A 57,671-nucleotide genomic window follows, 5' to 3' on the forward strand; every position below is an offset into this window, starting at 1 on the left:
GAAGGTGCGGGTGAACGGCTTGTGCCAGCTCAGCAGTTCGCGGGCCAGGTCGGCCCAGAAGCCTTCGTAATCGTTGTTCGCGCGTTCGCAGACGGCGTTGCAGGCTGCCATGCCGGACAGGGTGGCTGCCTGGCGAAAGGCGTCGCCCGGAGCGAAACAGCGTCGCTCCAGCGCAAGGGGGGTCAGAGTGGACATGGTCGGGGCTTCCGCTTTGTAGAGGGATCGTTGTCTGCCCCCGCTCCAGCCGGACAGGCCGGCAGGCGGGAGGCATTTTCGAGCCATGCTATGTCGGCGCGGACAACAGAAACATAGCCGTGGAAACCGTTTGTTGGCCTTTTGCGCCAAATCCCCTGTTTTGCACTGGAGCGTGACGCTTTTACGCATTTTCAAGCGATTGAAAGTTGTAAATTCGCATATGAAAAACCGTTATTCACGTAAAAATCGCTATATCGAACTGATATCGACAAGCTGAGTCGATACAATTTCCCGGCCCGACCGGCTGTACCGGTCCAGTCGGGCGACAACTGTCCCTGTGCAAGTCGCGCCCAGCCGTTAGCATGTCGGCATGACCCCGCTGCTTCCCCTCTATCAGCGCCTGGCCGACGACATCGCCGGCCAGATCGCCGCCGGTACGCTGCGTCATGGCGACCGCCTGCCGTCCCTGCGCGAGCTGCGTGCCCGTCGTCAGGTCAGCCTGTCGACCGTCCAGCAGGCGTTCCGCCTGCTGGAGGACCGCGGTCTGATCGAGGCCCGGCCCCAGTCCGGCTTTTATGTGCGCCCGCGCCGCCCGACACCCCCGTCACCGCCGGCCCTTCCGGTACCGGTACCGGTGACGGTCGATCCGCTGCTCTGGCAATACGTGCAGGTTCATACCCAGGAAGCCGACTGCGGCATGGGCGGTTTTCGCAGCGCAACGCCATCGGCGGCACACCTGCCGCTGGCGGCGATCTCCCGGCTGATGAGCGATACCGTGCGCCGTCAGCCCGAGCTGCTGGCCGACTATGGCCACCCGGCCGGCGCGATCGAACTGCGCCGCCAGATCGCCCGCCAGGCAATGGAATGGGGCGGACGCTTCGCCGTCGACGACATTGTCGTCACCCATGGTGCGCTGGAAGCCCTGAACCTGTGCCTGCGTGCCCTGACCCGCCCCGGCGATGTGGTCGCCATCGAGTCGCCGGCCTACTACACGCTGCTGCGCTGTCTGGAGACGCTGGGACTGCAGGCGCTGGAGATTCCGACCGACCCGCAGACCGGCATTTCACTCGACGCGCTGGAGCAGGCCACCCGCAACGGCGCCGTGCAGGCGGTCGTGCTGGTACCCAACTTTTCCAACCCGCTGGGCAGCCTGATGCCGGACGAGGCCAAGGCGAGGCTGGCGTCGCTGCTGGCGGCGCGCGACATTCCGCTGATCGAGGACGACATCTATGGCGAATTCCATTTCGGTCCGCGCCGCCCGCGCCCGGTCAAGGCGTTCGATACCGCCGGCAATGTGCTGTACTGCGCGTCACTGACCAAGAATGTCGCCCCCGGCCTGCGCGTCGGCTGGGTCGAAGCCGGCCGCTTCCGCGCCAGCGTCGAGTTGCAGAAATACATCGGTACGCACTCGACCTCGCGCCTGTCGCAGGTGGTGCTGGCGCGCTTCCTGGAAAATGGCGGCTATGCGCGCCACATGCGCGCCTTCCGCCGGGCGCTGGTCAGCCAGATGCGGATGCTGACTGCCGCCGTCCGCGAGCACTTCCCGGCCGGCACCCGGATCTCCGAACCACAGGGCGGATTCGTGCTGTGGCTGGCGCTGCCGGAGCCGTTCGACAGCGTGGAACTGTTCCATGCCGCCATTGCCGAAGGCATCGACTTCGCCCCCGGTCCGCTGTTCTCGCCATGCGGCGGTTTCCGCAACTGCCTGCGCCTGTCCGGCGCCGCACCATGGAATGCCGGACAGGCGGCACGGCTGGCACGACTCGGCGAACTGGCACGGCGGCAACGGCAGGCCTGAGCCCCGCCCGGCACGAACGCGCGGGCGGAACCGGCCGGATTTTGCGATAATCCTGCCCCGCGCCGGCCGGCCCCCTCCATGCGGGCTGGCCTATACCGTATCTATCGGGCGTCTTTCGCGACGCCCCTGTCCCTTGTCGTCCCCCGCGGCGCCTAACCCTCACGCGGCGCTCGTCGCGTGCCTTCCCGGAGCCCCATCCCATGACCTGGGAGTCATTCAAACAACAATACCTGATCAAGTTCTGGAATCCGGTACCGGCCGTCATCGCCGCTGGCGTGCTGGCCACCTACTACTTCGGCCTGACCGGCACCTTCTGGGCCGTGACCGGCGAATTCACCCGCTGGGGTGGCCATCTGCTGCAGTTCGCCGGCTTCCATCCGGAGACCTGGGGCTATTTCAAGGTGATCCACCTCGACGGCACGCCGCTGACGCGCGTCGACGGGATGATGATCATCGGCATGTTCGCCGGCTGCCTGTCCGCCGCGCTGTGGGCGAACAACGTCAAGCTGCGCGTGCCGCAGCACCGCATCCGCATCGCCCAGGCCGTGATCGGCGGCATCATCGCCGGCTTCGGTGCCCGGCTGGCGATGGGCTGCAACCTGGCGGCCTTCTTTACCGGCATCCCGCAGTTCTCGCTGCATGCGTGGTTCTTCGCGCTGGCCACCGCTGCCGGTTCGTACTTCGGCGCCCGCTTCACGCTGCTGCCGATGTTCCGCATCCCGGTCAAGCTGCAGAAAGTCTCCGCCGCCACCGCGCTGACCGCCGATCCGGCCGTGGCCGCCCGCCGCTTCCGCATCGGCATGCTGGTGTTCGTCGCCTTTGTGCTGTGGGCCGTCGCCCGGGCCTTCGATGCGCCGAAACTCGGTTTTGCCGCCCTGTTCGGGCTGGCTTTCGGCCTGATCATCGAGCGCGCGCAAGTCTGCTTCACCTCGGCGTTCCGCGACCTATGGATCACCGGCCGCACGCAGATGGCCAAAGCCATCATCCTCGGCATGGCGGTCAGCGCCATCGGCATCTTCAGCTATGTGCAGATGGGCGCCGAGCCGAAGATCCTGTGGGCAGGCCCGAATGCCGTCATCGGCGGTCTGCTGTTCGGCTTCGGCATCGTGCTGGCCGGCGGCTGCGAAACCGGCTGGATGTACCGCGCGGTCGAAGGCCAGGTTCACTACTGGTGGGTCGGCCTCGGCAATATCATCGGCGCGACCGCCCTCGCCTACGTCTGGGACGATGTGGCCCCGGCTCTCGCTACCAACTACGAAAAAATCAATCTGTTGCAGCAGTTCGGCCCGATTGGCGGCCTGTTTGTCACCTATCTGCTGCTGGCGGTCGCCTTCGGCCTGATCCTGTGGTGGGAAAAACGCTTCTTCGCCCGCCAGTCGACCGCTGCCCCCCGTCTTGCCAAGGAGTCCGCATGAGCACGCTGCCCGCCCCCGATTTCCGTCTCGACATGGTTGGTGAACCGTGCCCGTATCCTGCCGTCGCCACGCTGGAAGCGTTGCCGCAGCTGGCGCCGGGCCAGGTGCTGGAAGTAATCAGCGACTGCCCGCAGTCGATCAACAACATCCCGCTCGACGCCCGCAACCACGGCTACGAGATGCTCGACATCCAGCAGGATGGCCCGACCATCCGTTACCTGATCCGCGTACCGAAAGCCTGAAGCGCAAGACCGGCTGCAGGTAAAAAACGCCCCTTCCTGACAGGCCCGCATCTCGCGGGCCTGTCCGCTGCCGCTTCACGTAAAATGCGCATCGACTCTACCGCCCCCCGGGTTCAACGTGCGCCTCACCCATATCAAACTCGCCGGCTTCAAATCCTTCGTCGACCCGACCTCGATCCCGGTGCCGGGTCAGCTGGTCGCCGTCTGCGGCCCGAACGGCTGCGGCAAATCGAACGTGATCGACGCCGTGCGCTGGGTGCTGGGCGAATCCTCAGCCAAGCAGCTGCGTGGCGAGTCGATGCAGGACGTTATCTTCAACGGCTCAGGCACGCGCAAGCCCGGCAGCCGGGCCTCGGTCGAACTGGTATTCGACAATGGCGAGGGCCGCGCATCCGGCACCTGGGGCCAGTACACCGAAATCGCCATCAAGCGTGTACTGACCCGGCAGGGGGAGTCGAGCTACTGGATCAATGGCCAGCAGGTGCGCCGGCGCGATATCGCCGACCTGTTTCTTGGCACCGGCGTCGGCACCAAGGGCTATGCGGTCATTGAACAGGGCATGATCTCGCGCATTATCGAGGCCCGCCCGGAAGAACTGCGTGCCTATCTGGAAGAAGCCGCCGGCGTATCCAAGTACAAGGAGCGCCGCAAGGAAACCGAGTCGCGGCTGGCCGATACCCGTGACAACCTCGCCCGCCTGCACGATATCCGCGAGGAACTGACCCGTCAGGTCGAAAAACTGGCCGAACAGGCCGAGGTCGCGCAGCGCTACCAGGGCATGCGCGACGAACTGGCCGAGCTGCAGAACCTGCTGGCGCTGACGCGCAAGCGCGATGCACAGGAAGCCGAGGCGAAGGCCAGTGCCGAACTGGCGCGACTGGAAACCGAGCTAGCGATGCTGTCGTCACGCGGCACCGAGCTGGACGCGGCGATCGAAGCGGCACGCGAAGCGCATTTCGCGGCCGGCGACGAAGTCAGCACCCGCCAGCAGCACCTGGCCGATCTGTCGGCGCAGGTCGCGCGGCTGGAAGAACAGGCACGACATCATCAGGACACCCGGGCGCGGGTCGAGCGCGAATTCGCCAGCGCCCGCACCGAACAATCGGCACTCGCCAGCCAGGCGCACCAGATCGAGACCGAACTGGCCGAATGGACCGAACGCCGTGACGAAGCCCGGTACGCGGCCGAGGAAGCGCAGATGGCGCTGGATGGCGGCGATGGCAGCCTGCCGGATGCCGAGCAGCAGTTCCGCAGCCGCGACAGCCAGCTGGCCGCGCTGACCAACAAGGTCGCCGAACTGACCCGGGGCCGCGACCTGGCCGAGCAGCGCGCCGCCGCCGGCCAGCGCACGCTGGCCCAGTTGCAGGAACGCCGTGGCCGGCTGCGCGACGAACATGCCGAACTGGCACTGCCGGCCGCCGGCGAACTGGCCGATGCCGCCGATGCCGCCCGCCGGACCGCCAGTGCGCTGGAGGCCGCCCGTCAGGCCGTCGACCACGAGGAGAACCGCCTGGCCGAGCTCGACCGCGAACGGCAGGCGGTCGATCGCGAGCGTGCAAGCCAGCGCGATGCGCTGTCGGCGCTCGACGCCGAGGCTGGCGCCCTGACCAAGCTGCTCGATGCGGCACAGGCCCGCGCCGGCATGGGCGACTGGCTCGCCCGCCAGCAACTGGCCGATGCGCCGCAACTGCTCGATGCGCTGCGCATCGACGCCGGCTGGGAAACCGCGCTGGAAGCCGCCCTCGCCCATACCGCCACGGCGCGCCTGAGCGCAACGCTGCCGAGCGACACCCCGCCGGCGCCGCTGGTGCTGGCACGCGAGGCAGCCGCACCGGCGCTGCCGCCGTCAGCGCTGACGCCGTTGCTGCGCCACATCACGCTGGACGATGCACGCTTTGCGCCACTGCTGGGCGATACGCTGGCTCTGTGTTTCGCCGCCGACTCGCTGGACGCCGCCCTTGCCCTGCGCGACAGCCTGCCGCCGGGCGGTCGCTGCTATACCGTGGACGGGCATGCCGTCAGCCGCCATGGCATCCACTATCACGCCCAGCGCGGGGAAACCTCGATCGTGGCCCGCCGCGCCGAACGTGACGCGCTGCTGGCGCAACGCGACCGGCAACAGCCGCAGCTGCTGGCGCTGGAAGCGCGGCTGACCACGCTGGACAGCGAGCGCGCCGCGACCCGCGACGCCATTGCCGCCGCCCGCGATGCCCAGGCCGCGGCCCAGCAGGCGGACACCGACGCACGCATGACCCTGTCGGCCATCGAGCAGAAGAAGCATCAGGGCGAGGCGCGTGCCCAGGCCATCGCCGACGAACTGCAGCGGCTGGACGACGATGATGCCAGCGAACGTCTGCAGATCGAGGAAGCACAGTTGAGTGCGGAGGAAGCCCAGTTGTCGCTGGACGAAGTCGCCGCCGCGCTGGAACAGGCACGCGTGGCGCGACTGGACGCCGAGACCGGTCTGGCGCTGGCGCGCGACAAGGCGCGCGAACTGGAGCGGCAAGGACAGGAAACCCGCTTTGCGCTGGCCAGCAGCCAGCAGCGGGTCAGCGAGCTGGAACGCCGCCGGGGCGAACTGAACGAACGGCTGGATATCCTGGCCGAGAAACTCGAAGCGCTGGCGATCGAACGCGAAACCTTCGACGACGACGATCTGGCCGACCGGCTGCATGAAGCGCTGTATGCCCGCGAACAGGCCCAGGACGCCGTCACCGCCGCGCGCGAGACATCGCAGGCGGCCGAGCAGCGACTGCGCGAGCTGACCCGCGCCCGGCACGATGCCGACAGCGGGCTGGCGCCGGTACGCGACGCGATCAGCCAGATGCTGCTGAAAGCGCAGGAAGCCAAGCTGGCGTTCGAGCGCTATGACGAGGAACTGCGCGAGGCCAAGGCTGACGAAGATGCGCTGGTAGCGCGGCTGAGCGAGGGCCGGAAGGCCGCGACGCTGACCGCGGATATCGGCAAACTGGCCCAGGCACTGAATGCGCTTGGCGCGGTCAACCTGGCCGCGCTGGACGAACTGAGCGGGGCACGCGAGCGCGAAACCTATCTGCTGGCGCAGCACGAGGATCTGGTTGCGGCCATGGCGACGCTGGAGCAGGCGATCACCCGCATCGACGGCGAAACCCGAGAACAGTTGCGCAGCACCTTCGAGGCGGTCAATGCCTCGATGATGGAACTGTTCCCGCTGCTGTTCGGTGGCGGCCAGGCGCGACTGGTCCTGACCGGCGAGGATCTGCTCGATGCCGGCATCCAGATCATCGCCCAGCCGCCGGGCAAGAAGAACAGCACCATCCACCTGCTGTCCGGCGGCGAAAAGGCGCTGACGGCGATGAGTCTGGTGTTTTCGCTGTTCCAGCTCAATCCGGCGCCGTTCTGCCTGCTGGACGAAGTCGATGCCCCCCTGGACGACGCCAATACCGGTCGCTTCTGCGAACTGGTGAAGAAAATGGCCGATAAAACCCAGTTCCTCTATATCAGCCACAACCGGCTGACCATGGAAATGGCCGAACAGCTGGTCGGCGTGACCATGCAGGAACAGGGGGTCTCGCGCATCGTCGCGGTCGATATCGTCGAGGCGCTGCGCATGCGGGAAGCGATGTAGCAAGGACGGTCTGCAGCTAAATTGTCCGTAGCGGGTCGTCAAGTGGCGTGCCGCCGCTATAATCGTCGGAATATCGCTTTTGCAACGGAAACCGCACTCATGACCGATCTGCACTATGCCCTCATTGCACTCGCTGTCGCCGTGATCGCAGTGGTGTACGGCTACAACGTCTGGCAGGAACAGCGCTTCCGCAGAAAAACCGCTGAGTCGTTCCGCCAGAATCAGTCCGACCCGCTACTGGACACGCCGAACCACCAGGTTCGCGACGGCAGCGCCGAGCAGCTGGAACCGAGCCTGCTGGCCGATGACGACGCGCCGCGCGAGTCGCTGACCGCCTTCAGTGCCACCGATGCCGAGCCGGTCGCAGCCCCGCGCGACAGCCTGCCCGATGACGATGCACCGCTGCCGGAGCTGGACGAGGCGTCCGAGCCGCGTCTGGCACAGCAGCCGGCCGTCCCGCAGACTGAAGAGGTGGAATCGCCGTTGCCGGACCTGGCCGACGAGCCGGCCCCCCTGGTCGCGGAAGACCCGCAGGAACCGTCGTTCGATGCCGAGCCGGTCGTCAGCGCCATCAACGGTGCCGACCGCCAGGCCCTGATCGTGTCGATGCTGGAACCGACACTCGACTTTATCGCCGAGGTGGCCTTCTCCCCGGCGGCGACGCTGCAGGCCTGGCCGCGCATCGACGCCCAGCGCCGCATTCAGGTCATTGCCCGCAGTGCCCAGGGGGAATGGCTGGTCGCCAATGGTGCCCCACCGGCCACGCCGGTCAGCCACGTTCATATCGGCCTGCAACTGGTCGATCGCGGCGGCGCGGTCAGCGAAGCCGAGATCGGCCAGTTCGTTGATCAGGTCGAAGACTTTGCCGCCCACCATGGCGGTCTGGTCACCCTGCCGCAGAGCCAGCCGACGCTGGCGGCCGCGCGCGAACTCGACCGCTTCTGCGCCGATGTCGACGTGCTGATCAACCTGAACCTGATCGCGCACAAGCCGTTCTACGGCACCAAACTGCGCAGCCTGGCCGAAGCCCACGGCATGCATCTGGAGGCCGACGGCCGCTTCCACTACCTGTCCGAGTCCGGCAACAGCCTGTACTGCCTGTCCAGCGGCGACGACCGCCCGTTCTCGCTGCAGGACCTGCTGGAAAAGCGCTACAGCCGCATTTCACTGGTTTTCGACGTGCCGCGCGTGGCCGGCAGTGCCGACGTGTTCGAGCGTGCAGTCGCCTTCTCGCGCCAACTGGCGCAGCTGCTCGATGCCGAGCTGGTCGACGACACCCGTCGCCCGCTTTCCGATGCCAGCCTGGCGGTCATCCGCCAGCAGCTGGCCCAGATCCACTCCCGCATGGATGACCGCGGCATCGCCCCCGGCTCCATTGCCGCCCTACGCCTGTTCGCATGACCCTCTCCGCATCACCTGCCGCGCGCGCAGCCCAGCTGCGCGCGCTTTTGCATCGTTACAATCACGAGTATTACGTGCTCGACACGCCCAGCGTGCCCGACGCCGAATACGATCTGCGCTTCCGCGAACTGTGCGAGCTGGAACGCGCGCACCCCGAACTGCGCAGTGCCGACTCGCCCAGTCAGCGTGTCGGCGGCCTGCCGCTGGCCGCGTTCGGCGAAGTCCGCCATGCGGTACCGATGCTGTCGCTGAACAACGTCTTTTCCGATATGCAGGCCGACGACCCGGCGCAGCGCCATGCCGAGCTGCTGGCCTTCGACGCCCGCGTGCGCGAAGGCCTCGGCCGCGAGCGGGTCGAATACGCAGTCGAACCGAAATTCGACGGTCTGGCCGTCAGCCTGGTGTACGAGGACGGTGTGTTCGTGCAGGGCGCGACCCGTGGTGACGGCAGCACCGGCGAGAACGTGACCGAGAACCTGCGCACCGTGCAGTCGATCCCGCTGCGGCTGACACCACCGCCGGCGACCGACCTGTTTGCCACACCGTTGCCGGCACGACTGGAAGTGCGCGGCGAAGTGCTGATGCTGAAGCGCGACTTCGAGCGGCTGAACGCCGACCAGGCCGCCGCCGGCCTCAAGGTCTTCGTCAATCCGCGCAATGCCGCCGCCGGCAGCCTGCGCCAGCTCGATTCCCGCATCACGGCCAGCCGCCGGCTGGCTTTCTTCGCCTACTCGCTGGTCGAACCGGACGGCGCCGACGCGCCGCCATCCCATTCCGCCACCATGGACTGGCTGCAGCAGCTGGGCTTCCCGGTCTGCCGCGAGCGTACGGTGGTGTGCGGGGTCGAGGCACTGATCCACGAGTACGAGTCCATTCTCGAACGGCGCGCCACGCTGCCGTTCGATATCGATGGCGTGGTGTACAAGGTCAATGCCGTCGCCGACCAGCATCAGCTCGGCTTTGTGTCGCGCGCACCGCGCTTCGCGATTGCGCACAAGTTTCCGGCCGAGGAAGCACTGACCGTGGTCGAGGCGATCACGGTCCAGGTCGGCCGCACCGGCGCCGTGACCCCGGTCGCCCGCCTGCAGCCGGTGTTCGTCGGCGGCGTGACCGTGACCAATGCCACGCTGCACAATGAAGACGAGGTCCGGCGCAAGGACATCCGCATCGGCGACACCGTGATCGTCCGCCGCGCCGGCGACGTGATCCCGGAAGTCGTGGCCGCCGTCGCCGACCGCCGGCCGGCCGATGCCGCAGAATTCGTCATGCCGACGCAATGCCCGGTCTGCGGCTCGCATATCGTCCGCGCCGAGGACGAAGCCATCGCGCGCTGCTCCGGCGGGCTGTACTGCTCGGCCCAGCGCAAGCAGGCGCTGCAGCACTTCGCCAGCCGGCGGGCACTGGATATCGAGGGCCTGGGCGAAAAACTGGTCGACCAGCTGGTGGAAAAGCAGTGGGTGACCACGCCGGCCGATCTGTTCCGGCTGCAGGCCGATCAGCTGGCCGGCCTCGACCGCATGGGCGACAAGAGCGCGCAGAACCTGGTACAGGCGATCGACGTCGCCCGCCATACCCGTTTCGAGCGCTTTATCTACGCGCTCGGCATCCGCAATGTCGGCGAGTCGACCGCGCGCGACCTGGCGCGCCACTTCGGCACCCTGGATGCGCTGATGGCCGCCGACGAGACCGCACTGGTCGCGGTGCCGGATGTCGGCCCGATCGTCGCGCGCTCGATCGTCGACTTCTTCGCCGAGTCGCATAACCGCGACGTCGTCGCTGACCTGTGTGCGCTTGGCGTCGACTGGCCGCAGGTCGCAGCCACTACGGACAGCTACGTCGACGGCGTGGCCGGCAAGACCTTCGTGCTGACCGGCACCCTGCCCACCCTGACCCGCGATGACGCCAAGGCACGCATCGAGGCCGCCGGCGGCAAGGTGGCCGGCAGCGTGTCGAAAAAGACCGACTATGTGGTCGCCGGCGACGCGGCGGGCAGCAAGCTGGACAAGGCACAGGCGCTCGGCGTGGCCATTCTCGACCAGGACGGGCTGCTGGCACTGCTTGGGTCATAGGACGCTTTTCCGTCTCCGGCCCCCTCAAAAACACCTGCAAGACATATCTTGCAGGCGTTTTTATTTGCCTCGCCTATCTGGCCAGCATGACGGTTGCGGCAATGCGACCCCTGATTACCATTCGTGGCCAGACCGGGGTTTCCTTGATGTGACCCAGCAAATGCGACGACCCGCTCCGTAATATCAATGGCAATGCAGTGTCACTGCCTGCGTACCCGCTTTTATCAAACCTTCATGGGAGTCATCATGGATCGTCGCACTTTGCTCAAGTCGTCCGGTTTGCTGGTCGGCCTCGCCGCCCTGGGGTCGCGAGCCGTGGCGCAGACCCCGGCAACGGCGGCCCCGGCCGCCAATGACAGCCCGGCGGTATTCATTCCGTCGGCCGACACGCCGCTGCGACTGAATTTCAACGAGAACTCGCTGGGCATGTCGCCGCGCGCCAAACAGGCGCTGGCGGCCGTGCTGCCCGGCCAGTCATGCCGCTATCCGGACGACGCGCGCGAAGCGCTGGTCGCCACCATTGCCCGCCTCAACGGGCTGAGCGACAAGCAGGTGATCCTCGGCAACGGCTCGTCCGAACTGATCCACACCGCCGTCCTGAACGCAGCGCTGACGCCGAATGCCCAGTTGGTGGTCGCCGATCCGACCTTCAACAACGCCGAGGTCCACGCCAAAGCCATGGGTCTGAAAACGGTCAAGATCGGCCTGACCCGCGATCATGTGCTCGACATTGCCGGCATGCGTGCCGCCGCCGATGCCCACCCGGGCCCGAGCACCATCTATCTGTGCAATCCGAACAACCCGACCGCCACCATCACCCCGGCGGCCGTGATCGACAAGTGGATCGCCAGCGCGCCGGATCGCGTGACCTTCATCGTCGACGAGGCCTACCACGAGTACGTGACCGACCCGCGTTACCAGAGCGCGATCAAGTGGGTCAAACAGGGCAGGAAAAACGTGATCGTGCTGCGCACCTGCTCCAAGGTCTTCGGTCTGGCCGGGGTCCGCGTCGGCTATGCCTTCGCCCATCCGGACACCATCGCCCAGTACGATGCGCACATCTCGATCGACAATATCAACCTGGCCGGCGCCGCCACCGCCCGCGCCTCGCTGGAAGATGCGGCATGGATCCGGCACAGCCTGGCCTCGACCGCGCAGGGTCGGGCCATCGCCGTCGACGCCTTCAAGCGCCTGCACCTCGACTACATGCCGTCGCAGGCCAACTTCATCATGCACCGGATCAAGGGCAGCACCACCGCCTATCAGGCCGAGATGAAAAAGCGCCACGTCCTGGTCGGACGGCTGTTCGACCATACCGATGGCTGGAACCGCCTGACCATCGGCACCCCGGAGGAAATGCGCGCCTTCGTCAAGGTTCTGGACGGCATGCGGCGCGACGGGCTGGTCTGAGCGTCTGACTGCAGCAGAAAAAATCGGAGCCTGGTGCAAGCACCGGCTCCGATTTGCTTTATGGCACTGGTACTATGACGACCGATCCCGTCTTGCGCCGGGAAACGCTGCTCTGCATCCCATTACACGAAGACTTTTCATGAAACCGATCCGTAAAGCCGTATTCCCCGTCGCCGGCATGGGCACCCGTTTTCTGCCCGCCACCAAGGCCAGCCCGAAAGAAATGCTGCCGGTGGTGGACAAGCCCCTGATCCAGTATGCCGTCGAGGAAGCGGTCGCCGCAGGCATTACCGAGCTGGTGTTCATTACCGGGCGCAACAAGCGCGCCATCGAGGACCATTTCGACAAGGCCTACGAGCTGGAAAACGAACTGGAGCTGCGCAACAAGCATGTGCTGCTCGACACGGTGCAGGACATCCTGCCGAAGAATGTATCCTGCGTGTATATCCGCCAGGCCGAAGCGCTGGGGCTCGGTCACGCCGTGCTGTGCGCACGACCGGCGGTCGGCGACGAGCCGTTCGCGGTCATCCTGGCCGACGACCTGATCGACATGCCGAATGGCGCCATGGCAGAAATGATTTCCTGCTACCAGACCACCGGCAGCTCGGTGCTGGGCGTCGAGCGCGTACCGCGCAGCGAAACCGGCTCCTACGGCATCGTCGAAGTACGCGACGAGAACGGCCTGCAGCGCGTGACCAGCATCGTCGAGAAGCCGAAGCCGCAGGATGCGCCGTCCGATCTGGCCGTGGTCGGCCGCTATATCCTGACCCCGGCCATTTTCGACAAGCTGCGGGCGATCAAGCCCGGCGCCGGCGGCGAGATCCAGCTGACCGACGGCATCGACCTGCTGATGCGCGACGAGCCGGTGCACGCACTGGCGCTGAGCGGCGTCCGCTATGACTGCGGCTCCAAGCTCGGCTATCTGAAAGCGACGGTGGATTTCGCACTCAAGCACCCGGAAGTCGGCGCCGCGTTCGACAACTGGCTGGCCGGGCGCAAATAACGCTAGAATCGCGTCCGACCGGCGGGGAACCGTCATCGACCAGGCCGCTTCCTTCGCGAAGCGGCTTCGCCGTTTCCGTTCCCTTGCCCTACCCCATATTGTTCAAGGAACCGATCATGCCCAATGTTGCCGCTGCCCGTGGCTTGCTCAATAGCGCCGACGTGCTGTTCACGGCGGAAGAAGTCAGCGTCGCCGTCGACCGCATGGCGACCGAAATCACCGCGCTGCTGGGCGACGAATACCCGCTGGTGCTGTCCGTGATGGGTGGCGCCGTGGTGTTTACCGGCCAGCTGCTGCCGCGTCTGCAATTCCCGCTCGACTTCGACTATGTGCACGTCAGCCGTTACGGCGACAAGACCCAGGGCGGCGCCATCACCTGGCGCACCGCGCCGAAGGAAGACGTGCGCGACCGGGTGGTGCTGGTGCTGGACGACATCCTCGACGAAGGCGAAACCATGGCCGCCATCCGCGAAAAAGTGATGGAAATGGGTGCCAAGGCGTTCTACAGCGGCGTGTTCGCCAACAAGCTGATCGACAAGCCGAAGCCGATCAAGGCCGATTTTGTCGGTATCGACGTGCCGAACCGCTATGTGTTCGGTTACGGCATGGACGTCCGCGGCGCCTGGCGCAACCTGCCGGCCATTTATGCGCTGAAATAACCGGGGGCACCGACGGCCTGAGTGGCGTCGGTACAGGCCCGACTGATTGCAGCGTTGGCGGTCACGTCAGCGCCCTGGTCGAGCCCGGCCCCTTCCGTCCCCGCCGCCGCGGGGAAACCTCGCTTCGCTCGTCCGTTCTGCGTGGCAGCGCAAGTGATGGTGGGCACCGACGGCCTGAGTGGCGTCGGTACAGGCCCGACTGATTGCAGCTCCCGGAGGGCGACAGCCCTCCGCGGCGGCTGTCATGCCGGGTCGAGCAGGTGTCCCATCCGGGTGCGCTTGGTCTGCAGATAGGCCCGGTTGTCGGCGTGCTGCGGCACGGCGTGCAGCAGCAGTTCGGTCACCGGGATGCCGGCCGCTTCGAGGGCGACCTTCTTGTCCGGGTTGTTGCTCATCAGCCGTACCGATCGCACGCCCAGCAGGCGCAGTATGTCGGCGGCAAAATCGTAGCGTCGCGCGTCGACCGGCAGGCCGAGCGCCACATTGGCCGCCACGGTATCCAGCCCGCTGTCCTGCAGCGCATAGGCCTGGATCTTGTGCCCGATGCCGATCCCGCGCCCTTCCTGGCCGCGCAGGTACAGCAATACACCGCACCCCTGTTCGGCAATGCGCTGCAGCGCCAGATCCAGTTGCTCGCCGCAATCGCAGCGGCGCGAACCGAGCACGTCCCCGGTCAGGCACTCCGAGTGCATCCGCGCCAGCACGCCGTCGCCGGAGGGCGACCCCATGGTCAGCGCAAGGTGTTCGATGCCGCTGCTGCGGTCCCGGAACGCGTGCGCAACGAACTCCCCGTGTGCAGTCGGCAGCCTGGCGCTGCCAACCGCCTCGACCCGCAACGCGCGGGTCCCGGGCGCAACGGCGGAGTCGGGTGGCATCAATGACATGTTGTTTCTTCCTTACTGTAACGCGGCATGCGAGCCGCGCATCATCCATCAGCAACGGGCGTGACGGCAATCCTCCACCGCCCGCGGGGTGGATCGGGTTCCCAGTGTACACGTCGTTTTAGTCGTGATTAGAACGAAAATATCGATCGATATCATCAGACTGGCTGTGCTTTCACGAATTGTATTGCTCAAAATTATATTTTGCACAATACAATTTAACGACCTATGATAAAGGCCATCACATCCCGTGTTTCCCTTCCCGACCTGAACAGGAGTCTCACCATGGCCACCGTTACGCTTCGCGGCACCCCGATCGACGTCACCGGCACGCTGCCGGCCCCGGGCAGCACGGCCCCGGCTTTCACGCTGGTCGGCGCCGATCTGGCCGATGTGCCGTTGAGCCAGTTCGCCGGCAAGCGCAAGATCCTGAACATTTTCCCGAGTGTCGACACCCCGACCTGCGCCATGTCGGTCCGCAAGTTCAATGAAAAAGCGGCCGCACTGAACAACACGGTGGTGCTGTGCATCTCGGCCGACCTGCCGTTCGCGCAGAAACGCTTCTGCGGCGCCGAAGGCATCGACAATGTGGTCACACTGTCGACACTGCGTGGCGGCGAGTTCCTCGCTCACTACGGCGTGCTGCAGTCGTCCGGGCCGCTGGCCAGCCTGGCAGCGCGTGCGGTCGTGGTCCTCGACGAGCATGACAAGGTACTGCATGCCGAACTGGTGGCCGAAATCGGCCAGGAACCGGATTACAGCGCCGCCCTCGCCGTGTTGTAATCCCGTGCCATTCCGGCCGCAGCCCCCGCTGTGGCCGGAACGCCCCAATGAAGAGACCGATGACCGACCCGCTCAGACTGGACCAGCAACTGTGCTTCCCGCTCTACGCCGCCAGCAATCTGCTGACGCGGCGCTACCGTCCGTTGCTGGAAGCGCTCGGGCTGACTTATCCACAGTATCTGGTCATGCTGGTGCTGTGGGAAGACGCGCCCAGAACCGTCGGTGAACTGGGCCGTCTGCTGTATCTGGACAGTGGCACGCTGACGCCGCTGCTGAAACGGCTGGCGGCGCAGGGGCTGATTGCCCGCCAGCGCGCCGAGGAAGACGAGCGGCGGGTGATGATCTCCCTGACAAAGGCCGGCTGGGCGCTGAAGCAGCGCGCCGTGTCGGTTCCGGAGGCCATGCTGTGCCAGCTGTCGATGACGCCGGCGGAGTTCACGACGCTTCGTGCGCAATTGCAGGCGCTACTGGCTACGCTGGCCGCCCCGCCGGGGTGAGCGTGGCCGGCGCTTCTGCTACCCTTCGCGCCTTCTCCGTCATTTGATACTGCCCATGCCCCGTCCCAAAGCCCTGTTTCTTGTCGGCCCGACCGCCAGCGGCAAGACCGGCCTCGCCATCTCGCTGCAGGCACGGTTTCCGCTGGAACTGATCAGCGTCGACTCGGCGCTGATCTACCGGGACATGGATATCGGCACCGCCAAGCCGACCGCCGACGAACTGCGCCAGGCCCCGCATCATCTGATCGACATCCTGTCACCGCTGGACAGCTATTCGGCAGCCCGGTTTGCCAGCGATGCGCGCGCGCTGATGGACGATATCGTCGCGCGCGGCCGCATTCCGCTGCTGGTCGGCGGCACCATGCTGTATTACCGCGCGCTGAGTGCCGGCCTGTCCGACCTGCCGCAGGCTGATGCCGCGATCCGCGCCGAAATCGACCATCAGGCGGCATTGCACGGCTGGCCGGCCATCCACGCCGAACTCGCGGCCGTCGACCCGGTCACGGCCGCACGACTGGCGCCGAACGACAGCCAGCGCCTGCAGCGTGCGCTGGAGGTCTGGCGCATCAGCGGCACGCCGATGTCGGCCTTCCATCAGCAAAGCCAGGGCGAAGCGCTGCCGTACGATGTGCTGAAACTGGCACTGTGGCCGCAGGAGCGCGCCTGGCTGCACGAGCGCATCGAGCGGCGTTTTCAGATGATGCTGGAAGCGGGTTTTCTCGACGAGGTGCGCGCGCTGCGGAGCAAGTATCCGGGCCTGCATGCCGATCTGCCGTCGATCCGCTGCGTCGGCTACCGCCAGGCCTGGTCGCTGCTCGACGGCCAGTGCGACCAGCGCACCTTTGTCGAGCAGGGCGTGGCCGCCACCCGCCAGCTGGCCAAGCGCCAGCTTACCTGGATGCGCTCGATGCCCGACCTGCTCCGGCTGGATTGCCAGCAGCCGCTGCTCGAACCGGCCAGCGCGGCGGTCGCCCGCTTCCTCGCAGAATGAACAACGCCCCGGCCGCGAAGTCGCGGCCGGGGCGTTTGCGCCATCCCGCAGATCAGCGCTGCTGGGCGCGCAGGCGTTCGAGTACGGCGTAGATCGGGTTCAGCATCGCCTCGCCGAGGCGCAGGCTGCGCTGACCGTTCCAGCCATAATCGTCATCCGGCAGGTTGGCGTTGTCCTTGAACGGCATTTCCAGCGTATAGGCCAGGCAGTCGAAAGTATGGCCGACCCAGGCTGTCGCCATCGACAGATTGGCTTCGCCCGGCTTGTCCTTGTCGTAGCCCTGCTCGTCCTGGAAGTCCGGGCTGGCCAGTTCCAGATGGTGCTTGAAGGCGGATTCCAGCTCGGCGATGCGCTCGCTGTAGCCCGGCACGCCCTCGGTGCCGGCGACGAACACGTACGGTATCGCCTCGTCACCATGGATGTCGAGGAACAGGTCGACGCCGGTTTCGCGCATCTTGGCCTGTACGCAGTACACCTCGGGGCTGCGTTCCAGGCTGGGCGACAGCCACTCGCGATTCAGGTTGGCACCGGCGGCATTGGTGCGCAGGTTGCCGCGCACCGAGCCGTCCGGGTTCATGTTCGGAACGATGTAGAAGGTGGCATGTTCGAGCAGGATGCGCGAAATCGGGTCCTGCCAGTCGAGCAGACGGCGCAGCAGGCCTTCGGCAAACCATTCGGCCATGGTTTCGCCCGGGTGCTGGCGGGCGATGACCCAGATCTTCAGGTCGGACGACACCTCATGCCCGACCGTCAGCAGGTTGATGTCGCGGCCATCAATGGTGGTGCCGAGGTCGGTAACCTGGCAGAGGCCGGAACCCTGCGCCTCGCCGATCAGGTCGAGGTGGCGTTCCCAGCCATACGGCTCGAAGTAGGCGTAGTACACGCTGTTGGCCAGCGGTGTGTGCTCGACGGTCATGATGTTGCCGTCGTAGCTGGCCGGCACGCGGAACCAGTTGACGCGGTCGTACGACGCGCACAGGTTGTAGTCTTCCCAGCCGGCCGGATAGGCGGTTTCCCCGGTATTGAGGAAGCGCATCACACAGGGCTGGTAGGCCGCACCCTGCAGACGAAAGTGGAACCACTGAGTGAATTCCGATGCATTGTCGGCGCGAATCTTGAGCTGAATATCGTCAAAGCGCTCCGCGCTGACGACTTCGATACTGCCGGAGTCGAACTGTGTGCTGATTTTCATGGCGTCGTGCGATAGGTCGGCTGGAAGACTGAAGCCGTCATTGTAGCCCTGCCGGCACGCAACCAAAACCCTGAGAGCCGACAAGGAATTGCCCCGGCCGGCCGGCAGGGGCAATTCTTCAATGCGGTGAGGCGTTAACTGCCGTCAGGCGGTCAGACCTGGCTGCTGGTCGCCTTCTTGGCATTGCTCTTGACGGCGTCGGCGGTCGCGGTGGTCGCTGCCTTGACGCTGGAACCGGCAAAATCGGAAACCTGCTGCGCGGCCTTGGTCAGGCTGTTGACGGCGGCGGCCGAGGCGGCGATGCCGGACTTGACGGCATTGATGGCGCTGTCACTGCCGGCCGGGGCGTTCTTGGCCAGCGTGTCGATGGTGCTGATCAGCGACTTGTTGTACTGACCGATCTGTTCTTCGGTCAGGCGGGCGACTTCGGTCTGGACTTCCGACACCACTTCGTACAGGTTGCGCGAGTGGTTGACCACCTGCTCGACGGCCGATGCCGTCACCTTGTTCAGTTGCTGGGCAGCCTGCTGCGGGTCGGTGGTCTGGCTCAGTTCGCGAACCAGCTTGCCGTTTTCTTCCAGCGACTGGCGCGAAGCATCCAGTTGCAGACGAACGATGCGTTCGACGCCGGCCAGCGAGATATGAGCGAGGCGCAGCAGCGATTCAAACTGGTTGAAATGGGCTTTGCTGAGTTCTTCCTGATTGAACATTTACATTTCTCCTAATGTAGAGTGCGCGTAAAGGGGGGGCGGCACTCAATTGTGCTCTGCAACATGCAGGGGAATTCTAGAAGTCGAATTTGGCATAGTCAACAAATCAGATTGTTGGACATCAATAATTATCTTTTTATGATGAAGAACTTGCGCTCCGCCCCCTCCGGCGGAGATTTCTGTTTCATTCATCCGCAATGCGAAAAAAATATCTCGTCGGATGGCGCATCGCGGCAAAAACCTACCGCCAACGTGGTCGCGCCGCTATGATGGCGTCGGACGAGACAACGAGCGCCTGTCCCAGCCGCCGGGCAAGGCGACAAAAACCCAATAACAGCCGGAGATAAACCATGAGCAGCGAGAAACGGGTTATCAAGAAGTACCCGAACCGCCGTCTGTACGACACCGCGACCAGTTCCTACATCACGCTCGAGGACGTCAAGCAACTGGTTGTCGAGAACGTTGACGTGCAGGTGATCGACGCCAAGTCCCAGGACGACATCACCCGCAGTGTGCTGCTGCAGATCATCCTCGAAGAGGAATCGTCCGGCGCGCCGCTGTTCACCTACGATGTGCTGACCCGGCTGATCCGTTTCTACGGCAACGCGATGCAGGGGCTGATGGGCGGTTACCTGGAAAAGAACCTGGAGCTGTTCTCGCAGATGCAGGGCAAGCTGCAGGACCAGACCCGGCAGATGATGAGCGACAGCCCGATGACGCAGAGCAAGAACCTGTGGGCCGATTTCATGAAGTTCCAGGGCCCGGCGGCGCAGAACATGATGACCAATTATCTGGAACAGAGCACCAATCTGTTCGTCGAAATGCAGAACCAGATGCAGGAACGCACCAAGCAGCTGTTCACCGGTTTCAGCTTCCCGGCCTACCCGGCCGATGGCGACAAGCCGGCCGAGGGAGCACCGGCCGATACCCGGCCCGACAGCGGCAGCAAGGAAAGCAGCAAGTAGCCCGTCCTCGACGCGAAACGGACCGGGCCGGAAAGGCCCGATGCCGCACAGACCGGCAGGACATCACCCCTCGATGCAGGGGTTTTTCTTCGCCTGCGTCACCACGACCGGATAATGGATTGCACGCAGTCAAAAACAATGACACTGTTATCAAATGACCCAGCAAGACTTGTATAATTTGTTGCTTGATCCATCGTTATCACTCGAGGTGACCACCATCGACGCCCAGCGCACCATCGGCAAGATAGTCACGCCGGAACTGCTCACCTGTCGACCGGAAACCACCATCGCCGAAGCGGCCAGACGCATGCGCGAAGCGGTCTGCGGATCCATCCTGGTGACGAACGAAAATGGTGAAGCGGTCGGCATCTGGACGGAAGCCGATGTACTGCGCCTCGACCTGCTGGATCCCCATGCCCTGTCCCACCCGATCTCGTCGGTCATGTCGAGCCCGGTCAAGACCCTGCCGCACAACATCACCTTCAGCGAAGCCGCCGTCTACTTCCGTCATCACAATATCCGCCACTATCTGGTGATCGACGATGACAACCGCTACCGCGGCGTGCTGTCGCAAACCGACGTGGTACTGAACCAGGGAGCCGAGTTCTTTCTGCAGCTGAAAGAAATCGGCACCATCCCGCTGCGCCCGCCGCTGCGGGTCGCCCATTCCCTGCCACTGGCCGAAGTGGCCAGGCAGATGCGCCAGGAGCGCCAGGACGCGGTGATCGTCGACTACGACGATGGCGGCGAGCCGGGCATCCTGACCCAGCGTGACGTGCTCCGGCTGGTGATCAAGGAACAGGCACAGACCGCCGCCGGCGAGCTGGCCAGCCGCCCGCTGCAGACCCTCCGCCAGCACACCAGCCTGTACTCGGCACGCAAGATGATGTCCGAGCACCGGGTTCGCCACCTCGGCGTCCTCGACGACAACGAGCAACTGCGCGGACTGGTCGGTTTTGCCGACATCCTGGCGCAGATCGAACACGAATACATGCAGGAGCTGCACTCGGCGCTGAAGGAACGCGACGAAGCGCTGAATGCCTCGCGCCAGAACCAGCGCCTTGCGCACAAGGTGTTCGAGTCGACGCTGGAAGGCATCCTGATCACCAACGCCGCCGGCATCATCGAGTCGGTCAACCCGGCCTTTTCCCGCATTACCGGCTGGACCCAGGACGATGTGGTCGGCAAGACGCCGAAGGTGCTCAGTTCCGGCCGGCAATCGGACTCGTTCTATCGTCACATGTGGACCAGCCTGCAGGAAAACGGCTTCTGGCAGGGCGAGATCGTCAACCGCCGCAAGGATGGCAGGAATTACCACGAGCACCTGACCATCACCGGCATCAGCAACGAACAGGGTGTCTACACCCATTTTGCCGGCATTTTCACCGACATTACCCAGCGCAAGCTGAATGAAGAACGGCTGCACTACCTGGCCAACCACGACTCGCTGACCGGGCTGCCGAACCGCACGCTGTTCATGGAACGGCTCAGTGCCTCGATCACCAGCACCCGGCGCAACCAGAAGCAGATGGCGCTGATGTTTCTCGACCTGGACCGGTTCAAGATCATCAACGACACCCTCGGCCACCAGGCGGGTGACCGCCTGCTGTGCGCCGTGGCCGAGCGGCTGACCGCCACGCTGCGCGAGAGCGACACCGTCGCCCGGCTCGGCGGTGACGAATTCACCGTCATTGTCGAGGACGTGCAGGACGTGCGCCATGTTGCCCGGGTCGCCCAGAAACTGGTCGACGCACTGATCAGTCCGCTGGAGCTGGAAAACCAGGAAATTTTCGCCACCACGTCGATCGGCATCGCCATCTATCCCAGCGACGGCGAAGACGCCGACGTGCTGCTGATGAACGCCGATACCGCGATGTACCGGGCCAAGGAAAGCGGCAAGAACACTTTCGAGTTCTTTACCACCGACATGAACGCGGAGACGGTATCGCGCATGCAGATAGAGTCCGGTCTGCACCGCGCGATCGAGCGGCAGGAACTCAGCCTGTTCTACCAGCCCAAATACCGGCTCGATACCGAGACGCTGTGCGGCATGGAAGTCCTGCTGCGCTGGAACAATGCCGAACTGGGTGCCGTGCCGCCGACCCGTTTCATTCCGGTGGCCGAAGACAGCAACCAGATTCTGGCCATCGGCGAATGGGTACTGGCCAATGCCTGCCAGCAGGCGCAGACCTGGCTGGCGCAAGGCCTGCTGCCCGGCCCGATCGCGGTCAACCTGTCCGGCAAGCAGATCCGCCAGCCGAATATCGTCGAGACAGTGCGCAATATCCTCGAAACCAGCAACCTGCCCGCCTCGTGGCTCGAACTCGAGATCACCGAATCGGTGGCCATGGACAATACCCATGAAGTGGGACGCACGCTGGCCAGCCTGAAAGCGCTGGGGGTACGGCTCGCCATCGACGATTTCGGTACCGGCTACTCGTCGCTTGCCTACCTGAAACGGCTGCCAATCGACGTACTGAAGATCGACCGCGCCTTTATCCAGAACCTGCACGAGGACCCGGACGACGCGGCCATCGTCGTCGCCATCACGTCAATGGCGCACACGCTCGGTCTGGAGCCGATCGCCGAAGGCATCGAGCACGAGGAGCAGTTCCGTTTCCTGCGCGAGAACGGCTGCACCTACGGTCAGGGTTTCCTGTTCAGCCGGCCGGTCCCGGTGCAGGAGATGGACGATCTGCTGGTCGAGAGCCAGGCGCTGCGCGCCTGGGGCAACCCGGATGCACCGCACCACCACCACGGTTAAGCGCTGCCAATGAAAACAGCCGGTGTTGTCGACAACACCGGCTGTTTTTTCGCCTGGCAATTACGCTTGCGGTTCGAGCTTTTCCAGCCCGCGCAGGTACGGCCGCAGCGCGACCGGCACCGTGACCGATCCGTCGGCGTTCTGGTAGTTTTCCAGCACCGCGACCAGCGTCCGGCCAACGGCCAGGCCGGAACCGTTCAGCGTGTGCACGAACTGGTTCTTGCCGTTCTCGTCCTTGAACCGGGTCTGCATGCGACGCGCCTGGAAATCCCACATGTTCGAGCAGCTGGAGATTTCGCGGTAGGTGTTCTGCGCCGGCAGCCACACTTCGATGTCATAGGTCTTGCAGCTGCTGAAACCGGTGTCGCCGGTGCACAGCGTGATGACGCGGTACGGCAGTTCCAGCGCCTTGAGAATCTCCTCGGCGTGACCGGTCAGCTGCTCCAGCGCCTGCATCGAGGTTTCCGGGCGGACGATCTGCACCATCTCGACCTTGTCGAACTGGTGCTGACGGATCATGCCGCGCGTATCGCGGCCATAGCTGCCGGCCTCGCTGCGGAAACACGGCGTATGGGCGGCAAAGCGCAGCGGCAGGTCCGAGGCCTTCAGCAGGTCGCCACGGACCATATTGGTCACCGGCACTTCGGCGGTCGGGATCAGGTAGAAGTTTTCATCGCCGCGCGGAATGCGGAACAGGTCTTCCTCGAACTTCGGCAACTGGCCGGTGCCCTGCAGACTGTCGGCATTGACCATGTACGGCGTGTAGACCTCGGTATAGCCATGGCGTTCGGTATGCGTGTCCAGCATGAACTGGGCCAGCGCCCGGTGCAGCCGGGCCATCTGTCCCTTCAGCACGGCAAAGCGCGCGCCGGACAGCTTGGCGGCGGTCTCGAAGTCGAGGCCGAGCGCCGCGCCGACGTCGACATGGTCCTTGACCTCGAAGTCGAAGGTGCGCGGCACGCCGACCCGGCGCATCTCGACGTTCTCGCTTTCGTCGCGGCCGACCGGCACCGAGGCATCCGGCAGGTTGGGGATGCCGAGCAGCAGGGTCTGCAGCTTGCCCTGCAGCGCTTCCAGCGCTGTTTCATTCGCCTTGAGCTCGTCGCCCAGCCCGGCCACTTCGGCCAGCACGGCGCTGGCGTCGGCGCCATTGCGCTTGGCTTCGCCGACCTGCTTGGACAGCGCGTTGCGGCGCGCCTGCAGATCCTGGGTGCGGGTCTGCAGCGACTTGCGCTCGTTTTCCAGCGCGGTGAAGGCGGCGGCGTCGAATTCGAAACCGCGCGTCGCCAGCCGCGCGGCCACGTCGTCGGTGTTGTTTCGGAGTAACTGGATATCGAGCATGAGAATCGGATCCGGATAGGGGGCACACGCCCCAATGGGTTTCAAATGTCTGGTGCGGACCCACGGCGGCCCGCCACGCGGGCGCCATCGGGGAAAAACATCCGACCGGTTTTCGGTCGTTCAGGGGGAATTCTAACAGGACGCGGGCGTTGCAGCCGCTCAGTGCGCGGCCAGCGCCTTGCGCGCGGCACGGCGGCGCTCGGCGGCGGCCCAGCGTGCGCGCTCCTCGTCGTTGTCCGGCGTGAACGGTTCGATGGTGACCGGATGGCCATCGGCATCGACTGCAACCATGCTGAAATAACAGCTGTTGGTATGGCGCACCACCCGGCTGTGGATATTCTCGGCCACGACCTTGATGCCGATTTCCATCGACGTGCGGCCGACGAAATTCACCGAGGCCAGAAACGACACCAGCTCACCAACATGGATCGGCTGCTTGAACGTCACCTGGTCAACCGACAGCGTCACCACATACTGCCCGGCATAACGCGCCGAGCAGGCGTAAGCGACCTGGTCGAGCAGCTTCAGGATCGTGCCGCCATGCACATTGCCGGAAAAATTGGCCATGTCCGGCGTCATCAGCACGGTCATCGAGAGTTTGCGGTTGTCTTCGTTCATGTTCGGCGCCAGGAGGGAGAATCAGGGCAGTCTGCCCGTTTTCTGCCGTTTGCCCAATACCGCCGTCAGGCGACAGGGGTTCTCGCCCGCAGCTGACGCTTCAGCCGGCGCTCGTTGAACATGGTCACCGCTGCCAGCACCGCCAGTGCGCAGGCGATCAGCCCCATGCCGATGGACTCGGCAAAATCGGGCACCTCACCGAGCTGCAGCCAGGCCAGGAACACCGCCACACCGGGAATGGCCAGGATGTTCAGGCTGGCCGTCCCGGCTGACAGCCGGCCCAGCAGCAGCGCCCACACCAGCCAGCCCAGGCCGCCGCCCAGCACGCCAAGGAACAGCAGCGCCATCAGCAGCGGCATGCCCCAGTCGACCGGCCGGTTCGGCACCAGCAGCCACAGCACGACCAGCGGCAGCGTGCCCCATACCATCTGCCAGAAGGTCAGATTGATCGGATCGGCGCCCGGATGGCGGGCGCGGAAGCGCTTGAGCAGGATCACGCTGACCGCCCAGCTCATGCCGGCGGCTATCGCCAGCCAGTTGGACACGCTGTCCGCCTCCAGTGCCCATGGCTCGAGAATGCAGATCAGCCCGGACAGCGCCAGCATGACCCCGATCCACTGCAGCCCCCGCACCTGCTCGCCAAGGAACACCCGGGCGAACAGCAGGGTCCAGAACGGCATGGTGTAGCACAGCACCGACACCTTGCCGGCGCCGCCGGCCAGCAGCGCCAGGTTGGACAGTGCATAGAAACCGGTGTTCTGGGTCAGGCCGATGGCCAGCATGTCGCGAAATGGTGGAGGCGTCAGCGAACGTCGCGTCAGCAGCAGGACCACCAGCAGCGAGGCCAGCGCAAACAGCGAACGCCCGACGGCCAGCCCCATCGGGCTGATATGCATCAGCCCGGTCTTGGTCATGATCCACGAGTAGCCCCACACCAGCCACAGCCCGAGCAGCAGGGCCAGCTGGGCGGCGCGGCCCGACAGGATGCCGTTCATGACCGTCCTCCGGCATGACAATGACGGGGAACAGGACAGAACGGGCACGGCGGAGTCGGTGGCATTTGCAGGGCAACAGGATAGCGAACGGCCTGCAACGCAGCAGGCCGTTCGTTCGTGAATGGAGGGGGACCGGCACAGGCTACGCCGTCGCCCGGGCCAGCGTCAACGCCGGTTCAGTCGAGTTGTGACGTGCAGCAAGGGCAGCGGGTCGCCTTCAGCGGCACGGCGGACAGGCAGTATCTGCATTCCTTGGTCGTCGGCGCTTCCGCTGCCGGCCCGGCCTGTTCGCGCTTCAGCTTGTTCAGTGCCTTGACCAGCATGAACACGGCAAAGGCCACGATGGTGAAGCTGACCACCGCATTGATGAACAACCCGGCGTTCAGCGTGACGGCACCGGCGGCCTTGGCGGCAGCAACGCTGGCATACGGCCCCGGCGTGGCGCCTTCCTTCAGCGTGATGAACAGGTTGGCAAAATCGACCTTGCCGACCAGCAGGCCGATCGGCGGCATGATCACATCGTCGACCAGCGACTTGACGATGGAACCGAACGCACCACCGATCACCACACCGACGGCCAGGTCGATGACATTGCCACGCATGGCAAATTCCTTGAATTCCTTCAGCATCCCTGATTCCCGTATCTGTTTGATGTCGTGTTTTTAGCAGACCAGTGACATGGTACGTCAATTCAGAAAAACTGAATGAAACACTCAGAACATACCACTATGAACTTGCGCTGCAGCTCGTAGAATCCTGACTGTCAACCGAATCCCCCGAGGAGAAACGATCATGAACGTCCTGAAGATCACCAGCAGTGCCCGCGGCCAGGTCAGCGAATCCACCCGTCTTGCCGACAATTACATCACTGCCCTGCGCGCCGTGCAGCCGGAGCTGAAGGTCGTCACCCGCGATCTCGCCACCGACGCCCTGCCGCACATCGATGGCAACGTGCTGGGTGCCTTCTTCACACCGGCTGAACAACGCACGGCGGAACAGCAGGCGCTGATCGCCCGTTCGGATGCACTGGTCGCCGAACTCCAGGCCGCTGACGCCATCGTGCTGGCGGTGCCGATGTACAACTTCGGCATTCCGTCGACGCTGAAGGCGTATTTCGACTGGATCGCCCGTGCCGGCGTAACCTTCAAGTACACCCCGACCGGCCCGGTCGGCCTGCTCGCCGACAAGCCGGTGACCGTGTTCGCGGCCCGTGGCGGCCTGTATCAGGGCACGCCGCACGACACCCAGACCGGCTACCTGAAGGATTTCCTCGGCTTTATCGGTCTGAAGTCGGTGGAATTCGTTTACGCCGAAGGCCTGAACATGGGTGACGAGCTGCGCGCCAAGGCCGAAGCCGAAGCCGCCAGCCGCATTGCCGAGCTGGTTGCCGACTGATACCGCCGCGCCCGGCCAGTCAGAACCCTGCCGATCGGCAGGGTTTTTCATTTTTCGCTCCCGCCCGGATCGCATATATAAATTTAATATATGAAGATGATTTAATATAATTTCTTCATCTGAGTCTGGTGGCAGTAGGATGAGCGCCATGACATCCCGATGCCGTCCCGCCGCAGATCACGACGATGGCCGGCACGCAGGCATGTCAACCCGCACAACACCTGTTTCCGGGCTACGGCTACCGCCGTGAGCCCAGCCGCTCAAGGGGATTTGAAGATGAAAAGCCGCATTCTGCTGCTGGCCGCTGCACTGGCCGCGCTGGCCGGGCATGCCCAGGCCGACAAACTCGACGACATCAAGAAGGCCGGTGTGCTGAAGGTTGGCGTGTTCGACAGCAACCCGCCGTTCGGTTCCATTGATGCCAAGACCCGCCAGATCGTCGGCCTCGATGTCGACGTCGCCCAGGCCCTGGCGCAAAAGCTCGGCGTCAAGCTGGAGCTGCGCCCGACCAACCCGGCCAACCGCATTCCGCTGCTGACGTCGAACAAGGTCGACCTGATCGCCGCCAACTTCACCATTACCGACGAGCGCAGCAAGCAGGTCGACTTCAGCATCCCGTACTTTGCCACCGGCCAGAAGTTCATCGCCAGGAAGGGCGTGCTGAAGCAGCCCGACGATATCAAGAAGGTCCGCGTCGGCGCCGACAAGGGCACGGTGCAGGAAATCACCCTGCGGGAAAAGTACCCGACGGTGAAGGTGGTTTCGTATGACGACACCCCGCTGGCCTTCGCCGCCCTGCGCCAGGGCAATGTCCAGGCCATCACCCAGGATGACGCCAAGCTGATCGGCCTGCTGGCCAATACGCCGGCACAGATCAAGTCGCAGTTCGAGGTGTCGCCGTTCGCGCTGACCCGCGAATACCAGGGCATCGGCATCCCGAAGGGCGAAGACCGTCTGGTCAAGGTCGTCAACGATACGCTGCTCGATCTGGAAAAATCCGGCAAGGCGACGAAGATCTACGACAAGTGGTTCGGCCCGAAAAGCCCGGCCTACCTGCCGCGCGGCGACTTCAAGATCGGCAGCAAGGTCTGATCGCCAGTCCCCGGCCTGCTGAAACGCAGCCCGGTCGACTGCCCTCACCCGTTCCGTCCCGACTGGCCGACATGGCCGGTCGGGCTTTTTTGCTTGGTACTCTGCGGTTTTTCCATCATGCAATCGTCCCTGCTTCATATCGACTGGCTGGAACCCCATTACTTCGGCTGGCTGGCCCAGGGCGTCGCCGTCACCCTGTGGCTGTCGCTGCTGGTGGTCATCGCCGCCACCGCACTCGGCCTGGTGCTCGCCGCGCTGCGCGCCAGCCCGCTGTGGCTGCTGCGGCTGCCTGCCATCGCCTGGCTGACCCTGTTCCGCAATACCCCGCTGCTGGTGCAACTGCTGTTCTGGTATTTCGGTGCCGCCAGCCTGCTGCCGGAAGCGGCAATGAACTGGCTCAACAGCCCGCATGTGCTGGCGCAACTGGGCACGCTGTCGCTGGGCTGGCCATCGTTCGAATTTCTCGCCGGTCTGCTCGGCCTGACGCTGTATTCGTCAGCGTTCATCGCCGAGGAACTCCGCGCCGGCATCCGCGGCGTGGCGCGCGGCCAGTTCGAGGCCGCCACCGCGCAGGGCCTGAAACCGTGGCAGGTATGGCGCTTCGTCATCCTGCCGCAGGCGCTGCGCATCGCCCAGCCGCCGCTGTTCGGCCAGTACATGAATGTGGTGAAAAACAGCTCGCTGACCATGGCCATCGGTCTGGCCGAGCTGTCGTACGCGTCGCGCCAGGTCGAAACCGAAACGCTGAAGACCTTCCAGGCCTTCGGTGTGGCGACGCTGTTCTACATCGGCATCATCGCCGTGCTTGAGGTGCTGTCGCGCGAGCTGCGCAACCGCAACCGTCGCCTGACCGGAGAACTGCGATGAACTGGGCCGTGATTGGCGATCACTTCGACTATCTGCTGTGGGGCAATTTCCCGGATGGCCCGCTGGGCGGCATGGCGCTGACCCTGCTGCTCAGCGCGTATGCCGGGGTGGCGGCATCGCTGCTCGGCATCGCCGGCGGCATTGTGCTGGCCATGAGCCGGGGCGGCCTCAATGTGCTGATCAGCACCATCATCGGCTTCTTCCGCGCCATTCCGGTGCTGATGCTGATTTTCTGGGTGTATTTCCTGCTGCCGATCGTGTTCGGCCTCGACGTGCCGGAAATCGGCACCGTGGTGTGCGCGCTGGCACTGATCGGCGGCGCCTATCTCGCCCATGGCGTGCAGGCCGGCATCCATGCCATCCCGCGCGGCCAGTGGGAAGCCGGTCAGTCGTCCGGGCTGACCCGCTGGCAGGTGCTGCGGCTGATCGTGCTGCCGCAGGCGCTGCGCATGATGCTGCCGTCGTTCGTCAACCAGTGGATCTCGCTGATCAAGGATACGTCGCTGGCCTATATCGTCGGCGTCAGCGAGCTGACCTATGTCGCCACCCAGGTCAACAACCAGCTGATGGTCTACCCGCTGGAGATTTTCCTGTGCGTCGGGCTGATGTATTTCGTACTGTGCACGGCACTGGATCTGGCCGCCGCCCGGCTGGGCCGTCGCAGCGCCATCTGAGTTGTCCACAGCGGCCGGCAGGCTGTGGACATCCCCAATCCAGGTGGATTCCCCTGTCGGCAAGCTGTGGACAACTCAGACAAGTCGCTGTTTCATAACGCCATCGATCCGGCGGTGCAAAATTTAGGCAACAAGCTTGCCGGGATTCATCACGCCGTTGGGATCGAATGCGGCCTTGACCCGCCGCATCAGCGCAATCTCGGCCTCGCTGCGGCTGATGTCCAGGTACTGCCGTTTCAGCAGCCCGACGCCATGCTCGGCCGACATGCTGCCCCGGTAACGCTGCAGCAGCCCGAATACCCGGGTATTGACCTGCTCGCAGGCGGACTTGAACGCGGCAATGTCCATGTCCAGCGGGCGCAGCACATTGATGTGCAGGTTGCCGTCACCGATATGACCGAACCAGACCACCTCGAAATCCGGGTACTCCCGGGCCAGCAGCGCATCGAGTTCAGCCACGAACGCCGGCACCTGCGACGGGCGCACGGCAATGTCGTTCTTGTACGGCGTGCGCGGCGTGATCGACTCGCTGATGTCCTCACGCAGGCGCCACAGCTGTGCGGCCTGGGTTTCCGACTGCGCCAGCACGCCATCGGTGACGAAACCGTTTTCCAGCAGTGACTCGAATGCGTCCAGTGCCATGGTTTCCGCACTGTCGGCAATCCGCTCGAACTCCAGCACCACGTAGTAGTTCTCGCGCTCGGCAAACGGGCTGGCCACCAGCCCGCGTGCCTCGACATGACGCAGCGCCTGGTCGGAGAAAAACTCGAATGCGGACAGGTCGATATCGCGACGGAACCGGTTGAAGACCTCCATCACATCGCTGAGCTGCGGTACGGCCAGCAGCATCACCGCCAGCTCCTTTGGCCGCCGCGCCAGCTTCAGCGTGGCATCGACGACAAAGCCCAGTGTGCCTTCACTGCCGACGAACAGATGGCGGAAGTCATAGCCGGTATTGTTCTTTTCCAGTCCGTGGTTCAGTTCCAGCACTTCACCGGCACCGGTGACCACGGTCAGTCCGGCGACCCAGTCGCGGAACATGCCGTAGCGCACCACCTTGATGCCGCCGGCATTGGTGGCGATATTGCCGCCGATCCGGCTCGAACCGCGCGAGGCGAAATCGACCGGGAAGTAAAGCTCCCGTTCCAGCGCGTGCTGCTGCAGCACCTCGGTCACCATGCCGGCCTCGACCGTGATCAGCCGGTCGGTCTGGTTGAAATCGAGCAGCCGGTCCATCTTTTCCATCGAGACCACCACCTCGCCCGCCGTGGCGCATGCGCCGCCGGACAGGCCGGTCCGGCCGCCGGACGGCACCAGGGCCAGCCGGTCGCGATTGGCCAGTTTCACCAGCTCAACCAGTTCGTCACGCGAGGTCGGAAACACCACCGCCGATGCGGCCGGCTCGGTATAGCGGGTCCAGTCCCGGCCGTATTCGGTCAGGGTATCGGCATCGGTCCGGCATCGGTCGCCAAACAGGGCGGTCAGGGCGGCAGGGGCAGTCATGGCGAAGCTCGCTGAGGGTGAAGGGTTTGGCTGGTGATCATGGCACGGGACGCGCGTGGAGAAAACGCCCAAACAAACAGACCCTGCCTTGTGGCAGGGTCTGTTCGATCGGCTTACACGGTCAACCTGCCTTGCGGCGGGTCCGTGAGCGCGGCGGCTTGGCTGCCGGCTCGGCCGGTGCGGCATCGGCTGGCGGCGTGGCCGGTTGGGCCGTACGCGTGCGCGGCGCCCGTGCAGGCCTGGCTGGCGGCGTCTCCGTCGCCGGAGCGGCGGCAGGCGGCGTGACCGGCTTGCGACTGCGTGGCGCCGGCTTTGCGGCGTCGGCAGCGGCGGGCGTTTCCGGACGGGCAGGCTCGCCCGTCGGCGGCACCACCGGGGCCGACAGCAAGGCGGCACGCTGTCCGGTACCGCCACGCTTGGCACGGGTAGCGGCCGGTGCGGCGTCTGCTGCCCTGGTCCTGACCGGCGCTGCGGCCGGCGTGGCCTTGACTGCTGGCTTGGCAACAGCCGGCTTCGGCGTGACCGGTGCCGGCGCGGGCTTCGCCGCTGGCGTGGCCTGCCGGGCCGGTCTGGTCGCGGGAGCTGGCGCAGCCTTGGCCGGTGTCACTGGCGCAGCCTTGGCCTGAGTCACCGGCGCAGCCTTGGCGGGGGCCGGTGGCACCGGAGCGGGCCTGGACACGGGGGCCGGTTTCGCCGCCATCTGTTTCTGCTTGCCCTGGCGCTCACGCCCAGGCTTGCCGGTAGCGGGCTCACGCACGACGACCGGCGCAGCCTTGGCCGGCGGCGTGTCACCCCTGGACGGCTTGCCGTTGCCGTTTCCATTGCCGTTGCGTTCCTGGGGTGCCAGCACGAAGTCGATCTGCGCACTTTCCAGATCGGCACGCGCCACCTTCACCGTGATCGGATCGCCGAGCGCATAGCGCACGCCGCTCTTCTCGCCGACGATGGACTGGATGTCCTGCCGGTAGTGGAAGTAATCACGCCCCAGTTCGGAGATGTGCAGCAGGCCTTCGACGTAAACGTCCTTCAGCAGCACGAAGATGCCGAACGCGGTCACCGCGCTGATGGTGCCGGTAAACACGCTGCCGACCTTGTCGCGCATGTAGTAGCACTTCAGCCAGCTCTCGACGTCGCGGGTCGCCTCGTCGGCACGCCGCTCGGTGGTCGAGCAATGCTGGCCGAGAATCGCCCACTTCTGCACCGGCTTGTACTTCTTGTCCTGCAGCACGGCCTTGATCGAACGATGAACCAGCAGGTCGGGGTAACGACGGATCGGGCTGGTGAAGTGGGTATAGGCCTCGAATGCCAGACCGAAGTGACCCAGGTTGTCCGGCGTATAGACCGCCTGCTGCAGGCTGCGCAGCAGCATGGTCTGCAGCACCGGGCTGTCCGGGCGTCCCTTGATCTGTTCGGCCAGCAGCGCATAGTCCTTGGCGCCCGGCTTGTCGCCGCCGCCCAGGCTCAGCCCGGACAGGCGCAGGAAGTTGCGCAGGTTCTCCAGCTTCTCCGGCGTCGGCCCTTCATGCACGCGGTACAGGCACGGCTGCTTGTGCTTGAGCAGGAAGTCGGCCGAGCAGACGTTGGCCGCCAGCATGCATTCCTCGATCAGCTTGTGCGCCTCGTTGCGGACTACCGGCACGATGCGGTCGATCTTGCCGTCATCGTTGAACACCATCTGCGTCTCGACCGTGTCAAAGTCGATCGCGCCGCGCTGCGCACGCGTATCACGGAATGCCTGGAACAGGGCATACAGCGTATCGATCTGCTTTTTCAGCGGATGCTCGACACCGCTTTCGATCCAGTCCCAGACCTGGTTGTAGGTCAGGCGGGCCTTGGACTGCATGACTGCCGGATAGAACTGGTAGCGCTTGACCTCGCCCTTCGGCGTTACCTGCATGTCGCACACCATGCACAGGCGCTCGACATCCGGGTTCAGCGAGCAGATGCCGTTGCTGAGCGCTTCCGGCAGCATCGGAATCACCCGGCGCGGGAAATAGACCGAGTTGCCGCGCTCATAGGCGGACACGTCCAGCGCATCGCCGGGCTCGACATAGTGGCTGACGTCGGCAATCGCCACGATCAGCCGCCAGCCCTTGCCGGCCTTCTCTGCATAGACCGCATCGTCGAAGTCGCGTGCGGTTTCCCCGTCGATGGTTACCAGCGGCAGGTCACGCAGGTCGACCCGGTCCTTGTGGTCTTTTTTGCGGACTTTCTTCGGCGTGTCCTTGGCCTGGGCCACGGCCTCATCGGGGAAGCGATACGGCAGCGCATGCTTGCGCAGCGCAATCTCGATCTCCATGCCCGGGTCGGCATAGTTGCCGAGGATCTCGCGCACGCGGCCGATCGGCTGCGCGTAGCGGGTCGGCGGCACCACGATCTCGGCCACCACCACCTGGCCCGGCTCGGCGCCGGCATCGCCATCCTGCTCGATCAGCAGGTCCTGGTTGATGCGCCGGTCCTCGGGCACGACCAGCAGCACGCCGCGTTCGCGGTGCAGGCGGCCGACCAGGGTGGTGTTCACCCGGTCGATCACTTCGACGATGGTGCCCTCGCGGCGGCCACGACGGTCGGTCCCGCTCTCGCGCACCATGACCCGGTCGCCATGCAGCGCCTTGCGCATCTCGCGTTCCGACAGGAACAGGTCGGAACCGCCATCTTCGGGCCGGGCAAAACCGAAGCCGTCACGATGGCCGATCAGCGTCGCCCGGATCAGATCCAGCTTGTCCGCAATGCAGACCGCGCCCTTGCGATTGACGACAACTTCGCCTTCGCGCTCCATCGCACGCAGGCGACGGGTGAAGAATGTCCATTCATCGTCACGAATATCGAGCAGACGCCCCAATTCTTCTGCAGTCATGGGCGCCCCCTCTTTCTGGAGGATTTCGAGCAAAAACTCCCTACTGGGCAACGGGTTATCGTACTTCTGCTTTTCCCGATCCAGGTGCGGATCCTGCTCGCGCAGTGATGATTTGATAATTTTTTTCTTTCGTACCATTGACAGCCTCTGAGAGGTGCTTATAATTCGCGTCTCATTCGGAGCGACACCAAGTCGCAAAGAAGCGCGGGCCCAGGTGGCGGAATTGGTAGACGCACTAGGTTCAGGTCCTAGCGGTGGCAACACTGTGGAAGTTCGAGTCTTCTCCTGGGCACCAGCTAAATACCCGCGCTTGCCGTGATTCTAACGAGTCACAGCAAAAAAATCCCGAATGAAATTGCCCAGGTGGCGGAATTGGTAGACGCACTAGGTTCAGGTCCTAGCGGTGGCAACACTGTGGAAGTTCGAGTCTTCTCCTGGGCACCAAATCCGCGAAAGAAGCCAACCGATGATTCGGTTGGCTTTTTTCGTTTCTGCCGCCGGTCGCTCCCCTCTCCCCGCCCTGCCCGCCTTCTTTGGGCAATATCAAAAAAATGTCATTTGAATCGCTGGCGCGCATTGCAAATAGCCCGGCCACAGCGCACACTTTTGACGGACAGCCGATGACAAAACCATAGAGGAGACGGCCTTGTTCGACTGGCTTAAGCAAAAGTTTGCGCCAGGGCTCACCGCCTATGTCTCGCACAACGACTGCATGCAGCACAACGTTGGCGAAGGACACCCCGAATGCCCTGCCCGTCTGGTGGCGATTCGCGATCAACTGATCGCGTCGCAACTGTTCGATTTCCTGACTGAAGTCGAAGCGCCGGTCGTAAGCGATGAACAGCTCGCGCGCGTGCATGCGCCGCGCTACCTTGAATACCTGGAGATGAGCCTGCCGCTGGCCGGCACGTTCCGGCTGGACTCCGACACCGCCATGTCGCCCGGCACGCTGATCGCCGCCAAGCGTGCGGCCGGCGCCGTGGTGCGTGCCGTGGACCTGGTCTGCAGCCACCAGGCGCCCAATGCGTTCTGCGCCATCCGCCCGCCCGGCCACCATGCCGAGTCGGCAAAGGCCATGGGCTTCTGTTACTACAACAACCTCGCCGTCGGCGTCCGCCACGCCCAGTTCCGTCACGGACTGGAGCGCATTGCCATCATCGATTTCGACGTGCATCACGGCAACGGCACCGAGGAAATCTTCCGCGACGATCCGCACGTGCTGATGTGCTCGATCTTCCAGCACCCGTTCTTCCCGTACTGTGGCGATGCGCCGCTGGGCGAGAACATGGTCAATGTGCCGATGAAGGCCGGCAGCAGCGGCGCCGACTTCCGCAAGGTGGTCCAGGAGCAGTGGTGGCCACGGCTGACTGCGTTCGATCCGCAGATGATCTTCATCTCGGCCGGCTTCGATGCCCACCGCGAGGACGACATGGGTTCGATGGGGCTGGTGGAGGCCGACTACGAGTGGGTCACGCGCGAGCTGATGCGCTTTGCCGCCGAACATTGCGAAGGGCGCATCGTGTCGGTGCTGGAAGGCGGCTACGAGCTGTCGCCGCTCGGTCGCAGCGTCGCCGCGCATATCCGCGCGCTGAGTGATGGCTGACACCGGCGCGGGGTCCGCTAGGTGAATGGCGTGAAGGTACGGAACGGCTGGTGATACAGGTCGAAGAAATGCAGCGTCCGGTGATGGGTACCCATTCCCTTCATCCCGAACAGGGCGCGCCCCAGGGTATTTCCTGAATCCCAGCCGACCGAAACCACGTTTCTGGCTGCAATGACATTCCTGTCCAGCACACTGGACAGTATCTGGGCATTGGCCAGCCCGGAGGCTGGCTGCCGGCCGGCATGGCAGGCCATCAGATACAGCGGCCCGCTGCGATTGCTCGACTGGTACAACAGACTCGAGCGCAGCTGCAGCCCCCATTTGCGGGCGGGCAGCCACCCCTGACCCGGCCCGTACAGCATCCCTTCCCGGTTTCCGTGCATGGCGAGCAATGAGCCATTGCGATAGCGCTCGGCGAACAGGAATTCCGGACGGCCCCGCCGGTCGAAAACGACGGCGCTCTTGCCGCTGATGGATCCACTGATAAATCCACGCGAGGCCAGCCGCTGCCACAGCACGACCCCCACGCCGAAAACGGCGATGACTGCGCCGGCCATGCTCAGCCAGTTGGCCACGTCCCCCATCTTGCGTGCCAGCACCGGTTCGTGGTTTTCCATCAGCGCGGCAGCAATGCCGAGCGCGCTCCCCGCCATCGACACCACACAGGACAATCCGCTGATGGCACCAGTCACCAGCCCGAAAGCGGGTAGCGCCACGCCCAGTGACACCAGCGACAGCATGATGCCAAGCGCGCCCAGCAGGATGGTCCAGCCCCCCAGCTGACTGACATAACCGGACGGATCACTGCGATTGACCGGGTCGCCGAGGCAAAAGGCATAGGGATTGTCGCCGCCACCGGCAAACGGGCTGTACGGGTCCATGCTGACAAAACGCTGGCTGACCGGGTTGAAACTGCGCGCGCCGTGGCCCAGATGGTAGTACGGCGTCGAGTCATCGAGCCAGTCGAGCAACTGCCCGTGCAGCCCCACGCAGGGCTTGCCGACAATCCGGGACGGCAGACGGGCAGCGCGAGAGGGTCTGACCATCGCACGCTCCTTCCGGCACGACAATCCCTGACCACCATGAGCGGATTATAGGAACCGGGCGCCGGGGACGGGCGTCATCGACCAGCGCAGCGATCCGCCACGAGCGGCTCAGAACAGCAACGCAATGCCCAGCGCGCCGATCATCGCCAGCGCAGCACCGATCTTGGCCGCCGTACCGATCACCAGCCCGACCAGCGTCGCCAGCCCGACCTTGCCGGCCTGATAGGCGTCGCGGCGCGCCAGCCATTCGCCGATGGCCGCCCCCAGCAGTGGCCCGAGCAGCAGCCCGGGCAGGCCGAAGAACAGCCCGATCATGCTGCCGAGCAGCGCACCCCAGACCGCCTTGCCGCTGGCACCGAACGCCCGGGCGCCGAGGGTGCCGGCCAGGAAGTCGGCCATCATGCCCAGTGCGGCCAGCACGGCGGTCACGATCAGCGTGGTCGAGCCGATCTGCCGGAAATCGCCGGCCCAGGCAATGGCCAGCCCGCCAAGGAACACCAGCGGCAGACCGGGCAGCGCCGGCAGCAGACAGCCGGCCAGTCCCAGCCCGATCAGGACCAGACCGGCCAGCCAGCCGAGCCAGAGCATCTCCATCAGCGCTTGATGGCCCGGCTGGCGACCGTCAGTTCTGCCAGCAGTGATTCCTGGGCGATGCGCGGCTGGCCGCGCGTGGTGCGATGGCGATAGCTGCCGTCCGCACTCATTTCCCAGGCATTGCCGTTGTCGGCCAGATAGGGCTTCAGGCCTTCGCGGATGATGCGCTGCTTGATCTTCTTGTCGAGGATCGGCACGCAGGTCTCGATGCGACGGAAGAAGTTGCGTCCCATCCAGTCGGCGCTGGAAATGAACAGGTCTTCGTTGCCACCGTTCAGGTAATAGAACACCCGGCTGTGCTCGAGGAAGCGGCCGATGATGGAACGCACGGTGATGTTTTCCGACAGCCCGGGCACGCCGGGCTTCAGCGCGCAGACGCCGCGCACGATCAACTGGATCTTCACCCCGGCCTGACTGGCCGCGTACAGCTCGCCGATGATCTCGCCTTCCAGCAGCGCATTCATCTTGGCAATGATGCGCGCCGGCTTGCCGGCCTTTGCGTGCTCGGCCTCGGCGCGGATGCGCTCGACCATGCCGGGCAGCAGCGTGAAGGGCGAACTCAGCAGATGCTTGAGCTTGCTGGCGCGCCCCAGGCCGGTAATCTGCACGAACAGGTCGTTGACGTCGCTGGCGATGTCGTCGTTGCAGGTCAGCAGGCCGAAGTCGGTATACATGCGCGCGGTGCGCGGATGGTAGTTGCCGGTGCCGAGATGCACATAGCGCCGCAGCTGCCCCTCCTCGCGGCGCACGACCATCAGCATCTTGGCGTGCACCTTGTAGCCGTAGACGCCGTAGACCACGTGCGCCCCGGCATCTTCCAGCCGCTGCGCCCAGCTGATGTTGGCTTCTTCGTCGAAGCGGGCCATCAGTTCGACAATGACCGTCACCTGCTTGCCGGCGCGGGCGGCGGCAATCAGCGACTCCATCAGCACCGAATCGGTACCGGTACGGTAGACGGTCATCTTGATGGCGACCACCTGCGGATCGGTGGCCCCGAGATTCAGCAGGTCGATCACCGGCTGGAACGACTGGAACGGATGGTGCAGCAGGATGTCCTGCTTGCGCATGGCTTCGAACAGCGTCGCCTTCTTCGCCAGCAGTGACGGCAAGGCCGGCACGAACGGACGGAATTTCAGCGCCGGCACGTCAACCATGTCCGGTACCTGCATCAGCCGTACCAGATTGACCGGGCCGTCGACGCGGAACACGTCGTCGCGCTGCAGCGTGAACTGCGCCAGCAGGTAATCTTCCATGTGCGCAGGGCAGTTGTCGGCGATCTCCAGCCGGACGGCATCGCCATACTGGCGCTGACGCAATTCGCCCTGCAGTGCAGTGCGCAGGTTCTTGAGTTCTTCTTCCTCAACCGTCAGTTCGCTGTTGCGGGTCACGCGGAACTGGTAGAAGCCCTTGACCGTCATGCCGGCAAACAGCTCGTCGATATGCTCGTGCACGATCGACGACAGGAAAACGAACTGGTGCGGGCCGGAAATCACTTCCGGCAGCTTGATGACCCGCGGCAGGATGCGCGGTGCCTGAACAATGGCAATGCCGGAATTGCGGCCGAACGCGTCGCGCCCTTCCAGCTCGATGGCAAAGTTCAGACTCTTGTTCAGCAGTTTCGGAAACGGGTGTGACGGATCGAGCCCGATCGGTGTCAGCACCGGCAGCACTTCGCGCAGGAAATAGTCGCGAATCCACGCGCGCTGCTCGACGCTCCATTCGGCGCGACGCAGAAACACCACGCCGGCACTGCGCAGGGCCGGCAGCACATTGGCGCGCAGCACATCGTACTGGCGACGGATCAGCTCGCGGGCGGCAGTCGCCACCTTGGCCAGCGCCTGTCCCGGCGTCGAACCGTCCGCCAGGATCCGGTTCGGGTTGTGCTGGACGTTGTCCTTCAGCCAGGCCACCCGGACCTCGAAGAACTCGTCCAGATTGGACGATACGATACAGAGGAACTTCAGCCGCTCCAGCAGCGGAAGCGTTTCATCCTCCGCTTGCGCCAGCACACGGCGGTTGAATTCGATAAGTCCGAGTTCCCGGTTGAGTAGCGTATCGGCTGTGGCGCCCATTCTTGTTCCTGTTCACAATCGTATTCGTCGTGACGGCGGGCCCCTCCGGCCGGCCGCCGTCACTCTCCGGCACACGTGTTCACGCAGTCGCCTCCGCCCGGTCCGGGCGGAAGACGCCGGTCAGGCGCTCGGCGGCACGAAGCCGTTCGGCATGTCCGCACCGGCGCCGAAGAAGTAATTCTGCAGTTGCTGGGTCAGATACTGACGCGCACGCGGATCGGCGAGACTCAGGCGATTCTCGTTGATCAGCATGGTCTGGTGCTTGAGCCAGGCCTGCCAGGCTTCTTTGGAGACCTGCTCGTAGATTTTCTTGCCCAGTTCGCCGGGCAGCGGCGGAAACTCGAGTCCTTCAGCTTCGCGACCGAGTTTGATGCAATGAATCATGCGTGCCATGACTTTCCTTTACGCACGGTAATACCGTTGTGTGACAAAAATGCGGTCAGGGAGGAATTACCTCGCCGCGGGACACCCTCCCGTGCGCTACGCACACCCGGACGGGATCCCGCCACCATTATGCCTTCAATTGGCCCGTCCTTGCGCAGCAGGGCCGGGCCGGCAGAGAGCCGGCGGCAGAAGAAACGGCGTGAAAGGGGCGGTGTATCCGTGTTCAGACGATGACGGTCGGCTCGTTGCGGCCGTCGTAATCATGCTTGTGCGGGGGGCGGAACGTCAGCGAGGCCTGCATGGTGGCACCGTCGAAGATTCGCCAGCATCCATTCTCGTCATCCTTCTTGGCGTCATACATCGCGGCATCGGCGGCGGCGACCAGTTCGTCGGCCGTGGCGGCATGATCGGGGAAGATCGCGATGCCGATCGACGCCGAGACCCGCCGCTCGATACCGGAAAAATCGAAGGCGATCTCGCGGATATGCTGGTCAATGCGACCGGCCAGCATGCTGGCATCGAACACATCGGCTTCCGGCAGCAGGACGGCGAACTCGTCGCCCCCCAGCCGGCAGAACAGCTCGCTCTGGCGGATGGTGCGATTGATCACCCGGGCGATGTCGATCAGCACCATGTCGCCGGCAGCATGGCCGTGGTTGTCGTTGACCAGCTTGAAGTCGTTGAGGTCGAAGGTCAGCAGCGCCATGGAGCGCTGGCTGCGTTCCGACTGCTTGACCATGCGCTCGATTTCCAGCTGGAAGCGGCGGCGGTTGAAAATGCCGGTCAGGGTATCGCGCTCGGCAAGGAACACGAGTTGCTCGGCACTGGCCCGGGCCGCCGTCACGTCTTCGCACAGCAGCAGGCTGCCACTGTCTCCATCACCTTCGATCGGTGACAGGCGGACCAGCACGATGCGACCATCGTCAAGCTTCAGTTCGACCTCGCCACTGTGACCGTGCAGCAGCTCGGCCAGCGATGGCAGGAACTCCTCCAGCACATGCCCGGCCAGTTCATCCAGCTGCGGCAGGCCCCAGAACTGGGAGAACAGCGGATTCGCGTACAGCACCCGCCGTTCACCATCGACGAACACCAGACCGATGTACAGCGAGGCCAGCAGCGTATCCAGCATGGCCCGCTCGCGCTGGGCATCGCGCAGATGCTGGCTTGCCCGCAACTGCTCGACACGCAGCCGGCTGACCGCCTGTTCGAGGGCGCGGCGGTTTTCCAGGCTTTCGGTACAGTCCAGCAGGCTGACGCGGATGCCGAGATACTGGCCCTCGGCGGCAAAGATCGGCGTCCAGCTGGCCAGCACCCACAGATTGGCGCCGCTCTTGTGCCGGACCCGGAACTGGAAGCCCTGGCCCGGCTTGCGATCGGCCAGCGAGGTGCGCAGCGCACAGGACACCCGGTCGCGGTCGATGTCACTGACCATGTCCAGCAGATAGCGTTCCGATTGCAGGCACTGCTCGACGGTATGCCCGGTAATGCGCTCGACCGACGGATTGACCCACACCACCCTGCCCTGCGGGTCGAACCACAGCTCCCATGCATAGGTATGGTCGGCGATGGCATTCAGCGTGTCCTGCTGGATGCGCATGCTGGCCATGCGCTCGTCCAGTGACTCGCGCATCCGGGCAAAGCTCTCGCTCAGCGCCATCACTTCCGGTGGCCCGCTGCGCGGCAGCAGGCCGCCGCTCTCTCCGCGTGCCATCCGCTTTGCCGCCAGCACAAGGCCTTCGATCGGCTCGCTGATCCAGCAGCGCAGCAGATGCTGCAGCAGCAGCAGGCCGACCACGCCCAGGCTGGAGATGGCCAGGCAGCGCAGCAGCAGCCCGTAAAATGTGGTGCGGATATCCTCCAGCGGCAGGCCGAACTGCACGCTGCCCACCTTGCGACCGTCGTAGTGGATGTCGCGGTTCAGCGCCAGCACCGGCCCGGCCTGCCACAGCTTGTACAGGGTATCCGGCACCGGCATCGGCGCCAGCTGCGCACTGCGATCGTCAGGAGCGGTATGAACGAGAACATGGCCGGCGGCGTCGCGCACAACCAGGAAGGAGATGGACCGGCTTTCCACCCCGGATTCGGCAAAGCGATAAATGCCGAAGTGATCGCCTTTCGCCAGCAGGGCGGCAAGCCCGCTGTCCAGCAGGCCGCTGATTGCATCGCCGCGCGCGTGCAAGTCTTGCTGCAGCAGGGATTGCCAGGACAGCAGCGCCACGGCGGTCAGCATACCGGCCAGTGTCAGGTTGACCATCAGACCGAGTACGACCAGGCGTGTGCGCAGCGAGGCCCGAAGCCAGGAAACACGCATAGGATCCTCAGGAGGCTTGTATGATCAACAAAGCGGGGAATCAGGCACAAGCCGGCAGAAACAAGGCCGGCAATGGCCGGCTCAAGGGTTTTTAGTGCTTTATCGCCAGCGGCGCAATCCGTATTTCTACTGATCCTGAATGCCGAACGGCATGGAATTCCGTGCCGCATCAAATGGATGGCATGCCTCCGGCAAGCGACACCAACAGACAAAATTTCACCCCGCCCCGCAGGCGGCACAACGCTCGTGTCTTGATGCGCCGCAAAAAAAATGCCATACCGGCTTGTCCCCCGGGGCCTCCCCGCGCAGACTTACACTATCGAGGGTATTCGCCCTGCCAGTATTGAGCCGCTTGGGGTCGCATTCCATCAAGGCGTTGGACAGACACACTTGAGTCCCAGGCGGCTCAATACCGGCAGGGCGTTTTCCGTCCGGATGCCCGCAAACGCCAGAAACGCGAAAGCCGCCTGAACGGCGGCTTTTTCAATGGAACGAAACCGGATCAATGACCGGTCGATGTTCCGCTTGGCTTCGGTGGCAGGAAAGTCGATTGCGGCGCCACGACGGCGACTTTGACCTTCTTGGGTTTCTTGGCTTCCTTGTTACCGTGCTTCTGACCTTTTGCCATGATATTTTCCTCGTGGGCGCCGCCAGGCAGGGCCGGTCCCACTATGACACTGTTGCAGGTGCGTCCCTGCGATCATTGCCATGGCCCGATGTGCATGGCGGGCAACGATGTGTGGACAGCATAGGCGCTTTTGCGGCGGAGCGTCATTTTTTCGCGATATGCGGGAATCGCCCGCCCTCGCCCCGGCCGCCGGCCACCATGGAAAAGCCTGCCGCGCGGGTAAACCGGGAGCAGGACCCGGACTGACCGCCGGGACTGATCGGGAACCCAAAACAAAAAGGCCAGCCCGAAGGCTGGCCCTGCTGTTTGGAGCAACTGCAAATTCGTTGGTCGGGGCGGCGGGATTCGAACTCGCGACCCCTTGCACCCCATGCAAGTGCGCTACCAGGCTGCGCCACGCCCCGACTCAGGGTGCGAACTATACCAATGCCGGGGTCACTCGTCAAAGTCCAATGACAGCGTCTCGCGGATCCGGGTCAGCTCGGTGCGCAGCTCGTCGACCGACAGCGGCTGCGGCGCATCCAGCGCCCGCGCGGCCGCCAGTCCGGCGTCACCGCCGCGCAGGGCCTGCGCCCGCAGCCGGGCATGGATCTGCCTGGCCGCCAGTACTTCCTCGCGCCGGTAGTGCCGGCGCTGGACGGCGCTCGGCAGCGCCGATGCAAACTCGGCTTCCCAGCTGCGCAGCACGTGCGGTGCGACGCCGACCAGGCGCGCGGCCTCGTCGACACTGAAATAACGCGCGGTCGGCAGCGCCGGCATGTCAGAGGCTGCGTACGGCATAGTGCGCCTCGACCATCCCCTTGAGCTTCTGGCTGGCGTGGAAGGTGACGACGCGGCGGGCGGTAATCGGGATTTCTTCGCCGGTCTTGGGGTTGCGCCCCGGGCGTTGCGGCTTGTCACGCAACTGGAAATTGCCGAAGCCGGACAGCTTGACCGAGTCGCCCTCTTCCAGCGCGCCACGGATTTCCTCAAAGAAGGATTCAACCATGTCCTTGGACTCCCGCTTGCTGAGGCCCACCCTGTCGAACAGCAAATCGGCAAGCTCTGCCTTGGTCAGCGTCATGACATCCCCTTAACGACTCTTGACTTGATTTTTATTTATTCACGATAACTGAAGACGCCGCGGGTTACGCGGCGTCATGACCTGACATCAACGACCAGCTCCGGCCTCAGAGACGAAGCTTTGCATTCAGCCCGGCGCTAACGGCTTCCACCATCCGCCTGATCGCCGATTCAACGTCTTCATCGGTTAATGTGCGGCTAGTATCCTGCATTAACACCTTGAATGCAAGGCTCTTTTTCCCGTCCTCGATGCCCTTGCCACGGTAGATGTCGAACAGCGACACCGCGTAAACGGCCTCAGGCGCAGCAGCCAGCAGCGCATCGCGGAGCGCATCGTGCGACACGGCTTCGTCGACCATCAGCGCCAGGTCGCGGCGCACCGGCTGGAACTTGCTGACCGGCCGGGCTTCGATGCCGCTGCGTGTGGCCAGGGTGTCGAAATCGAGCTCGAACAGCACCGGCGCGGCCGGCAGGTCGTACTTGTGAACCCAGGCCGGGTGCAGCTCGCCGATCACGCCGACCCGCTTGCCGTCGATCAGGATGTCCGCCGTGCGGCCCGGATGCAGTGCCGGATGCTGGCCGGCGCGGTATACCGCCGCGCGCGGCGCCAGCAGCGCCTCCACGTCAGCCTTCACGTCATGGAAATCGACCCGCTCGCCACTGACGCCCCACTGTTCCGGGTAGCGCGAACCGAAGGCCAGACCGGCCAGCCGTTCCGGCTGCTGCACGCTGGCATCCGCCTGCTTCAGGAATACCCGGGCGATCTCGAACACCCGCACCCGCGACTGCTTGCGGTTCAGGTTCGACACCAGGGTGTCGATCAGTCCGCCGAACAGTGTCGAACGCATGACGCTCATCTGGCTGGCGATCGGATTGATCAGCGTCACCGGATTGGCATTGCCGCCCAGGTCGGCTTCCCACTGCGCATCGACAAACGCGTAGCTGACGATTTCCTGGTAGTCGCGGCAGGCGACACGCCGGCGCAGCTCATGCCGCGGCGTGGCGGTTTCCGGCAGCGGCAGCATGGCCAGCCGGGCACGCGGCGCATCGGCCGGCACGTTCTCATAGCCATGGACGCGGGCGATTTCCTCGATCAGGTCTTCCTCGATCTCGATATCGAAGCGGAAGCTCGGCGGGGTCACACTGAAACCCGCGTCGACTTCGACCGTCTCAAAGCCGAGTCCGGTCAGGATGGCACCAATCTCCTGCTGCGACAGCGTGATGCCGAGCACCTTGTTGACCCGCGCCGTCCGCACCCGCACCGCCGGCTTGACCGGCAGGGTGGACACGGCCTCGCCCAGCGGGCCGGCCTGACCACCGCAGATCGACAGGATCAGCGCCGAGGCGCGTTCGATCGCATCGCGCTGCAGGGCATAGTCGACACCGCGCTCGTAGCGGAACGACGCATCGGAGTTCAGCGTCAGCTTGCGCGCGCGGCCGGCAATGGCTTCGGGCGAGAAGAATGCCGACTCGAGGAACACGTCGACAGTGGTGTCATCCACTTCGCTGTTGGCGCCGCCCATGATCCCGGCCAGCGCAACGGCCTTGTCACCGCTGGTGATCACCAGCATGTCCGGGTCGAGATCGATGGTCTTGCCGTTCAGCAGTGCCAGCGTTTCACCAGGCTGCGCCATGCGCACATGGATGTTGCCGGCAAGTTTGCCAAGGTCGAAGGCATGCAGCGGCTGGCCGAGTTCGAGCAACACATAGTTGGTCACGTCGACCACGGCGGAGATACTGCGCAGCCCGGCCCGTTCCAGACGCTGGCGCATCCAGGCCGGCGTGGCGGCGCGGGCGTCGACACCGCGGATCACGCGACCGATGTAACGCGGGCAGGCCGCGGTGGCATCCACCGTCACCGGCAGCGTGTCGTCGATCGCCGGCGCAACGGCAGTGATCGTCGGCTCGTTCAGTGCAGCGCGGGTCAGCGCGGCGACTTCACGTGCAATGCCGCGCAGGCTCAGGCAGTCGGCCCGGTTCGGGGTGATCTTCAGTTCGAAGGTGGCATCGTCAAGTTGCAGGTAATCGCGGATATCCGCCCCCACCGGCGCGTCGGCCGGCAGGACCAGCAGGCCGTCGACGTCGTCGGGCACGCCAAGTTCCTTGCCCGAGCACAGCATGCCGTTCGACTCGACGCCACGCATTTTGGTCGGCTTGATGCGGAAATCACCCGGCAGCACGGCACCGGACAGCGCGCACGGCACCTTCAGGCCTTCGGCCACATTCGGCGCGCCGCAGACGATCTGCACCCGTTCGCCGTTGCCGACGTCGACTTCGGTCACCCGCAGGCGATCGGCATTCTCGTGCTTGCGCACGCTCTTGACCTCGGCGACCACGACGCCGGAGAAACGCGGCGCGGCCGGCTCGACGCTTTCGACCTCGAGACCGGCCATGGTCAGCAGATGGCTCAGTTGTTCCGTATCCAGCGCCGGGTTGACCCAGTCGCGCAGCCAGATTTCAGAGAATTTCATGTTCAGGCTCCGCTGCGATCAGTTGAACTGCTTGAGGAAATTGAGATCGTTCTCGAAGAAGAGCCGCAGGTCGGTCACGCCGTAGCGCAACATGGCAAAACGGTCCAGCCCGATGCCGAAGGCAAAGCCGGTGTACTTTTCCGCGTCGATATTGACGTTTTTCAGCACGTTCGGATGCACCATCCCGCAGCCGCCCACCTCCAGCCAGCCGTTCTTGCCCAGCACGTCGATCTCGGCCGACGGTTCGGTAAACGGGAAAAAGCTTGGACGGAAGCGCACCTGCAGGTCGTCGCTCTCGAAGAAGCGGCGCAGGAAGTCGGTCATGGTCGCCTTCAGGTCGGCAAAACTGACGCCCTCGTCAACCCACAGACCTTCCATCTGGTGGAACATCGGCGAGTGGGTGGCATCGGAGTCGACGCGATAGACCCGGCCCGGCGCGATAATCTTGATCGGCGGCGCGTTGTTCAGCATGAAACGGGCCTGGATCGGCGAGGTATGCGTGCGCAGCACGTCACCGCCCTCGACGTAGAAGGTGTCCGCCATGGCCCGCGCCGGATGGTTTTCCGGAATGTTCAGCGCCTGGAAGTTGTAGAAGTCGGTTTCGATCTCCGGGCCGTCGGCAATCTCGAAGCCCATCGAGCGGAACAGGGTCGCGATGCGTTCCAGCGTCAGCGTGACCGGGTGCAGGCCGCCCAGGCCGGCGCCGCGCCCCGGCAGCGTCACGTCGAGTGCTTCGGCGGCCAGCTGCTGTGCGAGCCGGGCCGCGTTCAGTTCGTCGCGGCGCTGGTTGTGCGCGGCCTCGAACTGCTGCTTGCCGGCATTGATGGCCGCACCCGCGGTTTTCTTTTCTTCCGGCGACATCTGGCCCAGCTGCTTCAGCAACGCGGTGATTTCGCCGCTCTTGCCGAGATAGCGGGCCTTGACCAGCTCGAGCTCGTTGAGGTCCTGCACCGCGGCCAGCGCGACCAGGCCCTCGGCCAGCAGAGTCTGAATGGTATTCATGGCTATTTCCGTATACGAACGGTTGGCGAAAGCCCCGATTGCGACGCTTTCGCCAGCCGCCCGCCTGTTCAATGTCGTTCCCGTACCGGGTCAGGATAAAAAAAAGGAGGCAAGATGCCTCCTTCTTAATGTCCCGACGCTTAGGCTACGAGGCTTGCCTTCGCCTTTTCGACCAGCTGTGCAAACACAGCCTTGTCGAACACGGCGAGGTCGGCCAGCACCTTGCGGTCGATCTCGATGGCGGCCCGCTTCAGGCCGTTCATGAACTTGCTGTAGCTCAGACCGCATTCACGCGCAGCGGCGTTGATACGGGCGATCCACAGGGCGCGGAACTGGCGTTTGCGTTGACGACGGTCACGGTAAGCGTATTGACCGGCCTTCATCACCGCCTGCTTGGCAACGCGGTATACGTTCTTGCGGCGGCCGCGATAGCCCTTGGCTAGCGCGAGAACTTTTTTATGACGGGCGCGAGCGGTTACACCGCGTTTGACACGAGGCATCTCTTAACTCCTTAGGCGTAGGGCAGCATGGCGCGAACAGAGGCCATATTCGTTTCGTGGACCATGACGGTACCGCGCAACTGGCGCTTGTTCTTGGTGGTCTTCTTGGTAAGGATGTGACGCTTGAAAGCCATCGAGCGTTTCACACCACCGTTGCCCAGGACCTTGAGACGCTTTTTCGCGCTCGACTTGGTTTTCATCTTCGGCATGGAAGTGACTCCTGCGAGTTTTTTAGATTCGACACAGGGTGGCCTTGCGGCACTTGTACACCGTTGTGTCACGCTTTTGTACGGCTTGCGCCGCCTTTCAACGAGATGCGGCGGGCATGCCCGCCGCACTCGGAAACCTGCTGACGCCGGTCCTACTTCTTCTTCGGACCGATCATCATGACCATCTGACGGCCTTCCAGCCGCGGGAACTGTTCGACAATCCCCACTTCGGCCAGATCCGCCTCGACGCGTTTGAGCAGCGCCAGGCCAATATCCTGGTGAGCCATTTCACGGCCGCGGAAGCGCAGCGTGATCTTGGCCTTGTCACCTTCGGTCAGGAAGCGGATCAGGTTGCGCAGTTTGACGTTGTAGTCACCGTCATCCGTGCCCGGCCTGAACTTGATTTCCTTGACCTGGATCTGTTTCTGCTTCTGCTTCTGCTCGTGTTTGCGCTTGGCTTCCTGATACTTGAACTTGCCGTAGTCCATGATCTTGCACACCGGCGGTTGCGCGGTGGGCGCGATCTCGACCAGGTCGAGTTCAAGTTCTTCTGCCTTCGCGAATGCTTCGCGGAGGCTGAGAATGCCAAGCTGTTCCCCTTCGGGCCCTTGCAGGCGGATCTCACGGGCCGTAATTTCGCCGTTGATCCGCGGTTCGCGTTCCTGAGCTATTGCCGTCACTCCAAAAAATACATGACCCGCCGCGCGTCAAAATCAGTGCAGCAGTTCCGACTTGAGTCGTTCGATGAACTGGGAGAGCGGGAGCTGGCCGAGGTCTTCGCCAGTCCGCGCACGCACGGCTACCAGAGCGCCTGCCTTTTCCTTGTCACCGACGATGATCTGATACGGCAACTTTTGCAGGCTGTGTTCGCGGATTTTATAGCTGATCTTCTCGTTTCTCAAGTCAAGATCGACGCGGAAGCCCTGTTTCCTCAGCGATTCGGCAATTTCCGTTGCATATTCGGCCTGTGCTTCGGTGATATTCATCACCACCAGCTGGGTCGGAGCCAGCCACAGCGGCATCGCGCCGGCGTGATGCTCGATCAGGATGCCGATGAAGCGTTCGAGCGAACCGAGGATCGCCCGGTGCAGCATGACCGGGTGTTTGCGGGTGTTGTCCTCGTCCACGTACTCGGCGCCCAGCCGTTCCGGCAGGTTGAAGTCCAGCTGCAGCGTCCCGCACTGCCAGACGCGGCCCAGGCTGTCCTTCAGCGAGAATTCGATCTTCGGGCCGTAGAAGGCCCCTTCGCCCGGCTGCAGCTCGTAGGCCAGCCCCTTGACGTCCAGCGCGGTAGCCAGCGCGGCTTCGGCCTGGTCCCACAGCGCATCGGCGCCGACGCGCTTTTCCGGGCGCGTGGACAGCTTGATCAGGATCTCCTCGAAACCGAAGTCCTTGTACACGCTCTGCAGCAGGTCGATAAAGCGGATCGCCTCATCCTGCATCTGTGCATCGGTGCAGAAAATGTGCGCATCGTCCTGGACGAAGTTGCGCACGCGCATGATGCCGTGCAGCGAGCCGGACGGCTCGTTGCGGTGGCAGGAGCCGAATTCGGCCATGCGGTACGGCAGCTCGCGGTAGCTCTTGATCCCCATGTTGAAGATCTGGATGTGGCACGGGCAGTTCATCGGCTTGACCGCGTAGTCGCGCTTTTCCGACTCGGTGGTAAACATCAGCTCCGAGTACATGTCCCAGTGGCCGGATTTTTCCCATAGCGAGCGGTCGACGATCTGCGGCGTGCGCACTTCCTGGTAGCCGTTCTCGAGGATGGTGCGGCGCATGTACTGTTCGACCTGCTGCCACAGCGTCCAGCCCTTCGGGTGCCAGAACACCATGCCCGGCGCTTCTTCCTGGATATGGAACAGGTCGAGCTGGCGACCCAGCTTGCGGTGGTCGCGCTTCTCCGCCTCTTCCAGCATGTGCAGGTACTGCTCGAGATCTTCCTTCTTCGCCCAGGCGGTGCCGTAGATGCGCTGCAGCATCTCGTTGCGGCTGTCGCCACGCCAGTAGGCGCCGGCCAGCTTCATCAGCTTGAACACCTTGAGCTTGCCGGTCGACGGGACGTGCGGGCCACGACAGAGGTCGGTGAAATCACCCTCGCGATACAGCGACAGCACTTCGCCCTGCGGAATCGACTCGATGATTTCCGCCTTGTAGTTCTCGCCGATCGACTTGAAGTAGGCCACGGCGTCATCGCGCGACATTTCCATGCGCTCGACCGGAATGTCCTTCTTCGCCAGTTCGGCCATCTTCTTTTCGATGGCGATCAGGTCTTCCGGCGTAAACGGACGCTTGTAGCTGAAGTCGTAGTAGAAGCCGTTTTCGATCGCCGGTCCGATGGTGACCTGCGCATCAGGGAACAGCGTCTTGACCGCATAGGCCAGCAGGTGGGCCGTCGAGTGGCGAAGGATGTCGACACCGTCGGCGTCCTTGTCGGTCACGATCGCCAGGTCGGCGTCGTGGTCGATGACAAAGCGGGTATCGACCAGCTTGCCGTCGACCCGCCCCGCCAGCGCGGCGCGCGCAAGGCCGGCGCCGATCGACGCGGCGACATCATGGACGGAAACGGGATGTTCGAATTGGCGGACGGAACCGTCCGGCAGGCGAATGGCAGGCATGTGTGATCCCCTGGCTTGAAGCCACAAAAACCGGCACGCGATTCCCGCCGCCGGGAAAAAAAGCAAAAAAAAAGTGCGGTCTGAGCCGCACTTTTTAGTATCAGAAGTTCTCTAGATGGCCCGACCAAACAGTAATGGCTGTCCGGTGTTTTCAGTTCGGGCGTTCATCTGGATTACTCCGATTAGGAATGTGTTGGTAGGCACGATTGGACTCGAACCAACGACCCCCACCATGTCAAGGTGGTGCTCTAACCAGCTGAGCTACGTGCCTGCCGAGGAACCGAACTATACCGACACTCTTTTCCTGACGCAAGCCCCTTTTCGGAGAAATCTTCGCCAGCATCCAAGTGCGTTATACTAGCGCCCTGATTTTACACTCTTTCCCGCGATTTCATGCTCGAATTCAAATTGCTAAAACAAAGCGGCGCCGCGCGCCGCGGCGAGCTGACGCTCAATCACGGCGTGGTCCAGACACCGGTTTTCATGCCGGTAGGCACTTATGGATCGGTCAAGGCGATGACGCCGGACAATCTGCACGACATCGGCGCGCAGATCATCCTCGGCAACACCTTTCACCTGTGGTTGCGTCCCGGCCTGGATATCGTCGGCAAGTTCGGCGGCCTGCACGACTTCATCGGCTGGCAGAAACCGATCCTGACCGACTCGGGCGGCTTCCAGGTATTCAGCCTCGGCCAGTTGCGCAAGATCACCGAGGAAGGCGTGACCTTCCAGAGCCCGATCAATGGCGACAAGCTGTTCCTGTCGCCGGAAGTGTCGATGCAGATCCAGACGGTACTGAACTCCGACATCGTCATGCAGCTGGACGAGTGCACGCCAGGCCAGGTCGACCACCGCACCGCCGGCGAGTCGATGCGCATGAGCCTGCGCTGGGCCGAGCGCAGCCGCAACGCATTCAATGACCTGAAGAATCCGAATGCGCTGTTCGGCATCGTCCAGGGCAACCTGTATACCGACCTGCGCCAGGAGTCGCTGGAAGGGCTGATGAAGATCGGCTTCGACGGCATCGCCATCGGCGGGCTGTCGGTCGGCGAGCCGAAGCCGGAGATGTACCGGATGATGCGCGAGCTGCAGCCGATGCTGCCGGCAGACAAACCGCACTATCTTATGGGTGTCGGTACGCCGGAAGATCTGGTCCATGGCGTCGCCAACGGCATCGACATGTTCGACTGCGTGATGCCGACCCGCAATGCGCGCAATGGCTGGCTGTTCACCCAGTGGGGCGACATCAAGATCAAGAATGCCCGTCATCGCGACGACAAGCGCCCGCTGGACGAGCAGTGCGACTGCTATGCCTGCCGCCATTTCAGCCGCGCCTACCTGCATCACCTGCATCGTGCCGGCGAGATTCTCGGTGCCCAGCTCAATACCATCCACAACCTGCATTATTACCAGCAGTTGATGGCTGAAATGCGCCAGGCGATCGAAGACGACCGCTTCGCCGATTATGAGGCCGGCTTCCACGAACGGCGCGCCCGCGGGGCCTGATTCCCGCGCCGCAAACCGGCATAAGGTGCAGCCAAGCGCCTTTCCGTTACAATGTGCCGTTTCATTTCATTCCCATCCGGAGATTCACCAAGATGAACGAACAACTGATGTCGTTCCTGCCGATGATTGTCATCTTCATCCTGTTCTGGTTCCTGCTGGTTCGCCCGCAGCAGAAGAAGATGAAGGAACAGAAGGCCATGCTCGAAGCGCTGCAAAAGGGCGACGAAGTGCTGACCCAGGCCGGCATGATCGGCCGCATCACCAAGCTCGACGGCAACGATGTGACGGTCGAGGTTGCCAAGGGTGTAGAAATCCAGTTCCAGCGTGCCGCAATCGGCAACAAACTGGAAAAAGGCAGCTACAAGGGATAAATTCCCGCCTGCCATGCCGCGCCGCGTGATCCCACGCGGCGCGAATCGTTTTCATCTGCCCCCAAGTCACCATGAACCGCTACCCCCTCTGGAAGTACCTGATCATTGCGGTGGCGCTGGTCGTGAGTGCGATCTACACGCTGCCGAATTTCTACGGTGAAAGCCCGGCGGTGCAGGTCTCCAGCACTCGCAGCGCTTATCCGGTCGACGCCACGCTGATGGATCGCGTCGAGACCCTGCTGAAGGACAAGCACCTTTCGCCCGTTGGCGCCTATCTGGACAACGGCAGCCTGAAGGTCCGCTTCCAGACGCCGGACGAACAACTGAAGGCGCGCGATGCCATCCAGTCGCAACTCGGCGACAACTACATCGTCGCGCTGAACCTGCTGTCGTCGTCGCCGGACTGGCTGGCCAATATCAAGGCCCACCCGATGTTCCTCGGCCTCGACCTGCGCGGCGGCGTTCACTTCCTGCTCGAAGTGGACATGAAGGCTGCCGTCGACAAGACGCTCGAACGCTACTCCGGCGATATCCGCCGCGAGTTGAAGGCGCAGAAGATCCGTTACGGCCAGATCCGCCGCAATGGTGACTCGCTGTCGATCAGCGCGCGCGATGGCGAGACGCTGAACCGCATCTCCGACGTCATCGCCCGCCAGATCCCGAACCTGACACTGAAGACCGACGACGCCAGCAACACGATCACCGCCTCGCTGTCGCAGGCCGAACTGCAGAAAGTGCAGACCGACGCCGTCAAGCAGAACATCACCACCCTGCACAACCGGGTGAACGAGCTCGGCGTGGCCGAACCGATCATCCAGCAGTCCGGCCCGAACCGGATCGTGGTGCAGCTGCCGGGGGTGCAGGACACGGCCAAGGCCAAGGACATTCTCGGTCGCACCGCGACGCTGGAAGTGCGCCTGGTCGAGGACGACAGCCAGAAGCTGGCTGACGCCGTCAACGGCATGACGCCGGCCGGCTACGACCTGATGAACGAAGTCGGTTCCGGCGGCGAGCCGCGGCCGATCCTGGTGCGCAAGGATGTCGAGCTGACCGGCGACAACATCAATGACGCGCAGCCGGGCTTCGACGAAAACGGCGGTGCCGCCGTGCTGATCAACCTCGACAGCACCGGCGCCAGCATCTTCCGCCAGGTCACGGCCGAGAACATCAACCGCCGCATGGCGATGATCCTGGTCGAAAAGGGCAAGGGCGAAGTGGTGACCGCACCGGTCATCCGCGGTGAAATCGGCGGCGGTCGCGTGCAGATTTCCGGCTCGATGAACCCGGCCGAGGCCAATGACGTCGCGCTGCTGCTGCGCGCCGGTTCGCTGGCCGCACCGATGAACATCATCGAGGAACGCACGGTCGGCCCGTCGCTGGGTGCCGAGAACATCAGGAAGGGCTTCGACTCCACGCTGTACGGCTTCGCCGCCATGGCGATCTTCATGATTCTCTACTACCGCGTGTTCGGCGTGATTTCGGCGCTGTCGCTGGCCGCCAACGTGCTGATGCTAATCGCCCTGCTGTCGATGCTGCAGGCTACGCTGACGCTGCCGGGCATTGCCGCCATCGCGCTGGCCCTGGGCATGGCCATTGACGCGAACGTGCTGATCAACGAGCGGATACGGGAGGAGCTGCGCAATGGCGTGACGCCGCAGGCGGCGATCAAGGCCGGCTACGAGCATGCGTGGCATACCATCCTCGACTCGAACATCACCACGCTGATCGCCGGTGTCGCCCTGCTGATCTTCGGCTCCGGCCCGGTGCGCGGCTTTGCCGTCGTGCACTGCCTCGGCATCATGACCTCGATGTTCACCGCGGTGCTGGTCTCGCGCGGTATCGTCAACCTGGCCTACGGTTCGCGCCGTCGCCTGACGAGCCTGCCGATCTGATGCACGGCACGCCCGGGGGCAACCCCGGGCAGGCGCAAAAAAGGGCACCCATCCGGGTGCCCTTTTACATGTACTTGACCGATTGCGACGACGGCGAGCGGGCCTGCCGGCTACTCGCTGAAGCCACAGAAGACTTCGCGCATCATCTTCAGCACTTCCAGTGTACGCAGATCGCCAACCCGGTAATAAACGCGGTTGGCGTCCTTGCGCGTACGCAATACTCCCTTGTCCCGCATGATGGCCAGATGCTGGGAAATATTCGACTGGGAGGTACCGACCTTGTCGACAATATCCTGTACGCTGACCTCCCGGTCGCCCAGCACCGAGATGATCTTCAAACGCAGAGGATGTGACATCGCCTTCATGGCGCGGGATGTCTGTTCGATGTGATCATCAGAGAAAAGCAAGGTAAGTGCTCCCGAACATCAGGCGGACATGGCGCCCAAGCAATTTCAATCGTTAAAATACTAACTTGAAACGTCCCAATCATCAAGAAGTTCTAATATACACATTGATTAAAATTCACAAATTGCCATTATGAAAAACGTCACTCCGGTCCTTCTTCTGATCCTTGACGGCTTCGGCCACCGCGCAGAAGGCGACGACAACGCCATCCTGCACGCCCGCAAGCCCAACCTCGACCGGCTGATGGCCACGCATGCCTGCGGCACCATAGACGCGTCCGAGCGCGCCGTGGGTCTGCCAACCGGACAATTCGGCAATTCCGAGGTCGGTCACCTAAACATAGGCGCAGGCCGCGTCGTTACCCAGGACATCAGCCGCATCGACCTCGACATCGAGGAAAACCTGTTCGACCGCAACCCGGCCTTCCTGCAGGCTTTCGCCGCCGCCCGCGGTCATGCGCTGCACCTGTTCGGCCTGCTGTCCGACGGCGGCGTCCACAGCCATGAAAACCATATCCACGCGCTGATCCGTGCCGCACAGGCGGCCGGGGTCGCAGATATCCGCCTGCACGCCTTTCTCGATGGCCGCGATACGCCACCGCGCAGCGCCGATACCTATCTGCGCCGACTCGACGCCGTGCTGGCCGAATGCCCGAATGCCCGTCTGGCCTCGGTCTGCGGCCGTTTCTTCGCCATGGACCGCGACAAGCGCTGGGACCGCGTGGCCCAGGCCTGCCGGCTGGTGGTTGACGGCGAGGCACCGTACCAGGCCGAGACCGGTGTGGCCGCGCTTGCCGCCGCCTATGCACGCGACGAGAACGACGAATTCGTCAAACCGACCGTAATCGGTGCCCCCGGCCGCATCGAAGACGGCGACGCGGTCCTGTTCATGAATTTCCGCGCCGACCGGGCGCGCGAACTGACCAGCGCGCTGACCGACCCGGCCTTCGACGGTTTCCCGGTCCGCCAGCCGCGACTGGGGTTCTTCGGCACGCTGACCCGCTACGGCGCCGACTATGCGCACCATGTCATCGCCTACCAGCCACAACAGATTCATAACGGCTTCGGCGAATATGTCGCCGCGCTGGGGCTGAATCAGCTCCGCATCGCCGAAACCGAGAAATATCCGCACGTGACGTACTTCTTCAATGGCGGCGAGGAGAAGGTCTATCCGGGCGAAGACCGCATCCTGGTACCGTCACCGAAGGTCGAAACCTACGATCTGCAGCCGGAAATGAGCGCTCCCGAAGTCACCGCCAACATCCTGGCCGCCATCGCCAGCGGCAAGTACCAGGCCATCATCTGCAACTTCGCCAACGGCGACATGGTCGGCCATACCGGCAACTTCGACGCGGCAGTCAGGGCGGTCGAAGCCCTGGACGACTGCGTCGGCCGCTGCGTCGATGCCATGCTGGCCGCCGGCGGCGAGGTGCTGATCACCGCCGACCACGGCAACTGCGAGCAGATGGACGACAAGATTCACCATCAGCCCCACACCCAGCATACGACCAACGTGGTACCGTTCTGCTACGTGAGCCCCCGCTCGGCGACCATCGCCACAGGGGGGGCGCTGAAGGATGTCGCCCCCACCCTGTTGGCCATGATGGGCGTTCCGGTTCCGGCCGAGATGACTGGCCATTCCCTGATCCAGTACCAGTGACACATAGACTCTCGCTACTCGCCCTGTTGCTGTCCGGCGCCGCCATTGCGGCCCCGGCCGGCAATGCGCCGTTGACCACGGCACCGGTCCAGCAGGATCTGAAAGAAATCCGCAGTCAGATCAGTACGCTGAAGAAAGACATCAAGGAAAAGGAATCCGACCGCGCCGAAGCCAGTGACGCGCTGAAGCAGTCCGCCAGCGCCATCGCCGCCGCCAACCAGCTGCTGCAGGACCTGAATCTCAAGCAGTCCAGCAGCGAGCGGGAAATCCAGCGGGTCGAAAACCAGATTGCCGAGACGCAGAAGCAGATCGACGGTACGCGCACGCGCGTCGGTCACATCCTGAAAGCACAGTACGAGCACCGGCAGTCCGCCGACGCCCTCGCCGTGCTGCTCAAGCAGCAGGACCCGAACCAGGCAGCCCGCGACCTGCAGTACTACGGTTATCTGTCGCGCGCCCAGCAAAAGCAGTTCACCCAGTTGAAGCAGCAGGTCGGCGAGCTGGAACAGCTGTCCGCCCAGTTGCAGCAGGAAAAGAACAAGCTCAGTTCGCTGAGTTCGGAGCGGCAGCGCAAGAAGCAGGACCTGCTGAAGCAGCAGGATGCGCATGCCACGCTGGTGTCGCAGCTGTCGCGCGAAATTGCCAGCAAGCAGACGCAGATGACCAAGCTGCAGGAAGACCAGAAACGCCTGACCAGCCTGATTGCCCAGATCCAGCAGCAGATCGCCGAGCGCAAGCGCGAAGCCGCGCGTCAGCGCGCCGAGGCGCGCCGCAAGGCGCAGCTCGAAGCCAAACGCGAGGCTCAGCGTGAAGACCAGCGCCGGGCGCAGGAAGCCCGCAAGGCCGGCAAGCCGGCACCGGCACCGGTGGCCGTGCGGCAGATTCCCGAGGAGCGCGTCGACGAAGCCGCCGACAGCTCGGCCGCCGGCCGCAGCTTCGTATCGCTGAAAGGCCGCATGCGGCTGCCGGTCGCCGGCAGCATTGCCGGTCATTTCGGCGAGCGCCGCAGTGAGGGCACCACCTGGCGCGGCCTGTTCATCAAGGCCGCCCCTGGCCAGGCCGTCCATGCCGTTGCCGATGGCCGCGTTGTCTATGCAGACAGCTTGCGCGGTTTCGGCAACATGCTAATCATTGACCATGGCGGCAGTTACATGAGCATCTACGGTGGCGGCGACAGTTTGACCAAAGCAGTCGGCACACAGATACGCGCAGGTGATACTGTTGCCACTACCGGCAGTACAGGCAATTTGGGCGATAGCGGCATTTATTTCGAGATCCGCCACCAGGGCCAGCCACTCAACCCGACAAGCTGGGCACGCTGATCGCCCGCACCCGCATAGTCATCAGGAGAATTACATGCAAAACCGGCGGCAAAAATTCGCACTCGTCAGCGCCGGCGCCATTGTCGGTGCCGTGC

50 protein-coding genes and 4 tRNA genes (1 of these 54 running past the window's edge) are annotated in these 57,671 nt (G+C 64.0%); 27 read left to right on the forward strand and 27 right to left on the reverse strand.

The annotated features are described in order from the left end of the window. Positions 1–195: acetyl-coenzyme A synthetase N-terminal domain-containing protein (locus DFO50_RS16285; RefSeq protein ID WP_146745124.1), on the reverse strand; the 195-nt coding region annotated here is incomplete at its 3' end. A 370-nt stretch (positions 196–565) separates the two neighbouring features. On the opposite strand from DFO50_RS16285, the gene DFO50_RS16290 reads away from it, so the two are divergent. The 9 genes from DFO50_RS16290 to DFO50_RS16330 all read left to right on the forward strand — a co-directional run bounded on the left by DFO50_RS16290 (position 566) and on the right by DFO50_RS16330 (position 13,799). After that, positions 566–1,993, forward strand: coding sequence for a PLP-dependent aminotransferase family protein (locus DFO50_RS16290; RefSeq protein WP_112692875.1), 1,428 nt, complete (start codon positions 566–568; stop codon positions 1,991–1,993). Positions 1,994–2,085: 92 nt separating this feature from the next. Further along, a complete protein-coding gene (yedE, locus tag DFO50_RS16295) occupies positions 2,086–3,408 on the forward strand; it encodes a selenium metabolism membrane protein YedE/FdhT (protein ID WP_255420247.1) in 1,323 nt (440 codons plus the stop codon). Then, the gene (gene yedF, locus DFO50_RS16300; RefSeq protein ID WP_028500035.1) at positions 3,405–3,650 is read left to right on the forward strand and encodes a sulfurtransferase-like selenium metabolism protein YedF; all 246 of its coding nucleotides are present in this window, start codon (positions 3,405–3,407) and stop codon (positions 3,648–3,650) included. The genes yedE and yedF overlap by 4 nt, the downstream gene beginning before the upstream one ends. Before the next feature lie 118 nt (positions 3,651–3,768). Then, positions 3,769–7,257 carry a chromosome segregation protein SMC gene (gene smc / locus DFO50_RS16305; RefSeq protein WP_112692876.1) on the forward strand — a complete coding sequence of 1,163 codons (3,489 nt, stop codon included), beginning with the start codon at positions 3,769–3,771 and terminating at the stop codon, positions 7,255–7,257. A gap of 99 nt (positions 7,258–7,356) precedes the next feature. Continuing rightward, the gene (locus DFO50_RS16310; RefSeq protein ID WP_112692877.1) at positions 7,357–8,658 is read left to right on the forward strand and encodes a cell division protein ZipA C-terminal FtsZ-binding domain-containing protein; all 1,302 of its coding nucleotides are present in this window, start codon (positions 7,357–7,359) and stop codon (positions 8,656–8,658) included. After that, positions 8,655–10,727: an NAD-dependent DNA ligase LigA gene (gene ligA / locus DFO50_RS16315; RefSeq protein ID WP_107888693.1), complete on the forward strand. Its 2,073-nt coding sequence runs from the start codon at positions 8,655–8,657 to the stop codon at positions 10,725–10,727. Before DFO50_RS16310 ends, ligA begins: the two co-directional genes overlap by 4 nt. A gap of 246 nt (positions 10,728–10,973) precedes the next feature. Then, positions 10,974–12,137, forward strand: a complete 1,164-nt coding sequence (locus DFO50_RS16320) for a histidinol-phosphate transaminase (protein ID WP_107888694.1) — start codon at positions 10,974–10,976, stop codon at positions 12,135–12,137. Between the two features lie 139 nt (positions 12,138–12,276). Continuing rightward, positions 12,277–13,140, forward strand: coding sequence for a UTP--glucose-1-phosphate uridylyltransferase GalU (gene galU, locus DFO50_RS16325; protein WP_028500030.1), 864 nt, complete (start codon positions 12,277–12,279; stop codon positions 13,138–13,140). A gap of 116 nt (positions 13,141–13,256) precedes the next feature. After that, positions 13,257–13,799, forward strand: a complete 543-nt coding sequence (locus DFO50_RS16330; RefSeq protein ID WP_028500029.1) for a hypoxanthine-guanine phosphoribosyltransferase — start codon at positions 13,257–13,259, stop codon at positions 13,797–13,799. Between the two features lie 242 nt (positions 13,800–14,041). Here DFO50_RS16330 and ribA read toward each other — a convergent pair whose 3' ends face one another. Continuing rightward, the gene (ribA, locus tag DFO50_RS16335; protein WP_084300239.1) at positions 14,042–14,683 is read right to left on the reverse strand and encodes a GTP cyclohydrolase II; all 642 of its coding nucleotides are present in this window, start codon (positions 14,681–14,683) and stop codon (positions 14,042–14,044) included. A gap of 282 nt (positions 14,684–14,965) precedes the next feature. On the opposite strand from ribA, the gene tpx reads away from it, so the two are divergent. Genes tpx through miaA form a run of 3 tightly spaced genes read left to right on the forward strand, consistent with a single transcriptional unit; the run spans position 14,966 to position 16,951 of the window. Next, positions 14,966–15,463 carry a thiol peroxidase gene (tpx, locus tag DFO50_RS16340; protein WP_028500027.1) on the forward strand — a complete coding sequence of 166 codons (498 nt, stop codon included), beginning with the start codon at positions 14,966–14,968 and terminating at the stop codon, positions 15,461–15,463. Between the two features lie 59 nt (positions 15,464–15,522). Further along, positions 15,523–15,960, forward strand: coding sequence for a MarR family winged helix-turn-helix transcriptional regulator (locus DFO50_RS16345; protein WP_028500026.1), 438 nt, complete (start codon positions 15,523–15,525; stop codon positions 15,958–15,960). 55 nt (positions 15,961–16,015) lie between these two features. Next, entirely contained in the window at positions 16,016–16,951 is a 936-nt protein-coding gene (gene miaA, locus DFO50_RS16350) for a tRNA (adenosine(37)-N6)-dimethylallyltransferase MiaA (RefSeq protein ID WP_028500025.1), read from the forward strand. Between the two features lie 52 nt (positions 16,952–17,003). Here miaA and DFO50_RS16355 read toward each other — a convergent pair whose 3' ends face one another. Beyond that, positions 17,004–18,143, reverse strand: coding sequence for a M14-type cytosolic carboxypeptidase (locus DFO50_RS16355; RefSeq protein ID WP_028500024.1), 1,140 nt, complete (start codon positions 18,141–18,143; stop codon positions 17,004–17,006). A gap of 152 nt (positions 18,144–18,295) precedes the next feature. Then, positions 18,296–18,853 (reverse strand): phasin family protein, encoded by a 558-nt coding sequence (locus DFO50_RS16360; RefSeq protein WP_028500023.1) that lies wholly within the window; start codon positions 18,851–18,853, stop codon positions 18,296–18,298. Positions 18,854–19,203: 350 nt separating this feature from the next. Here DFO50_RS16360 and phaR point away from each other — a divergent pair, with 350 nt between their 5' ends. Then, positions 19,204–19,818 carry a polyhydroxyalkanoate synthesis repressor PhaR gene (gene phaR / locus DFO50_RS16365; protein WP_028500022.1) on the forward strand — a complete coding sequence of 205 codons (615 nt, stop codon included), beginning with the start codon at positions 19,204–19,206 and terminating at the stop codon, positions 19,816–19,818. A 208-nt stretch (positions 19,819–20,026) separates the two neighbouring features. Further along, the gene (locus tag DFO50_RS16370; protein ID WP_028500021.1) at positions 20,027–22,582 is read left to right on the forward strand and encodes an EAL domain-containing protein; all 2,556 of its coding nucleotides are present in this window, start codon (positions 20,027–20,029) and stop codon (positions 22,580–22,582) included. 60 nt (positions 22,583–22,642) lie between these two features. Here DFO50_RS16370 and serS read toward each other — a convergent pair whose 3' ends face one another. From serS to mscL, 4 genes are all read right to left on the reverse strand, one after another. After that, positions 22,643–23,923, reverse strand: coding sequence for a serine--tRNA ligase (gene serS, locus DFO50_RS16375; protein WP_028500020.1), 1,281 nt, complete (start codon positions 23,921–23,923; stop codon positions 22,643–22,645). Between the two features lie 159 nt (positions 23,924–24,082). Next, positions 24,083–24,541 carry an acyl-CoA thioesterase gene (locus tag DFO50_RS16380; RefSeq protein ID WP_028500019.1) on the reverse strand — a complete coding sequence of 153 codons (459 nt, stop codon included), beginning with the start codon at positions 24,539–24,541 and terminating at the stop codon, positions 24,083–24,085. Between the two features lie 65 nt (positions 24,542–24,606). After that, positions 24,607–25,536, reverse strand: a complete 930-nt coding sequence (locus DFO50_RS16385) for a DMT family transporter (protein ID WP_028500018.1) — start codon at positions 25,534–25,536, stop codon at positions 24,607–24,609. A 176-nt stretch (positions 25,537–25,712) separates the two neighbouring features. Then, positions 25,713–26,165: a large-conductance mechanosensitive channel protein MscL gene (gene mscL / locus DFO50_RS16390; protein WP_028500017.1), complete on the reverse strand. Its 453-nt coding sequence runs from the start codon at positions 26,163–26,165 to the stop codon at positions 25,713–25,715. Positions 26,166–26,328: 163 nt separating this feature from the next. On the opposite strand from mscL, the gene DFO50_RS16395 reads away from it, so the two are divergent. The 4 genes from DFO50_RS16395 (at position 26,329) to DFO50_RS16410 (ending at position 29,564) form a co-directional block, all read left to right on the forward strand. Then, the gene (locus tag DFO50_RS16395) at positions 26,329–26,931 is read left to right on the forward strand and encodes an FMN-dependent NADH-azoreductase (protein WP_028500016.1); all 603 of its coding nucleotides are present in this window, start codon (positions 26,329–26,331) and stop codon (positions 26,929–26,931) included. 276 nt (positions 26,932–27,207) lie between these two features. Continuing rightward, on the forward strand, positions 27,208–28,023 hold the full coding sequence (locus DFO50_RS16400; RefSeq protein ID WP_028500015.1) for an ABC transporter substrate-binding protein: 816 nt from the start codon (positions 27,208–27,210) through the stop codon (positions 28,021–28,023). A 117-nt stretch (positions 28,024–28,140) separates the two neighbouring features. After that, a complete protein-coding gene (locus DFO50_RS16405; RefSeq protein ID WP_028500014.1) occupies positions 28,141–28,890 on the forward strand; it encodes an amino acid ABC transporter permease in 750 nt (249 codons plus the stop codon). Next, on the forward strand, positions 28,887–29,564 hold the full coding sequence (locus DFO50_RS16410) for an amino acid ABC transporter permease (RefSeq protein ID WP_051528996.1): 678 nt from the start codon (positions 28,887–28,889) through the stop codon (positions 29,562–29,564). Before DFO50_RS16405 ends, DFO50_RS16410 begins: the two co-directional genes overlap by 4 nt. A gap of 123 nt (positions 29,565–29,687) precedes the next feature. Here DFO50_RS16410 and DFO50_RS16415 read toward each other — a convergent pair whose 3' ends face one another. After that, positions 29,688–31,067 (reverse strand): FAD-binding oxidoreductase, encoded by a 1,380-nt coding sequence (locus DFO50_RS16415; protein ID WP_028500013.1) that lies wholly within the window; start codon positions 31,065–31,067, stop codon positions 29,688–29,690. Positions 31,068–31,188: 121 nt separating this feature from the next. Further along, positions 31,189–34,062 (reverse strand): ribonuclease R, encoded by a 2,874-nt coding sequence (gene rnr / locus DFO50_RS16420; protein ID WP_112692878.1) that lies wholly within the window; start codon positions 34,060–34,062, stop codon positions 31,189–31,191. A 70-nt stretch (positions 34,063–34,132) separates the two neighbouring features. Between rnr and DFO50_RS16425 the strand changes: the two genes are divergently transcribed. The 3 genes from DFO50_RS16425 (at position 34,133) to DFO50_RS16435 (ending at position 35,527) form a co-directional block, all read left to right on the forward strand. After that, positions 34,133–34,219 (forward strand) — tRNA-Leu (locus DFO50_RS16425). A 62-nt stretch (positions 34,220–34,281) separates the two neighbouring features. After that, a tRNA-Leu gene (locus tag DFO50_RS16430) sits at positions 34,282–34,368 on the forward strand. 202 nt (positions 34,369–34,570) lie between these two features. After that, the gene (locus DFO50_RS16435; RefSeq protein WP_028500012.1) at positions 34,571–35,527 is read left to right on the forward strand and encodes a histone deacetylase family protein; all 957 of its coding nucleotides are present in this window, start codon (positions 34,571–34,573) and stop codon (positions 35,525–35,527) included. A gap of 17 nt (positions 35,528–35,544) precedes the next feature. On the opposite strand, the gene DFO50_RS16440 is transcribed toward DFO50_RS16435, so the two are convergent. The 16 genes from DFO50_RS16440 to DFO50_RS16510 all read right to left on the reverse strand — a co-directional run bounded on the left by DFO50_RS16440 (position 35,545) and on the right by DFO50_RS16510 (position 50,692). Further along, a complete protein-coding gene (locus DFO50_RS16440; RefSeq protein WP_112692879.1) occupies positions 35,545–36,573 on the reverse strand; it encodes an RHS repeat-associated core domain-containing protein in 1,029 nt (342 codons plus the stop codon). A 108-nt stretch (positions 36,574–36,681) separates the two neighbouring features. Further along, the gene (locus DFO50_RS16445; protein ID WP_373280122.1) at positions 36,682–37,167 is read right to left on the reverse strand and encodes a DUF456 domain-containing protein; all 486 of its coding nucleotides are present in this window, start codon (positions 37,165–37,167) and stop codon (positions 36,682–36,684) included. After that, the gene (ppk1, locus tag DFO50_RS16450) at positions 37,167–39,239 is read right to left on the reverse strand and encodes a polyphosphate kinase 1 (RefSeq protein WP_028500009.1); all 2,073 of its coding nucleotides are present in this window, start codon (positions 39,237–39,239) and stop codon (positions 37,167–37,169) included. Before ppk1 ends, DFO50_RS16445 begins: the two co-directional genes overlap by 1 nt. A 120-nt stretch (positions 39,240–39,359) precedes the next feature. Beyond that, complete coding sequence (locus DFO50_RS16455) at positions 39,360–39,632, reverse strand: oxidative damage protection protein (protein ID WP_028500008.1); 273 nt, start codon at positions 39,630–39,632, stop codon at positions 39,360–39,362. A gap of 214 nt (positions 39,633–39,846) precedes the next feature. Beyond that, complete coding sequence (locus tag DFO50_RS16460; RefSeq protein WP_107888700.1) at positions 39,847–41,934, reverse strand: sensor domain-containing diguanylate cyclase; 2,088 nt, start codon at positions 41,932–41,934, stop codon at positions 39,847–39,849. A gap of 502 nt (positions 41,935–42,436) precedes the next feature. Beyond that, positions 42,437–42,562 carry a hypothetical protein gene (locus DFO50_RS19830; RefSeq protein WP_255420246.1) on the reverse strand — a complete coding sequence of 42 codons (126 nt, stop codon included), beginning with the start codon at positions 42,560–42,562 and terminating at the stop codon, positions 42,437–42,439. A 327-nt stretch (positions 42,563–42,889) separates the two neighbouring features. Further along, a tRNA-Pro gene (locus DFO50_RS16465) sits at positions 42,890–42,966 on the reverse strand. Positions 42,967–42,997: 31 nt separating this feature from the next. Continuing rightward, positions 42,998–43,321, reverse strand: coding sequence for a MerR family transcriptional regulator (locus DFO50_RS16470; RefSeq protein ID WP_051528995.1), 324 nt, complete (start codon positions 43,319–43,321; stop codon positions 42,998–43,000). A gap of 1 nt (position 43,322) precedes the next feature. Next, on the reverse strand, positions 43,323–43,625 hold the full coding sequence (locus DFO50_RS16475) for an integration host factor subunit alpha (RefSeq protein ID WP_028500005.1): 303 nt from the start codon (positions 43,623–43,625) through the stop codon (positions 43,323–43,325). A gap of 106 nt (positions 43,626–43,731) precedes the next feature. After that, on the reverse strand, positions 43,732–46,095 hold the full coding sequence (pheT, locus tag DFO50_RS16480; RefSeq protein WP_112692880.1) for a phenylalanine--tRNA ligase subunit beta: 2,364 nt from the start codon (positions 46,093–46,095) through the stop codon (positions 43,732–43,734). A gap of 18 nt (positions 46,096–46,113) precedes the next feature. Beyond that, positions 46,114–47,097: a phenylalanine--tRNA ligase subunit alpha gene (gene pheS / locus DFO50_RS16485; protein WP_028500003.1), complete on the reverse strand. Its 984-nt coding sequence runs from the start codon at positions 47,095–47,097 to the stop codon at positions 46,114–46,116. Between the two features lie 140 nt (positions 47,098–47,237). Then, complete coding sequence (gene rplT / locus DFO50_RS16490; protein ID WP_028500002.1) at positions 47,238–47,597, reverse strand: 50S ribosomal protein L20; 360 nt, start codon at positions 47,595–47,597, stop codon at positions 47,238–47,240. Between the two features lie 11 nt (positions 47,598–47,608). Beyond that, the gene (gene rpmI, locus DFO50_RS16495) at positions 47,609–47,806 is read right to left on the reverse strand and encodes a 50S ribosomal protein L35 (RefSeq protein ID WP_028500001.1); all 198 of its coding nucleotides are present in this window, start codon (positions 47,804–47,806) and stop codon (positions 47,609–47,611) included. Between the two features lie 152 nt (positions 47,807–47,958). Next, positions 47,959–48,486: a translation initiation factor IF-3 gene (gene infC, locus DFO50_RS16500; RefSeq protein WP_028500000.1), complete on the reverse strand. Its 528-nt coding sequence runs from the start codon at positions 48,484–48,486 to the stop codon at positions 47,959–47,961. Between the two features lie 33 nt (positions 48,487–48,519). After that, positions 48,520–50,421 carry a threonine--tRNA ligase gene (gene thrS / locus DFO50_RS16505; protein WP_107888701.1) on the reverse strand — a complete coding sequence of 634 codons (1,902 nt, stop codon included), beginning with the start codon at positions 50,419–50,421 and terminating at the stop codon, positions 48,520–48,522. Between the two features lie 194 nt (positions 50,422–50,615). Then, a tRNA-Val gene (locus tag DFO50_RS16510) sits at positions 50,616–50,692 on the reverse strand. Positions 50,693–50,814: 122 nt separating this feature from the next. Here DFO50_RS16510 and tgt point away from each other — a divergent pair. The 3 genes from tgt to secD all read left to right on the forward strand — a co-directional run bounded on the left by tgt (position 50,815) and on the right by secD (position 54,190). After that, entirely contained in the window at positions 50,815–51,927 is a 1,113-nt protein-coding gene (tgt, locus tag DFO50_RS16515) for a tRNA guanosine(34) transglycosylase Tgt (RefSeq protein WP_028499998.1), read from the forward strand. Positions 51,928–52,019: 92 nt separating this feature from the next. Then, complete coding sequence (yajC, locus tag DFO50_RS16520) at positions 52,020–52,298, forward strand: preprotein translocase subunit YajC (protein ID WP_107888702.1); 279 nt, start codon at positions 52,020–52,022, stop codon at positions 52,296–52,298. 71 nt (positions 52,299–52,369) lie between these two features. Next, positions 52,370–54,190: a protein translocase subunit SecD gene (gene secD / locus DFO50_RS16525; RefSeq protein ID WP_107890270.1), complete on the forward strand. Its 1,821-nt coding sequence runs from the start codon at positions 52,370–52,372 to the stop codon at positions 54,188–54,190. Positions 54,191–54,300: 110 nt separating this feature from the next. Here the strand turns inward: secD and DFO50_RS16530 are convergent, their stop codons facing one another. After that, on the reverse strand, positions 54,301–54,555 hold the full coding sequence (locus DFO50_RS16530) for a metalloregulator ArsR/SmtB family transcription factor (RefSeq protein ID WP_199489878.1): 255 nt from the start codon (positions 54,553–54,555) through the stop codon (positions 54,301–54,303). Positions 54,556–54,727: 172 nt separating this feature from the next. Here DFO50_RS16530 and gpmI point away from each other — a divergent pair, with 172 nt between their 5' ends. The 3 genes in view from gpmI to DFO50_RS16545 are tightly spaced (at most 34 nt apart) and all read left to right on the forward strand, a layout consistent with a single transcriptional unit that may run on beyond the window. Further along, entirely contained in the window at positions 54,728–56,254 is a 1,527-nt protein-coding gene (gpmI, locus tag DFO50_RS16535; RefSeq protein WP_028499994.1) for a 2,3-bisphosphoglycerate-independent phosphoglycerate mutase, read from the forward strand. Next, a complete protein-coding gene (locus DFO50_RS16540) occupies positions 56,251–57,576 on the forward strand; it encodes a murein hydrolase activator EnvC (RefSeq protein ID WP_028499993.1) in 1,326 nt (441 codons plus the stop codon). The genes gpmI and DFO50_RS16540 overlap by 4 nt, the downstream gene beginning before the upstream one ends. Before the next feature lie 34 nt (positions 57,577–57,610). Further along, a protein-coding gene (locus tag DFO50_RS16545) for a S41 family peptidase (RefSeq protein WP_107888703.1) crosses the window boundary here: on the forward strand, positions 57,611–57,671 show its beginning. The gene runs 1,352 nt beyond the window's last position; 61 of the gene's 1,413 nt are visible here — the first part of the coding sequence; its start codon is at positions 57,611–57,613; its stop codon lies beyond the right edge, outside the window.

The organism is Microvirgula sp. AG722 (assembly GCF_003269145.1).
GTDB lineage: Bacteria > Pseudomonadota > Gammaproteobacteria > Burkholderiales > Aquaspirillaceae > Microvirgula > Microvirgula aerodenitrificans.

Coding starts and splice junctions, on each gene's coding strand:
- DFO50_RS16290 (WP_112692875.1), top strand. CDS start 566: ATGACCCCGCTGCTTCCCCTCTATCAGCGCCTGGCCGACGACATCGCC.
- yedF (WP_028500035.1), top strand. CDS start 3,405: ATGAGCACGCTGCCCGCCCCCGATTTCCGTCTCGACATGGTTGGTGAA.
- DFO50_RS16310 (WP_112692877.1), top strand. CDS start 7,357: ATGACCGATCTGCACTATGCCCTCATTGCACTCGCTGTCGCCGTGATC.
- ligA (WP_107888693.1), top strand. CDS start 8,655: ATGACCCTCTCCGCATCACCTGCCGCGCGCGCAGCCCAGCTGCGCGCG.
- DFO50_RS16320 (WP_107888694.1), top strand. CDS start 10,974: ATGGATCGTCGCACTTTGCTCAAGTCGTCCGGTTTGCTGGTCGGCCTC.
- galU (WP_028500030.1), top strand. CDS start 12,277: ATGAAACCGATCCGTAAAGCCGTATTCCCCGTCGCCGGCATGGGCACC.
- DFO50_RS16330 (WP_028500029.1), top strand. CDS start 13,257: ATGCCCAATGTTGCCGCTGCCCGTGGCTTGCTCAATAGCGCCGACGTG.
- ribA (WP_084300239.1), bottom strand. CDS start 14,683: ATGTCATTGATGCCACCCGACTCCGCCGTTGCGCCCGGGACCCGCGCG.
- tpx (WP_028500027.1), top strand. CDS start 14,966: ATGGCCACCGTTACGCTTCGCGGCACCCCGATCGACGTCACCGGCACG.
- DFO50_RS16345 (WP_028500026.1), top strand. CDS start 15,523: ATGACCGACCCGCTCAGACTGGACCAGCAACTGTGCTTCCCGCTCTAC.
- miaA (WP_028500025.1), top strand. CDS start 16,016: ATGCCCCGTCCCAAAGCCCTGTTTCTTGTCGGCCCGACCGCCAGCGGC.
- DFO50_RS16355 (WP_028500024.1), bottom strand. CDS start 18,143: ATGAAAATCAGCACACAGTTCGACTCCGGCAGTATCGAAGTCGTCAGC.
- DFO50_RS16360 (WP_028500023.1), bottom strand. CDS start 18,853: ATGTTCAATCAGGAAGAACTCAGCAAAGCCCATTTCAACCAGTTTGAA.
- phaR (WP_028500022.1), top strand. CDS start 19,204: ATGAGCAGCGAGAAACGGGTTATCAAGAAGTACCCGAACCGCCGTCTG.
- serS (WP_028500020.1), bottom strand. CDS start 23,923: ATGCTCGATATCCAGTTACTCCGAAACAACACCGACGACGTGGCCGCG.
- DFO50_RS16380 (WP_028500019.1), bottom strand. CDS start 24,541: ATGAACGAAGACAACCGCAAACTCTCGATGACCGTGCTGATGACGCCG.
- DFO50_RS16385 (WP_028500018.1), bottom strand. CDS start 25,536: ATGAACGGCATCCTGTCGGGCCGCGCCGCCCAGCTGGCCCTGCTGCTC.
- mscL (WP_028500017.1), bottom strand. CDS start 26,165: ATGCTGAAGGAATTCAAGGAATTTGCCATGCGTGGCAATGTCATCGAC.
- DFO50_RS16395 (WP_028500016.1), top strand. CDS start 26,329: ATGAACGTCCTGAAGATCACCAGCAGTGCCCGCGGCCAGGTCAGCGAA.
- DFO50_RS16400 (WP_028500015.1), top strand. CDS start 27,208: ATGAAAAGCCGCATTCTGCTGCTGGCCGCTGCACTGGCCGCGCTGGCC.
- DFO50_RS16405 (WP_028500014.1), top strand. CDS start 28,141: ATGCAATCGTCCCTGCTTCATATCGACTGGCTGGAACCCCATTACTTC.
- DFO50_RS16410 (WP_051528996.1), top strand. CDS start 28,887: ATGAACTGGGCCGTGATTGGCGATCACTTCGACTATCTGCTGTGGGGC.
- DFO50_RS16415 (WP_028500013.1), bottom strand. CDS start 31,067: ATGACTGCCCCTGCCGCCCTGACCGCCCTGTTTGGCGACCGATGCCGG.
- rnr (WP_112692878.1), bottom strand. CDS start 34,062: ATGGTACGAAAGAAAAAAATTATCAAATCATCACTGCGCGAGCAGGAT.
- DFO50_RS16440 (WP_112692879.1), bottom strand. CDS start 36,573: ATGGTCAGACCCTCTCGCGCTGCCCGTCTGCCGTCCCGGATTGTCGGC.
- DFO50_RS16445 (WP_373280122.1), bottom strand. CDS start 37,167: ATGGAGATGCTCTGGCTCGGCTGGCTGGCCGGTCTGGTCCTGATCGGG.
- ppk1 (WP_028500009.1), bottom strand. CDS start 39,239: ATGGGCGCCACAGCCGATACGCTACTCAACCGGGAACTCGGACTTATC.
- DFO50_RS16455 (WP_028500008.1), bottom strand. CDS start 39,632: ATGGCACGCATGATTCATTGCATCAAACTCGGTCGCGAAGCTGAAGGA.
- DFO50_RS16460 (WP_107888700.1), bottom strand. CDS start 41,934: ATGCGTGTTTCCTGGCTTCGGGCCTCGCTGCGCACACGCCTGGTCGTA.
- DFO50_RS19830 (WP_255420246.1), bottom strand. CDS start 42,562: ATGGCAAAAGGTCAGAAGCACGGTAACAAGGAAGCCAAGAAACCCAAG.
- DFO50_RS16470 (WP_051528995.1), bottom strand. CDS start 43,321: ATGCCGGCGCTGCCGACCGCGCGTTATTTCAGTGTCGACGAGGCCGCG.
- DFO50_RS16475 (WP_028500005.1), bottom strand. CDS start 43,625: ATGACGCTGACCAAGGCAGAGCTTGCCGATTTGCTGTTCGACAGGGTG.
- pheT (WP_112692880.1), bottom strand. CDS start 46,095: ATGAAATTCTCTGAAATCTGGCTGCGCGACTGGGTCAACCCGGCGCTG.
- pheS (WP_028500003.1), bottom strand. CDS start 47,097: ATGAATACCATTCAGACTCTGCTGGCCGAGGGCCTGGTCGCGCTGGCC.
- rplT (WP_028500002.1), bottom strand. CDS start 47,597: ATGCCTCGTGTCAAACGCGGTGTAACCGCTCGCGCCCGTCATAAAAAA.
- rpmI (WP_028500001.1), bottom strand. CDS start 47,806: ATGCCGAAGATGAAAACCAAGTCGAGCGCGAAAAAGCGTCTCAAGGTC.
- thrS (WP_107888701.1), bottom strand. CDS start 50,421: ATGCCTGCCATTCGCCTGCCGGACGGTTCCGTCCGCCAATTCGAACAT.
- tgt (WP_028499998.1), top strand. CDS start 50,815: ATGCTCGAATTCAAATTGCTAAAACAAAGCGGCGCCGCGCGCCGCGGC.
- yajC (WP_107888702.1), top strand. CDS start 52,020: ATGAACGAACAACTGATGTCGTTCCTGCCGATGATTGTCATCTTCATC.
- secD (WP_107890270.1), top strand. CDS start 52,370: ATGAACCGCTACCCCCTCTGGAAGTACCTGATCATTGCGGTGGCGCTG.
- DFO50_RS16530 (WP_199489878.1), bottom strand. CDS start 54,555: ATGAAGGCGATGTCACATCCTCTGCGTTTGAAGATCATCTCGGTGCTG.
- gpmI (WP_028499994.1), top strand. CDS start 54,728: ATGAAAAACGTCACTCCGGTCCTTCTTCTGATCCTTGACGGCTTCGGC.